This is a genomic window from Arthrobacter sp. 135MFCol5.1, from assembly GCF_000374865.1.
Lineage (GTDB): Bacteria > Actinomycetota > Actinomycetes > Actinomycetales > Micrococcaceae > Arthrobacter.
The window spans coordinates 435,828-493,498 of the sequence record NZ_KB895453.1; the positions used below are offsets into that span (position 1 = coordinate 435,828).

General features: G+C 67.5%; 44 protein-coding genes (1 of these 44 only partly in view). 26 read left to right on the forward strand and 18 right to left on the reverse strand.

Annotated elements, in window-relative coordinates; genetic code table 11:
- Together C563_RS0105655 and lipB are read right to left on the reverse strand one after the other, a co-directional pair.
- Window positions 1-531, reverse strand: a 531-nt coding sequence (locus C563_RS0105655; RefSeq protein WP_018761072.1) for a lipoyl synthase, incomplete at its 3' end; no start/stop codon positions are given.
- A complete protein-coding gene (gene lipB / locus C563_RS0105660; protein ID WP_018761073.1) occupies window positions 528-1,196 on the reverse strand; it encodes a lipoyl(octanoyl) transferase LipB in 669 nt (222 codons plus the stop codon). The genes lipB and C563_RS0105655, both read right to left, overlap by 4 nt.
- Before the next feature lie 138 nt (window positions 1,197-1,334).
- On the opposite strand from lipB, the gene C563_RS0105665 reads away from it, so the two are divergent.
- A complete protein-coding gene (locus C563_RS0105665) occupies window positions 1,335-2,990 on the forward strand; it encodes a serine/threonine-protein kinase (protein WP_018761074.1) in 1,656 nt (551 codons plus the stop codon).
- Between the two features lie 41 nt (window positions 2,991-3,031).
- Here C563_RS0105665 and C563_RS0105670 read toward each other — a convergent pair whose 3' ends face one another.
- Complete coding sequence (locus C563_RS0105670; RefSeq protein ID WP_018761075.1) at window positions 3,032-3,934, reverse strand: TIGR01777 family oxidoreductase; 903 nt, start codon at window positions 3,932-3,934, stop codon at window positions 3,032-3,034.
- A 73-nt stretch (window positions 3,935-4,007) separates the two neighbouring features.
- Between C563_RS0105670 and C563_RS0105675 the strand changes: the two genes are divergently transcribed.
- Window positions 4,008-7,541 (forward strand): S41 family peptidase, encoded by a 3,534-nt coding sequence (locus C563_RS0105675; RefSeq protein ID WP_018761076.1) that lies wholly within the window; start codon window positions 4,008-4,010, stop codon window positions 7,539-7,541.
- 83 nt (window positions 7,542-7,624) lie between these two features.
- On the opposite strand, the gene C563_RS0105680 is transcribed toward C563_RS0105675, so the two are convergent.
- From C563_RS0105680 to C563_RS0105700, 5 genes are all read right to left on the reverse strand, one after another.
- Window positions 7,625-8,053: an OsmC family protein gene (locus C563_RS0105680; RefSeq protein ID WP_018761077.1), complete on the reverse strand. Its 429-nt coding sequence runs from the start codon at window positions 8,051-8,053 to the stop codon at window positions 7,625-7,627.
- Between the two features lie 151 nt (window positions 8,054-8,204).
- Complete coding sequence (locus C563_RS0105685; protein WP_018761078.1) at window positions 8,205-8,558, reverse strand: hypothetical protein; 354 nt, start codon at window positions 8,556-8,558, stop codon at window positions 8,205-8,207.
- A 155-nt stretch (window positions 8,559-8,713) separates the two neighbouring features.
- Entirely contained in the window at window positions 8,714-10,462 is a 1,749-nt protein-coding gene (gene sucB, locus C563_RS0105690; RefSeq protein ID WP_018761079.1) for a 2-oxoglutarate dehydrogenase, E2 component, dihydrolipoamide succinyltransferase, read from the reverse strand.
- 114 nt (window positions 10,463-10,576) lie between these two features.
- Window positions 10,577-11,959, reverse strand: coding sequence for a dihydrolipoyl dehydrogenase (lpdA, locus tag C563_RS0105695; protein ID WP_018761080.1), 1,383 nt, complete (start codon window positions 11,957-11,959; stop codon window positions 10,577-10,579).
- 254 nt (window positions 11,960-12,213) lie between these two features.
- On the reverse strand, window positions 12,214-13,737 hold the full coding sequence (locus C563_RS0105700; RefSeq protein WP_026264397.1) for a leucyl aminopeptidase: 1,524 nt from the start codon (window positions 13,735-13,737) through the stop codon (window positions 12,214-12,216).
- A 254-nt stretch (window positions 13,738-13,991) separates the two neighbouring features.
- On the opposite strand from C563_RS0105700, the gene C563_RS0105705 reads away from it, so the two are divergent.
- The 4 genes from C563_RS0105705 to C563_RS0105720 all read left to right on the forward strand — a co-directional run bounded on the left by C563_RS0105705 (window position 13,992) and on the right by C563_RS0105720 (window position 19,368).
- Entirely contained in the window at window positions 13,992-14,930 is a 939-nt protein-coding gene (locus C563_RS0105705) for a proteasome assembly chaperone family protein (protein WP_018761082.1), read from the forward strand.
- A gap of 51 nt (window positions 14,931-14,981) precedes the next feature.
- Window positions 14,982-16,328, forward strand: coding sequence for an MFS transporter (locus C563_RS0105710; RefSeq protein WP_018761083.1), 1,347 nt, complete (start codon window positions 14,982-14,984; stop codon window positions 16,326-16,328).
- A gap of 92 nt (window positions 16,329-16,420) precedes the next feature.
- Window positions 16,421-17,749 (forward strand): DUF4192 family protein, encoded by a 1,329-nt coding sequence (locus C563_RS20895; RefSeq protein ID WP_043423779.1) that lies wholly within the window; start codon window positions 16,421-16,423, stop codon window positions 17,747-17,749.
- A gap of 305 nt (window positions 17,750-18,054) precedes the next feature.
- Window positions 18,055-19,368, forward strand: coding sequence for an RNA polymerase sigma factor (locus tag C563_RS0105720; protein ID WP_018761085.1), 1,314 nt, complete (start codon window positions 18,055-18,057; stop codon window positions 19,366-19,368).
- A gap of 164 nt (window positions 19,369-19,532) precedes the next feature.
- Here the strand turns inward: C563_RS0105720 and C563_RS0105725 are convergent, their stop codons facing one another.
- Entirely contained in the window at window positions 19,533-19,754 is a 222-nt protein-coding gene (locus C563_RS0105725; RefSeq protein WP_018761086.1) for a DUF7455 domain-containing protein, read from the reverse strand.
- A gap of 255 nt (window positions 19,755-20,009) precedes the next feature.
- On the opposite strand from C563_RS0105725, the gene C563_RS0105730 reads away from it, so the two are divergent.
- Complete coding sequence (locus C563_RS0105730) at window positions 20,010-22,118, forward strand: DNA gyrase/topoisomerase IV subunit B (RefSeq protein ID WP_018761087.1); 2,109 nt, start codon at window positions 20,010-20,012, stop codon at window positions 22,116-22,118.
- A 40-nt stretch (window positions 22,119-22,158) separates the two neighbouring features.
- Here C563_RS0105730 and C563_RS0105735 read toward each other — a convergent pair whose 3' ends face one another.
- The gene (locus C563_RS0105735) at window positions 22,159-23,151 is read right to left on the reverse strand and encodes a M56 family metallopeptidase (protein ID WP_018761088.1); all 993 of its coding nucleotides are present in this window, start codon (window positions 23,149-23,151) and stop codon (window positions 22,159-22,161) included.
- Between the two features lie 6 nt (window positions 23,152-23,157).
- Window positions 23,158-23,541: a BlaI/MecI/CopY family transcriptional regulator gene (locus C563_RS0105740; RefSeq protein WP_018761089.1), complete on the reverse strand. Its 384-nt coding sequence runs from the start codon at window positions 23,539-23,541 to the stop codon at window positions 23,158-23,160.
- Window positions 23,542-23,803: 262 nt separating this feature from the next.
- On the opposite strand from C563_RS0105740, the gene C563_RS0105745 reads away from it, so the two are divergent.
- The 3 genes from C563_RS0105745 to cydD are packed head-to-tail and all read left to right on the forward strand — an operon-like array spanning window position 23,804 to window position 29,959.
- Window positions 23,804-25,408, forward strand: coding sequence for a cytochrome ubiquinol oxidase subunit I (locus C563_RS0105745; RefSeq protein WP_018761090.1), 1,605 nt, complete (start codon window positions 23,804-23,806; stop codon window positions 25,406-25,408).
- A gap of 44 nt (window positions 25,409-25,452) precedes the next feature.
- Window positions 25,453-26,502 carry a cytochrome d ubiquinol oxidase subunit II gene (gene cydB, locus C563_RS0105750; RefSeq protein ID WP_018761091.1) on the forward strand — a complete coding sequence of 350 codons (1,050 nt, stop codon included), beginning with the start codon at window positions 25,453-25,455 and terminating at the stop codon, window positions 26,500-26,502.
- A gap of 1 nt (window position 26,503) precedes the next feature.
- Window positions 26,504-29,959, forward strand: a complete 3,456-nt coding sequence (gene cydD, locus C563_RS0105755) for a thiol reductant ABC exporter subunit CydD (RefSeq protein WP_018761092.1) — start codon at window positions 26,504-26,506, stop codon at window positions 29,957-29,959.
- A 41-nt stretch (window positions 29,960-30,000) separates the two neighbouring features.
- Here the strand turns inward: cydD and C563_RS0105760 are convergent, their stop codons facing one another.
- Window positions 30,001-30,519 carry a DinB family protein gene (locus C563_RS0105760; RefSeq protein WP_018761093.1) on the reverse strand — a complete coding sequence of 173 codons (519 nt, stop codon included), beginning with the start codon at window positions 30,517-30,519 and terminating at the stop codon, window positions 30,001-30,003.
- A gap of 69 nt (window positions 30,520-30,588) precedes the next feature.
- Between C563_RS0105760 and C563_RS20900 the strand changes: the two genes are divergently transcribed.
- A complete protein-coding gene (locus C563_RS20900) occupies window positions 30,589-31,575 on the forward strand; it encodes an ABC transporter ATP-binding protein (RefSeq protein ID WP_109864046.1) in 987 nt (328 codons plus the stop codon).
- The gene (locus C563_RS0105770) at window positions 31,565-32,365 is read left to right on the forward strand and encodes an ABC transporter permease subunit (protein ID WP_018761095.1); all 801 of its coding nucleotides are present in this window, start codon (window positions 31,565-31,567) and stop codon (window positions 32,363-32,365) included. The genes C563_RS20900 and C563_RS0105770 overlap by 11 nt, the downstream gene beginning before the upstream one ends.
- Before the next feature lie 40 nt (window positions 32,366-32,405).
- Here C563_RS0105770 and C563_RS0105775 read toward each other — a convergent pair whose 3' ends face one another.
- Window positions 32,406-34,919, reverse strand: coding sequence for a DNA gyrase/topoisomerase IV subunit A (locus tag C563_RS0105775; RefSeq protein WP_018761096.1), 2,514 nt, complete (start codon window positions 34,917-34,919; stop codon window positions 32,406-32,408).
- Window positions 34,920-34,993: 74 nt separating this feature from the next.
- On the opposite strand from C563_RS0105775, the gene C563_RS0105780 reads away from it, so the two are divergent.
- The 5 genes from C563_RS0105780 (at window position 34,994) to C563_RS20905 (ending at window position 42,060) form a co-directional block, all read left to right on the forward strand.
- Window positions 34,994-37,678: a bifunctional acetate--CoA ligase family protein/GNAT family N-acetyltransferase gene (locus C563_RS0105780; protein ID WP_018761097.1), complete on the forward strand. Its 2,685-nt coding sequence runs from the start codon at window positions 34,994-34,996 to the stop codon at window positions 37,676-37,678.
- A 41-nt stretch (window positions 37,679-37,719) separates the two neighbouring features.
- On the forward strand, window positions 37,720-38,463 hold the full coding sequence (locus C563_RS0105785; protein WP_018761098.1) for a DUF5998 family protein: 744 nt from the start codon (window positions 37,720-37,722) through the stop codon (window positions 38,461-38,463).
- A 1-nt stretch (window position 38,464) separates the two neighbouring features.
- Window positions 38,465-39,697, forward strand: coding sequence for an alkaline phosphatase family protein (locus C563_RS0105790; RefSeq protein WP_018761099.1), 1,233 nt, complete (start codon window positions 38,465-38,467; stop codon window positions 39,695-39,697).
- The gene (locus C563_RS0105795; protein ID WP_018761100.1) at window positions 39,690-40,421 is read left to right on the forward strand and encodes a thymidine kinase; all 732 of its coding nucleotides are present in this window, start codon (window positions 39,690-39,692) and stop codon (window positions 40,419-40,421) included. Before C563_RS0105790 ends, C563_RS0105795 begins: the two co-directional genes overlap by 8 nt.
- A gap of 136 nt (window positions 40,422-40,557) precedes the next feature.
- Window positions 40,558-42,060, forward strand: coding sequence for an HNH endonuclease signature motif containing protein (locus C563_RS20905; protein WP_231369849.1), 1,503 nt, complete (start codon window positions 40,558-40,560; stop codon window positions 42,058-42,060).
- Here C563_RS20905 and C563_RS0105805 read toward each other — a convergent pair.
- The 3 genes from C563_RS0105805 to C563_RS0105815 all read right to left on the reverse strand — a co-directional run bounded on the left by C563_RS0105805 (window position 42,042) and on the right by C563_RS0105815 (window position 44,718).
- Window positions 42,042-42,647 carry a dihydrofolate reductase family protein gene (locus C563_RS0105805; RefSeq protein ID WP_026264398.1) on the reverse strand — a complete coding sequence of 202 codons (606 nt, stop codon included), beginning with the start codon at window positions 42,645-42,647 and terminating at the stop codon, window positions 42,042-42,044. The two genes, C563_RS20905 and C563_RS0105805, sit on opposite strands and share 19 nt — an antisense overlap.
- 92 nt (window positions 42,648-42,739) lie before the next feature.
- On the reverse strand, window positions 42,740-44,047 hold the full coding sequence (gene sepH / locus C563_RS0105810; protein ID WP_026264399.1) for a septation protein SepH: 1,308 nt from the start codon (window positions 44,045-44,047) through the stop codon (window positions 42,740-42,742).
- A 182-nt stretch (window positions 44,048-44,229) separates the two neighbouring features.
- Window positions 44,230-44,718 carry a DUF3093 domain-containing protein gene (locus C563_RS0105815; RefSeq protein WP_018761103.1) on the reverse strand — a complete coding sequence of 163 codons (489 nt, stop codon included), beginning with the start codon at window positions 44,716-44,718 and terminating at the stop codon, window positions 44,230-44,232.
- A gap of 104 nt (window positions 44,719-44,822) precedes the next feature.
- On the opposite strand from C563_RS0105815, the gene dut reads away from it, so the two are divergent.
- The 4 genes from dut to C563_RS0105835 all read left to right on the forward strand — a co-directional run bounded on the left by dut (window position 44,823) and on the right by C563_RS0105835 (window position 47,283).
- The gene (gene dut / locus C563_RS0105820; RefSeq protein ID WP_018761104.1) at window positions 44,823-45,335 is read left to right on the forward strand and encodes a dUTP diphosphatase; all 513 of its coding nucleotides are present in this window, start codon (window positions 44,823-44,825) and stop codon (window positions 45,333-45,335) included.
- Between the two features lie 106 nt (window positions 45,336-45,441).
- On the forward strand, window positions 45,442-46,155 hold the full coding sequence (locus C563_RS0105825; protein ID WP_018761105.1) for a DUF3710 domain-containing protein: 714 nt from the start codon (window positions 45,442-45,444) through the stop codon (window positions 46,153-46,155).
- A 100-nt stretch (window positions 46,156-46,255) separates the two neighbouring features.
- Window positions 46,256-46,510: a hypothetical protein gene (locus C563_RS0105830; protein ID WP_231369850.1), complete on the forward strand. Its 255-nt coding sequence runs from the start codon at window positions 46,256-46,258 to the stop codon at window positions 46,508-46,510.
- Window positions 46,507-47,283 (forward strand): DUF3159 domain-containing protein, encoded by a 777-nt coding sequence (locus tag C563_RS0105835; protein ID WP_018761107.1) that lies wholly within the window; start codon window positions 46,507-46,509, stop codon window positions 47,281-47,283. Before C563_RS0105830 ends, C563_RS0105835 begins: the two co-directional genes overlap by 4 nt.
- Window positions 47,284-47,320: 37 nt before the next feature.
- On the opposite strand, the gene C563_RS0105840 is transcribed toward C563_RS0105835, so the two are convergent.
- Window positions 47,321-48,082, reverse strand: coding sequence for a potassium channel family protein (locus tag C563_RS0105840; protein ID WP_018761108.1), 762 nt, complete (start codon window positions 48,080-48,082; stop codon window positions 47,321-47,323).
- Window positions 48,079-48,753 carry a potassium channel family protein gene (locus tag C563_RS0105845; RefSeq protein ID WP_018761109.1) on the reverse strand — a complete coding sequence of 225 codons (675 nt, stop codon included), beginning with the start codon at window positions 48,751-48,753 and terminating at the stop codon, window positions 48,079-48,081. Before C563_RS0105845 ends, C563_RS0105840 begins: the two co-directional genes overlap by 4 nt.
- A gap of 118 nt (window positions 48,754-48,871) precedes the next feature.
- Here C563_RS0105845 and C563_RS0105850 point away from each other — a divergent pair, with 118 nt between their 5' ends.
- The 5 genes from C563_RS0105850 to C563_RS0105870 form a co-directional block, all read left to right on the forward strand.
- Window positions 48,872-50,848, forward strand: a complete 1,977-nt coding sequence (locus C563_RS0105850) for an APC family permease (protein ID WP_043423783.1) — start codon at window positions 48,872-48,874, stop codon at window positions 50,846-50,848.
- Window positions 50,845-52,233, forward strand: a complete 1,389-nt coding sequence (locus C563_RS0105855; protein WP_018761111.1) for a TRAM domain-containing protein — start codon at window positions 50,845-50,847, stop codon at window positions 52,231-52,233. Before C563_RS0105850 ends, C563_RS0105855 begins: the two co-directional genes overlap by 4 nt.
- A gap of 165 nt (window positions 52,234-52,398) precedes the next feature.
- Entirely contained in the window at window positions 52,399-55,212 is a 2,814-nt protein-coding gene (locus tag C563_RS0105860) for an aconitate hydratase (RefSeq protein WP_018761112.1), read from the forward strand.
- Between the two features lie 129 nt (window positions 55,213-55,341).
- Window positions 55,342-57,315 (forward strand): 1-deoxy-D-xylulose-5-phosphate synthase, encoded by a 1,974-nt coding sequence (dxs, locus tag C563_RS0105865; protein WP_018761113.1) that lies wholly within the window; start codon window positions 55,342-55,344, stop codon window positions 57,313-57,315.
- Window positions 57,312-57,671, forward strand: the 5' portion of a protein-coding gene (locus tag C563_RS0105870; protein WP_018761114.1) for a DUF402 domain-containing protein. The gene runs 258 nt beyond the window's last position; the window shows 360 of its 618 coding nt (coding positions 1-360); it begins with the start codon at window positions 57,312-57,314; its stop codon lies beyond the right edge, outside the window. The genes dxs and C563_RS0105870 overlap by 4 nt, the downstream gene beginning before the upstream one ends.

A 57,671-nucleotide genomic window follows, 5' to 3' on the forward strand; every position in this document is an offset into this window, starting at 1 on the left:
GAAGACTTCGGGGGCGGAGTCGCAGATCGCCTTGATGTGGTCGGGGTTGCCGGAGAAGTCGGGGATGAGCAGTTCCACGCCGGTGCCGGGGTTCAGTTCGTGGATCTTGCGGACGGTTTCGGCGTAGAGCCAGACGCCTTCGTCTTCGAGGTCGTCGCGGGCCACACCGGTGACGGTGGCGTAGCGAAGTTGCATGGACTGGACGGAGCGGGCCACCTTGGTGGGTTCGAACATGTCCACGGGGGAGGGTTTGCCGGTGTCGATCTGGCAGAAGTCGCAGCGGCGGGTGCATTCGGAACCGCCGATCAGGAAGGTCGCTTCCTTGTCTTCCCAGCATTCGAAGATGTTCGGGCAGCCGGCCTCTTCACAGACGGTGTGCAGGCCTTCCTTTTTGACCAGGTTCTTCAGCCCGACGAACTCCGGGCCCATCTGGACCTTGGCCTTGATCCATTCCGGCTTCCGCTCCACCGGAACGGCAGCATTGCGCTGCTCGATCCGCAGCATCTTCCGGCCTTCAGGTGCCAATGTCACAGTAGAGCTCCTTCAGGGCTCGAAACCAATGCTTCTTCGTGCTTGTGGAATTCCTCCACGAACCGGTCCACAATATGGGCCGGACGGATGTCCTGTCCTGTTTCCAAGGACATGGTGGTCACGCCTGCATCGGTGATGCCGCAGGCAATGATCTGGCCGTAGGGGGCGAGATCGTTGCTGCAGTTGATGGCGATGCCGTGCATGGTGACGCCGTTCAAGACCCGGATGCCGATGGCGGCGATCTTGCGGTCGGGACCGTTGGCGTCCGCCTTGATCCAGACGCCCGCGCGACCCTTGATGCGTTCCGCCTTGATGCCGTAGTCCGCCATGACCGTGATCATGATGTCTTCGAGGCGTTCCACGTAGTCGCGGATGCCGGCACGGTTCTTCAGCTTCAGGATGGGGTAGGCCACCAGTTGCCCGGGGCCGTGCCAGGTGAGTTTGCCGCCGCGGTCCACCGCGACGACCGGCGTGCCGTCAAACGGCCGTTCGTGGTCCTCGGTGAGCTTGCCGGCCGTATAAACGGCTGCGTGCTCCAGGAGCAGGACTGTGCTGGGGGCAACTCCGGCGACAACCTTGTCATGGAGCTCGCGCTGGGCTTCCCAGCCTTCCATGTAGTCAACGAAGTCGGGGGCAAGACCCAGCTGTGAAAACTCAAGAGTCATGGAATCCAGCTTAGACCCCGAAGCCGTCCCGGCCCGGTTTAGTGTCCAAGCTCACCGGCGCGCACCCAATGTGACTGCAGCGGCCACGGCCTGTGGATAACTTCTGCAGCCCGCCCCGGATTCCGATAGACATGGAGCATGGATGGTGCACAGGCTCCCGAAGTCCCGGGCTACGACGTCGGCCGGCTGCTTGGCCGCGGCGGCAGCGCGGATGTCTGGCTGGCCACGGAACAGCGCACGGGCAGGGACTTTGCGCTGAAGTGCTTCCGTGCCCCGGACGGCAGAGCCCGGGACGAGGCCATGCGGGAGGAGGAAGTGCGGAGGGAAATCCGCATCCTCAGTGTCTTGGACCACCCGCACCTCATCAGGGCCCACGATGCCGTGCGCGTCGCCGGGCCCGCGCCGGGGACGGCCCTGACCATGGACTTCGCCGCTGGCGGTTCGCTGGCGCAGTTGGTGGCATCCCGGGGCAGGCTCAGCGTGGGGGAAAGCGTCACCGTCCTGACTCCCGTTGCGCAGGCCCTGGGATACCTGCACGCCCAAGGCTTCACGCACTCGGACGTGGCGCCCGGGAATATCCTGTTCACCGGGCAGGGGAAACCGATGTTGTCCGACGTCGGTGTGGCCCGGATGCTCGGCGATCCTGGCCGGGCAGTGACGGCTGGAACCGGCGGCTTCGTTGACCCGTCGCCGGTTGATGCCGCCCGCGCGGGACTTCAGCCAGGACGCGATGTGTTCTCGCTGGCCGCGATTGGCTGGTTTTGCCTGACCGGTGAAGCGCCCGGCCGCACGCTGGACCGCCCGCCGCTGTCCTTGCTGGTTCCCGGTGTCCCGAAGGAGCTTGCCGCAGCCCTCGAACAAGGGTTGAACGAGGACCGCCGGCTGCGGCCTACTGCCATGGCGCTGGGTACTGCCGTCTTCCGCAGTGCGGAGGCGCTGCCTCTTGACCTCTCGGGTGCCGTCCATCCCACGGTCCTTCCGGAGCTGCTCACCCGCCGCAGTATCCCGGCCGAAGCGAAGGGTTCCGCGCTGGGCACGAGACTCCGGAAAGTGCGGCGGCGGCTCTCGACCTTGCGGTGGCCGGGCCCGGCAGCGGGGGCCCGGATCCGGCCCTTTCCTTCGCCCCAGGCCGAAGCAACGTCACATGGGAAGCATGCGGGCGCCCCTGCCGGGGTCCGGGCACTGCATATCCCGCGGCTGCCGGCCCGGCTCGCCTTGCCGGCAGTGGGCGTGGCGGCGGCTGGGATGTGGTGGCTGGCCGCTTCCGCCGGCGCCGGACCGTGGCTCGGCGACTCCGCTCCGGGCATGCCGTCCGCTGCCGGCGTTCCGCAAGGACCGGCCGCGCCAGGCCATGACGCCGGGCGTAGCCCCGTCGACGTGCTGGCCGAGGCCCGGCAGCAAGCTGCGGCTGCCGATCCTGCGGTGGCTGTTCGGGGGCTGGCCGCGCTGCGGGATCATGCCTTCAATACCGGGAGTGTGGATCTGCTGTCCGCCGTCAACGCGCCCGGATCGCCCGCCGCGGCCGCTGACCAGGACATTGCCGGGCCATTGGGTGCTTCCCGCCAGCGCCTCGACGGTTTCGCCACGATGGTCTCGGAGGTCACGCCCGAATCCGGGTCGACGCAGGACCACGCCGTCGTGCGCTTGACCTCCGCCTCCTCGGGTTACCAGGCCGTGGGCCCGGAGAACGAGGTGCTGGCGACAGGGCCGGCCAGCCCGGCGCAGCGGCTCAGGCTGGTCCTGGTGTCCGTGGACGGCCGGTGGAAGATCAGCAACATCCTTTCGGGCGGCTGATGACGCGCCCGCGGGCAGGGCTGCCGCACCAGTGCCCCTGGTCAGCCGGCGTTGTCCTTCCCGACCACCCAGCGGGCTGCGGCGTCAAGGTTCCCGTGCTGCCACTGGAAGCCGGCAGCCGACAAAACTGCAGGCTCAATCCGCTGGCTGAACAACAGAAGCTCTTCAGCGAGCCCGGGCATCACGGTCCGCAGCACGGGCGCCGGAACCCGCAGCACGGCAGGCCGGTGCAGTGCGCGCGCCAGCGCCGCAACGATCGCATTGACGTCCGCCTGCCCGGGGGCCGCGACATTTACCGGCCCCGCCACCTGGGATTCGAGGAGGAACAGGAAGGCGGCCGAGACATCCGGAAGCGTCACCCACGGCCAGAACTGGCGGCCGTTTCCGAACGGGCCGCCCACGCCCAGCCGCAACAGGGGGAGCAGCTTGCCCAGTGCTCCGCCGGAACGGCTGAACACCACCCCGGTGCGGGGCGTCACGACGCGAACACCCTCGGGCGCCAGGTTGGCTTCGCGTTCCCACTCGATGCAGATCTGTGCCAACGTGCCTGAACCGGCAGGTGCGTCCTCGCGCAGGACCGTGTTGCCGGCGTCGCCGTAATAGCCTGACGCTGATTGGCTGATGAAGGTGGCAGGCGGGGTTTCAAGCTGCGCCATGGCCTGCACCAGGGTCCTGGTGGGTGCCAGCCGCGAACTGAACAGTTCCTCGACCCTGCGCCGCGTCCAGGGCTTGTCGCCGATGCCGGCGCCGGCCAGGTTGACGACGGCGTCGGCGCCGGCAAGGGCGCCGGGGTCCAGGACGCCGGCCGCCGGATCCCACCTGATCTCTGATGCTCCCGCAGGTTGTCGGCGGACCAGTGTCACCACCGAGTGGCCGGCGTCGCGGAAGGCTGCGGACATGGAGGTGCCGATGAGCCCGGAGGCGCCGGCCATGACGATGTGCATGGTCCATCTCACCACGCCAGCGCGGCTCCGGCACCTCCCGCGGGGGCAGGCGGTGGTTGACTATGATCGAACGATGACTTCCTCGAGCTACTTCCGTTTCCCGCATCTGCACGGCGACCTGGTCACATTCGTGGCCGAGGACGACGTCTGGATCGCGCCCCTGGACGGCGGCCGGGCCTGGCGCGTCTCGTCCCTCCAATTACCCGCCCGCAACCCGCGGTTCACCCCGGACGGCAAGCGGCTGGTGTGGACGGTGGTGCAGGGCACGGCGCCGGAGGTTGTCTCGGCACAGGTCGACGGCGGCGGATACCGGCAGCTCACCTACTTCGGGCACAGCAGCACCAGGGTCAAGGGGTTCACCGCCGGCGGTTCCGTGGTGGTCACCAGCGCATTCCGGCAGGCCGAAAGCCGGCACACCTACGCCTACAGTGTCCCGATGGACGGCGGGTGGGCGCAGGAACTGCCGTACGGCCCGGTTGAATCGGTTGCGTTCGGCCCCGAGGTGGGCGACGAACGTCCGGTGGTGCTGGGGACCGTGCTGTCCCGCGAACCGGCATGGTGGAAGCGGTACCGCGGCGGTACCGCCGGAAAGCTGTGGATCGACAACGACGGCAACGGCGAATTCGAACGGCTGCTGCCCGACCTGGACGGCAATCTCGCCGACCCCCTGTGGGTGGATGGCCGGATCGCCTTCCTCTCCGACCATGAGGGCTACGGCAACCTCTACTCGGTGCTGCCCAACGGACAGGACCTGCGCCGGCACACCGACCACCAGGACTTCTACGTCCGGCACGCCGCCACCGACGGCAAACGGGTCATCTTCGAATCCGCCGGTGAACTTTGGGTCTTGAGTGACCTCGAATCGGAGGCGGTCAAGCTGGAGATCTCCCTGGGCTCTGCCTCGCAGACCAGGCGTCCGGCCCTCCTCGACCCGGCAAAACACCTCGGCGCCGTGGCACCCGATACCACCGGAGCCGCCAGCGCCGTCGAATCGCACGGAACCATCCACTGGGTGCGCCACAAGGACGGGCCCTCCCGCATCATCGAGGCAACCCCGGGTGTCCGCGGGCGCCTGCCCCGGCCTCTGGGCGACGGCCGCATCGCCTACATCGCCGACCACGACGGCGTCGAGGCGCTGCACATCAAGGACATCGCCGCACCTGTCCCGCACAGTGCCCAGCAGGCGACGGCACCGGGCCAGGAACCTACGGCGGACCACTCCGCCGACGCCGGACAAACGGGCACGGAGGGCCCCGAAACGCCCAACCTGCCGCAACCGGTCCCGGCCTCCGGCGCCGCAGTCCTTGCGGGCGGAAACCAACATGTTCCCGCCGACGACGACCAGCAGGCAGACGTCGCCCCGCAGGACTCGACGGCCGCCACGGAAAACAGGGAGGACACGGCGCCCACCGGCATCACCGTCCCCACGCCGTCGCGGGCCAGTTCGCTCGAAGCCAGCCCGGACGGCCGGTGGATAGCACTGGGCACCTCGTTCGGCGACGTCCACGTGGCCGACACCCGAACCGGTAACCTCACGCGCGTTGCCAGCATCGGCGAAGGCAGCATCTCCGAGCTGGCCTGGTCCGCCGACTCGCGCTGGCTGGCGTGGTCGGAACCGGTCACGTCCTTCGGCTCACGCAGCCGCCTGCGCCTGGCCACCGTGGACCGCCTCGATGCCGATCCCGTGGAGGTCACTGACGGCCGTTTCCGCGACGCCTCGCCGTCGTTCACCCCTGACGGCAAGTTCCTGGCGTTCCTGTCCAACCGCAGCTTCGATCCGGTCTACGACGGGCACTCGTTCGACCTTTCCTTCCCCAGCCCCATCAAGCCCTACCTGGTGGCACTCGCAGCTGACACGCCGTCGCCCTTTGGCCCGTCGGTGGATCCCGCCGGCGAGGAGACCGCACCCGAAACCGTAAAGAACGGCGCGGACGCAAGTGAAGGGCAGCAGGACAGCACGGCAGCTGTCCACGTCGACCCGGAAGGCCTGGCGCACCGCGTCATCGGGGTTCCCGTACCCCAGGGCAACTACAGCTCACTGAAGGCCGTGGACGGCGGACTCCTGTGGCTCGACTCCGTCCTGGCCGGCGTGACCGGCGACGGCAAGGCCAGCCAGGAGGACAAGGACGCCCGCCCCAGCCTGGTCCGCTACGACGTCGCCCGCCGCAAGCAAGCCACGCTGGTGGACGCCGTTGACAGCTACCGCCTGTCCGGGGACCGCAGCAAGGTGGTCCTGGTCTCGGACAAGCAGGTCACTGCCGTTCCATCCGATGCCAAGGCGGATGAGGAATCCGGCAAAGCCGTCAAAGTGGACCTGGGCAGGATCAGGGTCCTGCTGGACCCGCTTAGCGTCTGGGGACAGGCGTTCGATGAAGCCTGGCGCCTGCAGCGCGACTTCTTCTGGACCGAAGACATGGCCGGCCAGGACTGGGAATCCATCCGCGCCCGGTACCGTCCGCTGGTGGACCGCCTCGGCTCGCACGATGACCTGGTTGACCTGCTGTGGGAGCTGCACGGCGAACTCGGCACATCCCACGCCTACGTGCGCCCGGCCGCAGTGACCGAGCGGGGCAGCCGCGGGCAGGGCCGCCTCGGCGCCGACCTCACCCACACACCGCAGGGCTGGGAGATCACCCGCATCCTGGCCGGTGAGTCCTCCGATCCGCTCGCCACGTCGCCGCTGACCCGGCCGGGTGTCAGCGCCAAGGCAGGGGACATCCTCCTTGCCATCGATGGTGTCCCCTTGTCACAGGCCGTCACCCCGGCCATGCAGCTGGTGGGTGCGGCCGGACGCGCAGTGGAGTTGACCCTGCTCAACGGCCCGGGACACGGCGGCGCTGCAGGGACCCAGCGGCGGGTCGCCGTCGTGCCTGTCAAGGACGAGGAACGGCTGCGGTACCAGGAATGGGTCGCCGGCAACCGGCGCACCGTCCGCGAGGCCTCGGACGGAACATTCGGCTACCTCCACATTCCGGACATGATGGCCAACGGCTGGGCCCAGCTGCACCGGGACCTGGACACCGAAACCGCGCTGGACGGACTCATTGTCGATGTGCGCCGGAACCGTGGCGGACACACGTCCCAGCTGGTCGCTGAGCTGATCGGCCGCAAGGTCACCGGCTGGAGCATGCCGCGCGGGGAGAAGCCCCGGACGTATCCGCACCACGCTCCGCGCGGGCCGGTGATCATTCTCGCCGACGAATTCGCGGGCTCGGACGGTGACATCATCACCCAGGTCTCCAAACTGCGGGGGATCGGGCCGGTCATCGGAACGCGGACCTGGGGCGGCGTGGTGGGCATCGACAACCGCTTCTCCCTGGCCGACGGCACGGGAGTCACCCAGCCCAGGTACGCCACCTGGTTCGGCGGCGGTGTTGGGTGGAGCGTTGAAAACTACGGCGTGGACCCGGACATCGAAGTGACCTACCCACCGCACGCCTACGCCGCCGGCCGCGATCCCCAGCTTGAGTACGGCATCGGCGCGCTCAAGGAAATGATCCAGGAACTGCCCACCGACCGTCCGCCGGCCCGCTCCGGATACCGCCGCCTGAAGCCTGCGCCGCTGCCCGCCCGCCGGCAGGCCGGCCAGGCGGAGACGCCTGCCTAGGTTTTTCCGGGTAAACCAAAAGGCCCTGCTCCGCCGGACATCCGGCGGGACAGGGCCTTTTTGGTGCTCTATGCCGGCAAGGCTTAGGCCTGAAGCGTGGCATCCAGGGTGATCTCGATCCCGGCGAGGGCCTGGGAGACCGGGCAGCCCTTCTTCGCGGCCTCGGCGATCCGCTGGAAGTCCTCCTCCGAAATGCCGGGGATGCGGGCATTCAGGGTCAGGTGGCTGCCCGTGATGCCGGTCCCCGGCTGGAAGCCGACCTCGGACTTGGTGTTGACTTCCTCAGGCGTGAAGCCGGCCTGGCTCAGTTCGTGGCTGAACGCCATGGAGAAGCATGCCGAGTGGGCGGCGGCGATCAGCTCTTCCGGGCTGGTCTTTCCGCCGGCGGCCTCGGTGCGCGCCTTCCAGGTGACATCGAAGGTGCCAAGGCCGGAGCTGTCCAGGGTGGTGTTGCCCGAACCCTCCGTCAGGCTTCCGGTCCATACAGTGTGCGCATTGCGTGTTGTCGCCATGTCTCTCCTCAACGTCGGTTCGAATCCGGGCCGGCCACCCGCGGCCGGGCCCGCCGTTTCCCATCCTAGGGACCACGTCCGTCCGGTGCACGGGTTGTCCGCTCTCAGAGGATTATGACCGGACAGACGTTTACGGCCGGCTGGTGCGGGGCTACTGCCAGATGGTGGCGATGGCCACGTTCACCAGTGCCAGGCCGCCCACGCCGTGGGCCAGGCCGGTGGAGACAGGCTGCCCGTTCTTGACCTTGCGTGTTCCGATGACGGCCAGGACTGCCACGACGACGGCAATGACGAATTTGATGCCCAGCTTGGCGTAGTTCGGATCCTTGTCCGGGAGGAACGGCAGGATGCCCATCATGGCAATGCCGGTGAGGAGCTGCAGGAACGCGCCATCGCGCTGGCGCGGGTGGACGGTGGGGGTCCGCATCGTGGCAATCCAGTAGCCTACGATCATGGCGGCTCCCACGACGTGCAGGAAGACCAGGATGTTGAAGAGAATAGTCATGGCACCAGCTTAGCCAGTCAGTTCTACGGCCCGTAGCAAAGCCACGCCACGGCGGTCCCGGGAGCGGCTGCGTTGGTTAAACCGCGACGGCGGCGCCGGCCGCGGGCGGTTTCCCACCTGCGCCGGCACCGCCGTCGCTGTCTTTGCTGCGGAGGCTAGAGCCCCAGATCAGCTTCGAAAGCGCCCTCTTCCAGGCGTGCCTTCAAGGTCTGGAGGAAGCGGCCGGCGTCCGCGCCGTCCACCAGGCGGTGGTCGTACGTCAGGGACAGGTACATCATGGAGCGGATGGCGATCGAGTCGTCACCGTTTTCGTCAGCAACCACGACGGGCCGCTTGACGATGGCGCCGGTGCCCAGGATGCCCACCTGCGGCTGGTTGATGATCGGGGTGTCGAACAGGGCACCAACGGAACCAATGTTGGTGATACTGAACGTGCCGCCGGAGAGTTCGTCCGGACCGATCTTGCCGTCGCGGGTGCGGGATGCGACGTCGGCGATCTTGCCGGCGAGGCCGGCAAGGTTCAGGTTGCCGGCGTCGGCGATGACTGGAACCAGCAGGCCCTTGTCGGTGTCGACGGCGATCGCCAGGTGCTCGGCGTTGTGGTAGGTGATTTCCTGCTTGTCTTCGTCGTAGGCGGCGTTGAGCTTCGGGTGCTGCTTGAGGGCCTCGGCCACAGCCTTGGCGATGAAGGGCAGGAAGGTCAGCTTGGTGCCGTTCTGGGCCTGGAAGGAGTTCTTGGCCCGGGCGCGCAGCTTGGCGACCTTGGTCATGTCCACCTCGTGGACCTGCGTCAGCTGCGTGGAGACCTCGAGGGATTCGCGCATGCGGCGGGCGATGACCTGGCGGATGCGGGGAGCCTTCTGGGTGGTGCCGCGCAGGGAGGAGGCAGCAGCGCCGGAAGCGGCCGGAGCGGACGCGGCAGGCGCTGCAGCCGGAGCTGCGGCGGGAGCGGCTTTTGCCTCGGCCGCGGCGATGACATCCTGCTTGCGGATGCGGCCGCCGACGCCGGTGCCGGACAGCGAGGAGATGTCAACGCCGTGCTGGTTGGCGAGCTTGCGGACCAGGGGAGTGACGTAGCCGGACTCGGAACCGCCGGCCGGGGCTGCCTCCTGGGCTGCGGGTGCAGCGGGTGCTGCAGCCGGGGCGGGAGCCGCCGCAGGTGCCGGGGCGGGAGCCGCGGCAGGGGCAGGAGCTTCCTGCTTGGGGGCTTCCTGCTTCGGTGCCTCCTGCTTGGGGGCCTCGGGAGCAGGTGCGGCAGCCGGAGCCGGAGCCGCAGCAGCGGGAGCGCCGGAGCCAATAACGGCGAGCACGGAGCCGACCTCGGCGGTTTCGTCCTCGTTGACCCGGATTTCCTGCAGGGTGCCTGCCACCGGAGACGGAATTTCGGTGTCCACCTTGTCAGTGGAAACCTCGAGCAGCGGCTCGTCCACCTCAACGGAGTCGCCTACGGCCTTCAGCCAGCGGGTGACGGTGCCTTCGGTGACGCTTTCGCCGAGCGCGGGCAGGGTGACGTCGTGGCTTTCGCCGCCGGCCGCCGGTGCCTGCTGGGCAGGAGCTTCCTGGGCCGGTGCTTCCTGGGCGGGAGCAGCCTCAGCCGGTGCGGGTGCTTCCTGGGCCGGTGCTTCCTGCGCAGGGGCTTCTTCGGCGGGTGCGGAACCGCCGCCGGAGCCGTCGCCGATGCGCACCAGGGGTGCGCCTACCTCGGCGGTCTCATCTTCAGCGACCAGGATTTCTTCAATCACGCCAGCTACGGGAGAGGGGATTTCAGTGTCTACTTTGTCGGTGGAGACTTCGAGCAGCGGCTCGTCCACCTCTACCCGGTCACCTACCTGCTTGAGCCAGCGGGTGACGGTTCCTTCGGTGACACTCTCACCGAGGGCGGGCAAGTTAACGGATTCAGACATGTCGTCCCCGTTCTCCTTATTGATCTTTAGTGCGAATGATTGCTGCCATGGTGGAAGCCTAGTGCACCCGGCCTGCGCGGCCGGGTGCACCAGGCCTGGTAATACTGTGGAAAATCAGCCGTGCAGCGGCTTGCCGGCCAGCGCCAGGTGGGCTTCGCCGAGGGCCTCGTTCTGGGTGGGGTGGGCGTGCACCAGCTGGGCGACGTCCTCCGGGTAGGCTTCCCAGTTCACGATCAGCTGGGCCTCGCCCACCTGCTCGCCCATGCGGGCTCCGATCATGTGGACGCCAACCACGGGGCCGTCCTTCTGGCGGACCAGCTTGACCAGTCCGGAGGTGCCCAGGATGGAGCTCTTGCCGTTGCCGGCCAGGTTGTACTCCTGGGTCTGGACCTGGTCGTCGCCGAACTTTTCCTTGGCAGCCTTCTCGGTGTAGCCAACCGTGGCGATTTCGGGTTCGGAGTAGGTGACCTTGGGGATGTTGATGTCCTCGACAACCACCGGCTTCAGGCCGGCGATTTCCTCGGCAACGAAGATGCCCTGCTGGTAACCACGGTGCGCCAGCTGCACGCCGGGAACGATGTCGCCCACCGCGTAGATGTTGCCGACGCCGGTGTGCAGGCGCTCGTTGGTGATGACGAAGCCGCGGTTAATGGTGATCCCCGCGTCCTCGTAGCCCAGGTTGGCGGTGACCGGGCCGCGGCCAACGGCAACCAGCAGCAGGTCGGCTTCGAAGGTCTTGCCGTCCACGAGGGTGACCTTGACGCCGTCGTCATTCTGCTCGACACCCTGGAAGAACACGCCGGTGGAGAACTTGATGCCGCGCTTCTTGAAGGCACGCTCGAAGTTCTTGACGATCGTCGCATCCTCGTTGGGAACGAGGGAGGGGAGGCCTTCGACGATGGTGACGTCCACGCCGAACGACTTCCAGACCGAGGCGAACTCGACGCCGATGACGCCGCCGCCGAGGATGATGGCGCTCTTGGGGATGTAATCCATGGTGAGGGCCTGGTCCGACGTGATGACCTTGCCGCCGATTTCCAGGCCGGGAAGGGTACGGGAGTAGGAGCCGGTTGCCAGGACGATGTTCTTGCCCTTGTAGGCGGTGCCGTTCACGACGACGGTGTCGGTGCCCTGCAGCTTGCCTTCACCCTCGATGACGGTGATGCCCTTGGACTTGATGAGTCCCTGCAGGCCCTTGTACTTGCCGGCGATGATGCCGTCCTTGTAGGCGTTGACAGCGTTGATGTCGATGCTGTCGAGGGTGACGTTCACGCCGTACTTGGCGGAGTCACGGGCGTGGTCTGCCAGCTCTGCAGAGTGCAGCAGGGCCTTGGTGGGGATGCAGCCGTTGTGGAGGCAGGTGCCGCCCAGCTTGCCCTTCTCCACGAGGCCGACGGTAAGGCCCAGCTGTACCGCCCGCAGCGCCGCGGCGTACCCGCCGCTGCCGCCACCGAGTACCAGGATGTCGAATTCTTGCGCAGTTGCCTGATCGGCCACTAAAACGCTCCCTCGCGTGAACGATGACGCGATCAGCGCGCATCATCTGGTCTTGGAACTTGCACTGCCGTGATTATGTCAGCAGGGCAACTCTCTTGCATTTGTGACTACCGTGGTTCACCTTAGCGAACCACCTATCCATGCTCCACCTTGGCGGCGCGTTTGTGGAGCGCTTGTGGCCAGTGTCACGCGGCTTTGTGGCGGAGGGATCACCCCCGCCGCAAAGCCGCGCGGCACGGCCCGTCAAGCCTTGATCAGGCCGCGGCGAGGATGTCCTCGACGTACGCGACCAGGGTCCGGACGGTGCAGCCGGTGCCCTGCTTGTGTGTGTAGCCGTACGGGCTGCCGTTGTTGAATGACGGCCCGGCAATGTCGATGTGCGCCCACGGGATCTGCGCGCCCGCCTTATCCTTACCCACGAACTCGCGCAGGAAAACGGCAGCGGTCATCATGCCGCCGTGCCGCTCTCCGATATTGGCAAGGTCCGCCACCTGGGAGTCCAGGCTGGGGCGCAGTTCTTCCGGCAGGGGCATCGGCCAGACCAGCTCGCCGGCGCGGTCCGCGGCAACCTTGAGCGCGCCGGTGACGCTGTCCGAGCCCATGATGCCCGCGGTGCGGTTGCCCAGTGCGATAAGCTGCGCGCCGGTAAGGGTGGCGACGTCAATGATGGCGTCCGGGTATTCGCCGCTCGCTGCGACGATGCCGTCCGCCATGACCAGCCGGCCTTCGGCATCCGTATTAAGTACTTCCACGGTCTTGCCGCCGTACATGGTCAGGACATCGGCGGGGCGGGAGGCGGCACCGCCGGGCATGTTTTCGGCGATGCACAGCCAGGCCGTGGCCTTGACGGGCAGGCCCAGCCCGGCGATGGCCAGGACAGTGTTAAGGACGACGGCGGCGCCCGCCATATCGCTCTTCATGTCACCCATGTTCAGGGCCGGCTTGAGGGAAATTCCGCCGGTGTCGAACGTGATGCCCTTTCCGACGAGGGCAATCTTCGACGTCGCCTTGGCGGGGGAGTATTCGACCTTCACCAGGCGCGGCTGCCGCGAGGAGCCCTTGCCAACGCCCATGATGCCGCCGAAGCCTTCCTTCTCCAGGCGCTTCTCGTCCCAAACGGTCACCTTCACCGGAAGGCCCTTGGCGAGATCCTTGGCGGCCTCTGCGAAGGATTCCGGGTACAGGTGGCTGGGCGGGGTGTTAACGAGGGACCGGGTCGCATTCACGGCCTTGGCCACCAAGCCTGCGCGCTTCAGCGCGGAGTCCACCCCGGCGGTGCCGGCCAGTTCGGTGAAGATCACGGCGTTCCGGACCGGGTCCTTCAGCCCGTCAGTCGAGGACCGGAACTCGGTGAAGGAGTAGGCGCCCAGCGCCGCGCCCTCGGCGACGGCAGCGACGTCCTGCACGGTCGCCGTCGGAAACGCCAGGGTGACTGTGGCCAGGCCCGCAAGCTGGCGGACCGCCGAGCCTGCGGCGCGGCGAAGAGCCTCGCCTGCCAGCGGTTCGCCGGCCGCGACCTTGCCAACCCCGGCCAGGGCCAGGATACCGGCTCCGGTTTCGGGCAGCCCCGGCAGGCGTACAAGCTGGTCTGCCGCGCCGGTAACGCCCAGCGCCTTGAGGGATTCCGTGAGGGCTTCCGCGGACTTTGCCGTCAAGGGGTTGTCCAGGAGAACGGGCCCGTCGGTTCCCTGCCCCACCCCGATGACCACTGCCTCGCTGGCGCTCTTCTTCATGTCCCGCGAGACGGTACTAAGGTTGATTTCAGTATTCTTGACCACAGGGATGAGTCCTCAATTCTCGAAACGTTCGGGCAGGAATGCATGTTGGGCGCTCTGCCATGGTGGCCCGGCTCCGGCCGTCGTGGACCGCTCCGGGGGCGTGCCAGCCCGCCTGGCAGGCCAGTTCCGATCGTAGCCCTTCCGCGCCACGGCGGGAGAATTTCCTGAGATGTGCGCCACACGGGGTGCCGGAATGCCCGGCCCGTCCGCCGCGTTATGCAAGATGTCCACCCGAACCCTGAAAGGAACACGCCGTGCTTGAACGGATTTCCGGCTCCCTGCTGGACCCCGACGCGCTCTACGCCAGCAACATCGAGCTGTTCCACAGCCCCGATCTGCGGGGGTTGAACCTGGTCATGGGTTTCACCGGTTTCGCCGACGCCGGCCACGTGGTGAAGCAGATCAACGCCGAACTGCTGGACACCCTCGATGCCCAGCCGGTGGCGGTCTTCGACGCCGACCAGCTGATCGACTACCGGTCCCGCCGCCCGCACCTGAGCTTCGTGGAAGACCACATCCAGGACTACCAGGAGCCCCGCCTGGCCCTGTACCGCCTCGTCGACGGCCTCGGCAAACCGTTCCTCCTCCTGGCTGGATTCGAACCCGACCTGCAGTGGGAGCGGTTCGCCCGCGCCGTGGTCAACATCGTGGAGAAACTCGATGTCAACCTGGTCACGTGGATCCACTCGATCCCCATGCCGGTCCCGCACACCCGTCCCGTGGGCGTCACCGTGCACGGAAACCGGCCTGAGCTGATTGAAGGCATTTCGGTGTGGAAGCCCACCGTGGAAGTTCCAGCCGCCGTCGGCCACATCCTGGAATTGCGCCTCGTCGAAGCCGGACGCAATGTCGCCGGCTACGTCATCCACGTGCCGCACTACCTTGCGGAGGCAGAGTACCCCACGGCCGCCGTCGCCGGCCTCGAATACCTCGGTGCTGCGACGTCGCTCATGCTGCCCACCGACCGGCTTCGTGAATCGGGCCGTGACGTCAGCCGCCAGATCGCCGAGCAGATCGAGGCGTCCGAGGAAGTCCAGCAGGTGGTGGCCCGCCTCGAAACGCGCTACGACGAGAAGGCCGACGGCATGGTGCGGCGCTCGCTCCTGGCCAACGAAAATGACGAGCTTCCCGACGCCGACGACCTCGGCGCCGCCGTGGAGGCATACCTGGCCAGGGAGAATCCGAAGCCGTAGCGGCGCGTCACGGCTTCGGGGGAGCCTGCCGGGGCCGGGCATAATGAACAAGTGACTGCTCCCCGCGCCTGGCTGATTTGGACCGTTGGAATTTTCGGGTACCTGGTGGCCGTGGCGCAACGCACCTCCTTCGGGGTAGTGGGCCTTGAGGCCACCGAGCGCTTCCATGCCACGGCCTCGGCCATATCCTTTTTCACGGTCCTGCAACTGCTGGTCTACGCCGGGTTGCAGATCCCGGTCGGATTGCTGGTGGACAGGTTCGGCTCCCGGGCAATGATCGCCGGCGGTGCCGTGCTGATGGGGCTGGGCCAGTTGCAGCTTGCCTTTGCCGAGAGCATCCCGGGCGGGGTCCTGGGCCGCGTGCTGGTGGGAGCCGGCGATGCCATGACCTTCATCTCGGTGATCCGGCTCATCCCGCTGTGGTTTGCTCCGGTCCGCGTCCCCCTGGTGACCCAGCTGACCGGCATGTCCGGCCAGCTGGGGCAGCTATTCAGCGTCCTTCCCTTCGCGCTCGTCCTGCACCTGTCGGGCTGGACTCCCGCCTTCCTGATGCTGGCCGGGATGTCGGCCCTCGCCGTCGTGCTGGTCCTCCTGCTGCTGCAGGACGTTCCGCCGGGCACCGAACGCCCGGACGCCCGGCAGGGGCTGAAAGCAACCGGCGTCTCGCTGGCGCGCGCCTGGCGCCAGCCCGGAACCAGGCTGGGAATGTGGAGCCACTTCACCATCCAGTTCAGCGGCACCGTGTTCGCGATGACCTGGGGCTACCCGTTCCTGATCTCCGGCCAGGGCCTGGACGCCGGTACCGTTGCAGCTCTGATGGCGCTGTATGTTGCCGCTGCCATGGCCGTGGGCCCTTTCATTGGCCGCTTCGTTTCCCGCCACCCGCTGCGCCGCTCCACCATGGTCCTGCTCATTGCCGGTTTCACGGCCGCCGCCTGGGCCGCGGTGCTGTTGTTGCCCGGCAGGTCTCCGCTGTGGCTGCTGGCCATGCTGGTGGTCGTCCTCGCCATCGGCGGCCCGGGGTCGATGATCGGTTTTGACTTCGCGCGGACTTTCAACCCCGCGCACCGGATCGGGACGGCCACCGGCATCGTCAATGTTGGCGGTTTCATTGCCGCCCTGGTGTCCATCTTCCTGATCGGCCTGGTGTTGGACCTGCTCTATGCCACCGGATTCTCGCAGGGTGTCCTGTATGGCCTGGACCCGTTCCGGCTGGCCCTCAGCGTCCAGTTCCTGCTGCTCGCGATTGGATCGGCAGCGATCGTTGCCTCCAGGCGAAAGGTGCGCCGGCAGATGGCTGCGCAGGGAATCGTCGTGCCGCCCCTGCGCAGTGCCTTGGCGCGGCAGCGCCGGGAGAGCCTGGCCCGCCGCCGGCAGCCTGCACCTACCGACGACTAAGGGCGCAGGCCACTGGTCCTCCACCGCTCGGGTTTCCCACATAGCCGAACGGCCCGGTGCGCGCTGCGCGGCAGGGGGCCAATGCTGGAGCCATGACAGCTCCGGAACGATTGACAGTCCACGGCCCCGAAGACATCCTCGGCTTCATCCCGCATTCGCTGGGATACTGGCCGGCATCGAGTCTCGTGGCCATGACCTTGCGCGGCACCACGCTGGGAGCCACGCTGCGGCTTGACCTTCCCGACCTGGAGACACAGGTGGACCCGTCGGGGTTCGCCCGCGCCGTCCGCCGCTACCTGCAGTCTGACGTTGAGGCCGACGGCTCGCTGCTGGCGATTTTTACCACCGACGCCGGGGCGGCGCCGCCTACCGCCTACGACCAACTGGTCCGCGACGTGCAGGCTGTCCTGGACCAGGCGGGCATGCCTGTCCGTCACGCGTGGTTCGTGGGCGACGCGTATTGGCGGGACGCCCTGTGCCGGGACTCGTCGTGTTGCCCACCGCCCGGCCGCCCGGTCCAGCAGATCAGGGACAGCACGCTTAATGCCGAGATGGTGTACCGGGGCAGCAGCATCGAGGCAGCGCCGGGATCGGGCACTGCGCACGTGCCGGCGCTGCCGGGCAAATATGTGGCCTCCGTCCTGGCGCGGGAGGACGGCTGGATGGAAGAACTGGCCGGGCGGACCCGGAGCAGGGCCCAGTTCAGCTCCGTGCTGGACTTCTGGGAGAGGATCCTGGGCCAGCCGGCCGCGACGCCGTGGCAACCGGACGCCGAGCGCGATGCGTTCCTTCGCGCCACCATCTTCGTGCCGACTTGGCGCGATGCCGTTCTGGTCATGGCAGCAGCGGGCAGGAGTGCCGCGGAGGCAGGAGCTGAGCTTTTCGGGGCCCTTGACGATGTGGGTGCGTCTGAGGTTGCCGGCGACTCCGCCGTGTTCGCGCCGTTAGCCTCGCCGGCCGCATGCCTGGACACGGCGCCGCGGTTGCGGACGCCGGGGTTCGGGGCTGCAACAGCGCCTGCGCGGCTGGGCCGGGACCGCCGGCCACGTTTACTGAACCCCGCCGGACCTCCGGTTGCCGGTTACGGCGAGATCCTGATGGGAGTGGCGCCTGAGGTGCCCTGCTGGGCGGCCCTGGACATGTTGGACCGCGTCCTTGAACACTTGGCAGCGCCGGGCGGACGGGCCGGGGCTGCAGCCTTGGCCGGCAGGGGATGGATAGCCTGGTGCCGCGGCCGCGGATCGTACGCGGCCGCCTACCTGGGCGAGGCGCTCCGGCTTGAGCCCGGGTACAGGCTGGCGGAATTGTTGCTGGACATTGTCGCGCGGGGTGCGCTCTGCGGCTGGGCGGCGCGGAAGGACGCTGCCTGGCAGAAATTCGGGCCGGATCCCTTTGGGCCGGAGCGCGGAGGTGTGGTCTGACGCCCGGCCGTGGTGGCCCCGGGCCACGCCTCTCAGGGGCGCCGGAAGCGCTGGGGTGGTAATGGATGCCGGCAGGAGAGGCCGGATTCGGCCAAATCATGAGACAATGGATGCCGAGACCCGGTTGGGTCCGTGTATCGAGTGCTTGTAACCGTGCCCGCAAGGGAACATTACAGCCGCTCCGGGAGTTGTCTTAAGTGACTCTGCCGGCCGTGGTGGCGCTTGGTTTCCACCACGGACTTGACAGGGTCATAGTGGTGTTGCCCGTATGGTGATTCCACAGACCACCGCTAGAAAGGTTTTCTGTGACCCCGTCTTCCACGAAGAAGGATTCCGCCGCCCAGGATGTCTTGTCCCCTGAGGAGAAGCAGGCCGCGACCAACGCCAAGCGGGCAGCTACGCGGGCAGCCAACAAGGCTTCGTCCGGTGAGGCTGCAGCGGACGGCAAGCGCGAGCCGAAGAAGCGCGGGCCCAAACCGGGCGCCAAAGCTGCAGCAGAGGCTGCCGGCAAGTCCACCGGTGACGTTGACCCGGACGACGTCGAGGAGGTCGAGGAGGACATCGACGACATCGTCCTCGAAGGCCCCGACGCGGTCGAGGATGCCGACGCCGATCCCGTCAAGGGTGCCGCCGGCAGCGGCAAGGGCTTCGTCTACTCCGACGCCGACGACGACGACGCCCCGGTCCAGCAGGTCATGTCCGCCGGCGCCACCGCCGACCCCGTCAAGGACTACCTGAAGCAGATCGGCAAGGTGGCACTGCTCAACGCCGAGCAGGAAGTCGACCTGGCTCTCCGGATCGAAGCCGGACTGTTCGCCGAAGAAAAGATCGCTGCCGACGGGGACACCATGGACCCCAAGTACAAGCGCGAACTCGAATTCATCATCCACGACGGCAAGCGCGCCAAGAACCACCTCCTGGAGGCCAACCTCCGCCTCGTGGTTTCCCTGGCCAAGCGCTACACAGGCCGCGGCATGCTCTTCCTGGACCTCATCCAGGAAGGCAACCTGGGCCTGATCCGCGCCGTGGAGAAGTTCGACTACACCAAGGGCTTCAAGTTCTCCACGTACGCCACCTGGTGGATCCGGCAGGCGATCACCCGCGCCATGGCCGACCAGGCCCGTACCATCCGTATTCCGGTGCACATGGTTGAGGTCATCAACAAGCTGGCCCGTGTCCAGCGCCAGATGCTGCAGGACCTCGGCCGCGAACCCACGCCCGAGGAACTGGCGCTGGAACTGGACATGACCCCGGAAAAGGTTGTCGAGGTCCAGAAATACGGCCGCGAACCAATCTCGCTGCACACTCCCCTGGGTGAGGATGGCGATTCCGAGTTCGGTGACCTGATCGAGGACTCCGAGGCGGTGGTCCCTGCCGACGCAGTGAGCTTCACCCTGCTGCAGGAACAGCTGCACTCGGTACTGGATACCCTCTCCGAGCGCGAAGCAGGCGTCGTTGCCATGCGGTTCGGCCTCACCGACGGGCAGCCGAAGACTTTAGACGAAATCGGCAAGGTCTACGGCGTCACCCGCGAGCGGATCCGGCAGATCGAATCGAAGACGATGTCCAAGCTCCGCCACCCGTCACGGTCGCAGGTGCTGCGCGACTACCTGGACTAGATCTCCAGCGCAAAAAGCCAGGCCGCCCCGACCCCACCCTGCGGTGGGCCCGGGGCGGCCTGGCTTCTTAACCCCCGTGAGGTTCCCCCTAAGGACGGTTAAACGCCGGTGGGACCCATCCATTCGGACAGGTCCCACCGGGTTCGTTGTTACCGATGCCTCATCTAGTCGATCTCGACGGGAGCCTTCTCGTGAAGCTTTCCCGTCTCGTCGTGCCAGTCGGAGCTCAACGGCTTAAGCGTCGCCTCCACTGCACGGGCGTGGTGGCCACAGAACAGCAGCTCACCGCCGGAGGACTCGAGTACAACCCGGACATATGCCTGAGCTCCGCAACGGTCGCACCGGTCCAGTGCGTTGAGCGTGCGGTCTGCCACTGCTGTTGTCATGTCGGCCTCCTTAGTAGATCAGTACATCTATATAACCAGCATTCGTATCCAATCCATCGCAAGGATGGGGCAAGTTCGCTGTGCGCGTATCCGCAAGGTTGGGTCAAGAATGTCCCACCGACTGCCGGGACCCTGCCCGTGGCGCGCCGCACAGCGGCCGGCGGGTGTGGCAGCAGGCTCCTGTCGCTGCCGCCGACTACCCTAGAGGGAGCGGTTCCAGTGCCGCTCCCACGTCCCTGAAGGAGTTCATCACCAGTGGCACCAAGCTCTGAGTACACCGCCCGGCACCTTTCCGTCCTGGAAGGGCTCGAAGCTGTCCGCAAGCGCCCGGGCATGTACATCGGCTCAACCGACTCGCGCGGCCTTATGCACTGCCTCTGGGAAATCATCGACAACTCGGTGGACGAGGCCCTGGCAGGCTTCGGCCACGACATCCGCATCATCCTTCACGCGGACAATTCCGTCGAAATCCACGACGACGGCCGCGGCATTCCCATCGACAAGGAGCCCAAGACGGGGCTCACCGGCGTCGAGGTGGTATTCACCAAGCTGCACGCAGGCGGCAAGTTCGGCGGTGGCTCCTACACCGCGTCCGGCGGCCTCCACGGCGTGGGCGCGTCGGTGGTCAACGCCCTCTCCTCACGCCTCGACGTTGAGGTGGACCGCGGCGGGAAGACCTACCGGATGTCGTTCCGCCGCGGCGAACCCGGCCGGTTCAAAGACACCGGGTCCAAGCCGGATCCGGCAGCGCCCTTCACGCCGTTCGTTAACGACTCTGTCCTGGACGTCGCGGGCAAGGCCAAGCGCGGAGTCACGGGGACCCGCATCCGCTACTGGGCGGACCGGCAGATCTTCACGCCGGACGCGAAGTTCTCCTACGAGGACCTCGCAGCCCGTGCCCGGCAGACCTCGTTCCTGGTTCCCGGGCTCAAGCTCACCGTGCGCGACGAACGCAAGCTCCCGGGAACCCCCGGTGAGGCAGGCCCGCACGAAGAAATCTTCCACCACGACGGCGGCATCTCGGAGTTCGTCGAATTCCTGGCCGCCGATCCGGCCGTCACCGATGTGTGGCGGCTGCACGGTTCCGGCAAGTTCAAGGAAACCGTCCCTGTCCTGGACGAACGGGGCCACAGCCAGCTGGCGGAGGTCGAACGGGACTGCGAAGTGGACGTGGCCCTGCGCTGGGGCATTGGTTACGACAGCACCGTCCGCAGCTTCGTGAACATCATTGCCACCCCGAAAGGCGGCACCCACCAGTCCGGCTTCGAGCAAGCCCTGGTCAAGACGTTCCGCAAAGCCGTGGAAACCAATGCCCGCAAGCTCAAGGCCGGCAACGACAAGATCGACAAGGACGACATCTTCGCCGGCCTGACCGCAGTCCTGACCGTCCGGCTCGCCGAGCCGCAGTTCGAGGGGCAAACCAAGGAGATCCTCGGCACCAGCGCCGTCCGCGCCATCGTGGCGCGGGTGGTGGAACGGGAGATCACCGCCAAGCTCACCTCCAGCAACCGGAACGACAAAGCGCAGTCGGCCCTGCTGCTGGAAAAGATCGTCAACGAGATGAAGTCCCGCATCTCGGCCCGCGTGCACAAGGAGACGCAGCGGCGCAAGAATGCCCTGGAAACGTCCTCGATGCCCACCAAGCTCGCTGACTGCCGCACGGACGACGTCGAACGCTCCGAACTCTTCATCGTGGAAGGCGACTCCGCCCTCGGCACCGCCAAGCTGGCCCGCTCGTCCGATTTCCAGGCCCTGCTGCCCATCCGCGGCAAGATCCTGAACGTGCAGAAGGCATCGGTGGGGGACATGCTCTCCAACGCCGAATGCGCGGCCCTCATCCAGGTGGTGGGCGCCGGCTCCGGCCGCAGCTTTGACATCAGCGCCGCCCGGTACGGCAAGGTCATCCTCATGACGGACGCCGACGTGGACGGCGCCCACATCCGGACCCTGCTGCTGACCCTGTTCTTCCGCTACATGCGGCCCATGATCCTCGAAGGCCGGGTCTTCGCGGCGGTTCCCCCGCTGCACCGGGTGGAGGTTATCAACGCCGGCCAGAAGGCCAACGAGATGATCTACACCTACTCCGAAGCCGAGCTCCACGTGCTGCTGGCGCGCCTGGCCAAGGAGGGGAAGCGGTACAAGGAACCCATCCAGCGGTACAAGGGCTTGGGGGAGATGGACGCCGAGCAACTGGCCGAGACCACCATGGACCCACGCCACCGGACCCTTCGGAAGGTGGGCATCGAGAATGCCCAGCAGGCGGAGGAGATCTTCGACCTCCTGATGGGTTCGGATGTCTCCCCGCGCAAGGACTTCATCATCGCCGGGGCGTCCAGCCTTGACCGGGAGCGCATCGACGCCTGAGGGTGCCGGCCTTCGGCAGGTCAACCACCGCGGCGGCAGGTCAGCCGAGCAGCCCCGGAACCACGAGCAAAGCGGTTGGCAGCGCGAGCAGCAGGATGCAGCCGGCCAGGACGGCACTGCGGGCCGCGGCCGGCAGTTGGGGCTGGGGTGTCAGCAGGCGGCTGACCCTGGACGCTGCAGTCCGGACCGCGTCCGAGCCCGGTCCCATGGAGGCCGCCTCCAGCCCTGAAAGCGCCAGGCTGGGTGAGGACGGCCGGATGCCACCAGCTTCGGGGTTCGCTGCCGAGCCGCTGGCGACGATGGCGATGGCCTTGATCAGGGTCGCCTTGCTCTCGGTCCGCAGGGCGACGTCGTCAGCCAGCATCTCGATGAGTGAGTTGACCGATTCCTGGGCAAGGCGGGTGGTGGGCAGCCAGGGCAGCGCCTGCCGCCAGGCGGCAAACGCCCAGAGCAGCAGGTGGTGCCGTTGGCTCAGGTGGGCGTTCTCATGGATGAGGACGGCGCGGAGTTCAGCCGGCTCGAGGGCGGCCATCAGGCCGTCCGACAGGACGGTCACAGAGCGGGCCCCACCCGGCAGGCAGTAGGCCACCGGGGAATCATGGCTGATGACCAGGGTTCCGGTGTCCTGTCCGGACGGTGAGGCCAGCAGGGCCAGGAGTTCACGGTGCCGCCGCCGCTGCCGCTGGATCTTGTAGTAGGTGAGCAGCAGGGTGAAGACCAGGTGAGCGGTCAGCAGGGCCGCGGCGGACAGGGCGAAGATGTGCCAGAACCCCAATGCCGTGGTGGGAGCGCTGAAAAGTACCATGCCGGCGAGGGCCCGAAGGCCGGCCACCAGGTTGTCGCCAATCGGCTCCAGGCCATAGACCAGCATGGCGCCGATCATGGACAAGCCACCTGCGAGGGCGATCGCCTGCCAGAGCAGCATCGCGGTGAAGGGCGACCTGGCCGGCCATTGTGCCTTCGAAAGGAGGATCGGCACCGGCCACGCAAGGACTATCGCAAGGACCGCCAGCAGGTACGAGGCCCAGAACATGGTTTGCTAGAGGTGGCCAAGCAGTTTGCGCAGCGTAGCGGCTTCACCTTCGGAGACCGATCCTATGAAGCGGGCGAGGACTGCCTCGCGGTCGGGTGCTGACCCGAGGACCTCATGCATGAGTTCGGCAGTGTGGTCGGCGCGGCTGGAAACAGCCTGGTAGCGGTGCGGGCGGGTGCCGCGTTCGCGTTCCACCAGCCCTTTTTTCTCCAGCCGGGAGAGCACGGTAAGTACAGTCGTGACAGCCAGTTCCTTGCCCTCGTGGCCCGCCCCGCCCTGTGCAGCCGACGAGCGCGCCAACTGGTCCCTCAGGGTGTTGGCCGTAGCCGCTTCCTGGCCCGCCCAGAGCAGGTCCATGACCGCCCGTTCCAGTTCACCAAGACTAGCCATTTCACTTTTCCTTTATTTCCCCGCACCGTGCGCTTTTCGCTGCGCCGATGACGTCACGCGGCTGTTCAACTACAGAACTAAATTTACCCCGAAACCCTGCTTCTTTCTACATATGGTAGAACATCTGGCGTGGCGGGCCGGGACGCGCCATCCTAGGGGTGTGGCGGATGGTTTTTTGCAGCCACCGACAATGTTCTACACTGTGTAGAAGTTAGAGTTCTACGAAGCGTAGAAAACTGCACTGCTAACAGTAGGGACTGCCATGGACGCCTTGGAAATCGCACGCTGGCAATTCGGTATCACCACCGTCTACCACTTCATGATGGTGCCGCTGACCATCGGCCTGGGCCTCGTGGTAGCGGTGATCCAGACCGCTTGGTACCGCACCGGCAAGCCGGAATACCTGCGGATGACCAAGTTCTGGGGGAAGCTGTTCCTCATCAACTTCATCATGGGCGTCGCCACCGGCATCGTGCAGGAGTTCCAGTTCGGCATGGCCTGGAGTGAGTACAGCCGGTTCGTGGGCGATGTCTTTGGCGCCCCGCTGGCGCTGGAAGCCCTCCTGGCCTTCTTCGTGGAGTCCACCTTCCTGGGCCTGTGGATCTTCGGCTGGAAACAGCTCAAGCCGGCCATCCACCTCGCCTGCCTCTGGGTGGCCGTCATCGGCTCAGCCCTCTCTGCCTACTTCATCATTGTGGCCAACAGCTGGATGCAGCACCCGGTGGGCGTGGAAATGGTGAACGGCCGGCCCGTGATGACCGACGCCTGGGCAGTCTTCACCAACAACACTGCCCTGGTGGCCGTCCCGCACACCCTGTTCGGCGCCCTCGCCGTAGCCGGCGGCTTCCTCCTCGGCATCGCCTGGTACCACCTGTGGCGGAGGCGGCACGACGGCGTCGACACCGTGGGTGCCGACGGCCGGGCCATCCCCGGTGAGGACGCCCGCATCCCCGGCCGGGACCGCGCCGACTACAGCGTGTGGATCCGGTCCCTGCGCATCGGCGCCGTGGTGGCCATGATCTCGTTCGCAGGCACAGCGGTCACCGGTGACCTCCAGGGCAAGCTTATGTTCCAGCAGCAGCCCATGAAGATGGCCGCCGCCGAAGCTGCCTGCCACGACGGCACGGGCTTCTCCGTCCTGAGCGTCGGCAACGTGGGATCGAAGAACTGCGACGACGTCGTGGCAGTCATCGAGGTCCCCGGCATCCTGTCCTTCCTGGCCAAGGGTGACTTCACCACCGAGGTGAAGGGCGTCAACAGCCTGCTGCCCGAGTACAAGGAGAAATACGGAACCAACCTGCCGGACAACCCGATTTACGGTGACCGCGCCGGCCAGGAGATCCAGTACGTACCCGTCATGGAAGTCACGTACTGGGGCTTCCGGATGATGATCGGCTTTGGCGGCCTTGCCGCCCTGGCCGCGCTGGTGGCACTCTGGATCACCCGCAAGGGGACGGTACCGGAATCCCGCTGGCTGATGCGCCTGGCAGTGTTCGGCATCCTGGCACCCTTCGGCGCCAACGCCGCCGGCTGGATCTTCACCGAAATGGGCCGCCAGCCGTTCGTTGTGGCCCCCAACCCGGACCCCAGCGGCATCGACCAGGTGTTCATGTTCACCGCCGCCGCCGTTTCCCCCGGGGTCTCCGCGGGCGAGCTGATCGCTTCCCTGGTGGCACTGACCGCCGTCTACGCCGTCCTGCTGGTGGTGGAAGTGAAACTGCTGGTGAAGTACATCCGCGGCGGCGTGGTCTCCGCGATGCCCGAACTTGCCCACGCACCGGCCGATGAGAATGAGGACCGGACCCCGGGCGACGACGGCACCGGGGAAGCCAGGGCCGCCGACGACGTCCTGGCCTTCGCCTACTAGCCGCACCGGACCCAACAGGCTCCAACGAGCAGAGGAAACGAACAATGGAACTGCTTCCCACCATCTGGTTCATCGCCATCGCGGTGCTCTGGACCGGCTACCTCTTCCTGGAGGGCTTCGACCTGGGCGTCGGGATGCTGATGAAGATCTTCGCCCGCAACGACACCGAGCGCCGGGTGCTCCTGAACACCGTCGGACCCGTATGGGACGGCAACGAGGTGTGGCTCCTGACCGCCGGCGGCGCAACGTTCGCGGCCTTCCCGCTCTGGTACGCCTCCCTGTTCTCCGCGCTTTACCTGCCGCTCCTGGTGGTTTTGTTGGCCCTGATCTTCCGTGCCGTGGCCTTCGAATACCGAGGCAAGGTGGATACCGACAGCTGGCGGAGCCGCTGGGACTGGGCCATTGCCCTGGGCTCCTTCTTCGCGGCCTTCGGCGTTGGAGCCGCCCTGGCCCTGACCACCACCGGCCTGCCGCTGAACGCCAACGGCGACCGGGAAGGTGGCCCCATGGCATGGTTCAGCGGCTACGCCCTGCTGGGGGGTGCGGCCGTGGTGGGATTCTCCCTGCTGCACGCCCTGGCCTTCCTGGCCCTGAAGACCGACGGCGACGTGCGGCACCGTGCGCGCCGGTGGTTCGTGCGGCTCCTGCCGGTCCTGCTCCTGCCGATTGCCGCATGGGCCCTTGCCATCCAGTTCATGGACGGCAAGCCCTGGACCTGGGCCGCCGTCGTCCTCGCCGTGGGCGCTGCCGCAACGGCTTGGCTGCTGGCCCGGAAGGGCTCCGAGGGACGGGCATTCCTCGCATTGGGCGCCTTCCTGGTGCTGGGCACCACTGCCATCTTCGGGGCGGTGTTTCCGGTGGTGCTGCCTTCCACGCTGGACAGTGCCTTTGACCTGACCATCTCCAACGCCTCTTCCTCGGATTACACCCTGGGCCTGATGAGCATTGTCGCAGCCGTTGGCCTTCCCCTGGTGATCGCGTACCAGGCCTGGACCTACTGGGTGTTCCGCCGCCGCGTCAGCGCCGCCCACATCCCGGAAGCCCACAGCTTCCTGCCGGCCGTGGCCGCCAAGGCGTTCACCATCAAGGGCTGACGTGCGGCCTACGTTCCCCGCAGGCCCGTCCACCCGGTCAGCAATCTACTGGCTGGGGGTCCTGGCGGCGCTCAAGGCACTCTCGCTCGTCCTGATCGGCCAGGCGGTGGCAGCCGTCCTGGCCGGACTGGTGGCCGGCAACCCCGCGTGGGGAACCCACATCACCGCCGGACTTGCCGGCGTGGTGCTAAGGTCCCTGACCGTCTGGGGACAGGCCGTCGCGGCCCGCCGCGCCGCCCTGGGGGTCAAGGAGGAGCTGCGCGCCGGGCTGCTGGAGCATGCCCTCCGCACCGGCGTCCGCGGATCCGGGCCCGGCGACGGAGGCCTGGCGGTGCTGGCAACCCGCGGACTGGACGCACTGGACAACTACTACACCCAGTTCCTGCCCGCCCTGGTCAACTGCGCGGCCATCCCGCTGCTCCTGGGGGCGCGGATCCTCTTCGCGGACTGGGTGAGCGCCGTGGTCATCGTCTTCACGGTCCCGCTGATCCCGGTCTTCATGGTGCTGATAGGCCGCTACACCCAGGACAGCGTGCGCCAGGCCCAGGCGTCGCTGGCACGGTTGTCAGCGCACATGCTCGAACTCGCCAAGGGCCTGCCGGTCCTGGTGGGCCTGGGCCGTGCCACCGAGCAGCGCAAAGCCCTGGAAGAGATTTCCGAGGAATACCGCTCCCGCACGATGGGCACCCTTCGCACCGCATTCCTCTCCGCGCTGGCCCTGGAACTCATCGCCACCATCTCGGTGGCGGTGGTGGCGGTCTTCATCGGCGTCCGCCTGGTCCACGGGGACATGCCGCTGGAGGCAGGCCTGCTGGCGCTGCTCCTGGCACCGGACTGCTACCTCCCGCTCCGGGAGTTGGGCACCGCCCACCACGCCAGTGACGATGGCCGCGTGGCCCTGGCGGAAGCGGCAGCGGTGACCGGCGCCCCCGAGGCGGCACCGCTGCCCGCCGCCAAAGCCGGCCGGCCGGGCGCCCCCCTCGAAGTGACCAGGCTGACGGTGCGCTATGCCGGGCGGTCCGACACCGCCGTCGGGCCCCTCACCTTCACCGCACCGGTGGACAGGATCACCGCCCTTGACGGCCCCAGCGGTGCGGGCAAAAGCACCATCCTCGGCGTCCTGGCCGGCACAGTCGGCGCGGGCAACGGCACCAGTATCTCGGGCTCGATCAGGGGACTGGACCGCGCTGCCATTGCCTGGGTGCCGCAACACCCCGTCATGGTGGCGCCGACGGTCCTGGACGAGGTGCTGCTGTACCTGACACGGGACCCGGGCCACGGCCCGGACCGGTTCGCCGCCGAAGATGCCGCCCGGAGCTGCCTCGAGCGGGCAGGCGCCGGCCACCTGGCGGCCAAACACCAGGCGGAGCTGAGCCCCGGGGAACTGCGCCGGGTGGCGCTGGCCCGCGGACTGGCCAGGATTGATGCCGGGGCGTCGATCCTGCTGCTCGATGAACCCACCGCGCACCTGGACGACGCGTCCGCCGCCGTCGTCGAAGATGCCATCCGCCGACTCCGCGGCCAGGTGACCGTGATCCTGGTGGCCCACAACCACCGCACCCGGCACCTTGCGGACCAGCTGGTTCCGGTGGCAGGTCCCGGGCAGGCCGTGGAACCGCACGAGCCCCCGCATGCCCCGGTCCTGGCCGCTTACGCCGGCACGGGCAATCCGCCGTCCGAAGACCCCGCCTCCCTTGATGCCGCGTCGAGCGCACCCGGCACTGACCCCAGCGGCCCCAACCGTACTGCCCGGTCCACCTCGGGCGCGGCCGGACTCCTCGCGGCGCTCCTGGAACCGGTGCGCGGCAAATTCGCGGCCGCAGCCGTGGTGGGCACCTTGGCGGCCATGTTCGCCGTCGCCTTGTCGGGCCTCTCCGGGTGGCTCATCATCCGGGCCAGCGAACAGCCGCCCATCCTCTACCTGCTGACCGCTATTGTGGGCGTCCGGTTCTTTGGCATCGGCCGCGCGGTGCTCCGCTACTGGGAACGGTTACTGCTCCACGATGCCGTCTTCGCCGCCCTCACCCGCCTGCGCGGCAGGCTCTGGGAATCCCTCAGCCGCAGGGCCCTGTCGCTGCGCCGGCTCCTGCAGGGCGGCAACGTGCTGGGAACGGTGATTGACGACGTCGACACCATCCGCGACCTCCTGCCACGCGTGGTCCTGCCGCCCGTCACAGCGGTCGCAGTGTCCGCCCTGGCCCTGGCTGCCACGGGAATCCTGGTGCCCGCCGCGCTGCCTGCCGTGATCGGCGCAGCTGCCGGTGGCCTGTTGCTCGCGCCGGCGGCCGCCCTGTGGGGGGACCGGCGGTCGGCCACTGCCGAGCAGTCCCTGCGCTCCGGTGTGCTGCGGCGGACAGCGGCGGCGCTGGACGCCCGGGCAGACCTGCACGCGAACGGCCTGGCAGCACCCGTGCTCGAGTCGCTCCGGGCCGAGGACCGGGAGGCGACGGACGCCTCGCGGCGCTCCGCCTGGGCGGACGGGCTGGGACACGCCATTGCCACCATCGGATGCGGTGCCGCGGCCCTGGCCGCTGCCTGGCTTGCCGGCCCCGACGTACTGGCTGCCCGGGTTGCCCCGGCCACGGCAGCCGTGGTGGTGCTGCTTCTGCTCGCGCTCGTGGAACCCTACGCAGCCATGACGACGGCGGTGCGCCAGTTCCCTGCCCTGCGTGAGGTCCTGCAGCGGGTGGGGGAGTCCGGGGCCCTGGACGGCGGTCCGTCCGGCAGCGGCACGGGCGTAGCCTCTCCGGACGGGGATACCTCCGGGCTGCACGCTCTCACGGCCCGCGACGGCGGCGCCCCGGGCATAGCGCTGACGGAGCTGGCCGCAGCATGGCCGGATGGGCCCCCGGTCTTCACGGGGCTGGATGCCGTGGCGGAGCCCGGCCGCTGGCTGGTAGTCACCGGGCCGTCCGGTTCGGGGAAATCAACCCTGCTCTCCATCCTGCTCGGCTTCCTGGCGCCGGCGGCGGGCCGGGCCCAGGTGTCCGGCCGCGCGGCCTGGTGCCCGCAGGAGGCCCACCTCTTCGATTCCACCATCCGGGGCAACCTGCTGCTGGGGCGTGCCGCCGGAACTGGTGGGCCGCCGGTTTCCGAGGATGACCTGGGCGCGGTGCTGGCCGCCGTGGGACTTGACGGGCTGGTGGAGAGGCTGCCTGCCGGCCTGGATACCAGGATCGGCCCCGGCGGCGCCTTCCTCAGCGGTGGCGAACGGCAGCGCCTGGCCGTGGCGCGGACTCTGCTGACCGGCGCGGACGTGATCCTGCTGGACGAACCCACCGCCCACCTGGATGCGGAAGCTGCCGCAGCCATGCTGGCGGACCTTCGCAGGGGGCTGCGGGACCGTACCGTGGTCCTGGTAACCCACAACGGGGCGGATATCGCCGGGACGGACGCCCGGCTGGAACTTCCGGCCGTGTCCGGCGTGCCCGGGGACCGCGTGCCAGCGTCGCGCTGAGCCTGCTGCCCGCGCCGCTGCTAGCTCGGCTGCCCGCGCCGCTAGCCGTCGACGTCGTGCAGGTGGTGGACGACGTCGTGCAGGAAGTATTGGGCCAGGGTCAGGACCGTGAATTCGGATCCATTGCTGCGCAGGCCCTTCCGTGCCCAGTCTTCTTCGCGGACACCGGCGAAGGCATCCGCGGCCTGGTGCCCCTCGGCGGCCAGTTCGGCGCTCACCTCGGCTGGATCGGAATTGGCGTAGTCCTTTTCCTCCGCGGTCAGGTCCTGGTCCCAGTTCTCGAAGCGGGCGCCGTCCTCGGCGAGCATCAGGTTGAGCCGGTGGTCGAAGAGGCTGAAGACGTCCCGTACATGGCAGGCATACTCCAGTGCGGACCACGTCCGGTCGTCCGGGCGCTCCGCCGCATCCGGCCGGCGCAGGACGGCCCGCCACCGGGGCAGCATGCTTTCGATGATGCCGGGAACGGTTGCCGGGGTCGCGGTGGAAGCGTCGAAGGAACATTCCGGGCAGGTGCGGGACAGGACCCAGGTCCAGTCCTTTTCATCAGGAACGATAGGCATGAGAGCAGTCTAGGGGGTCCGGGCCGAAAGACTCTGGGACGCCAGGGGACGCCTGCCTAGCCTTGCAGCATGAGTGCGGATGGCCGCCGGGATGCGGGAGCACCAGTGGATGCGGACAGCATGGTGCAGCTGTCCGGCCTGACCAAGCGGTTCGGCCGGAACACAGCGCTCGACGACGTGACCCTCACCATCGGGCCGGGAGAGGTCTTCGGGTACCTGGGCCCCAACGGGGCGGGCAAGACCACCACCATCCGGCTCCTGATGGGCATGCTGCGGCCCACGTCCGGCACAGCGGCGGTGCTGGGGTTGGACGCCTGGCGGCAGGCCCGGGACGTCCACCGGCTGGTGGGCTATGTGCCGGGAGAGCCGGCGCTCTACGACCGCCTGACCGGCCACCAGCATGTGGCGTACTGCGCCCACCTGCGGAACCGGGACGATGCCCCGCGCGCCGCCGAGCTGGCGGACCGGCTCGACCTGGACCTGAACCGGCAGGCCCGCACCCTCTCGCGCGGAAACCGGCAGAAGCTTGCCGTTGTCCTCGCGGTGATGTCCAGTCCACGGCTGCTGGTGCTGGACGAGCCCACCAGCGGGATCGACCCCCTGGTGCAGCAGGTATTCCACTCGATCCTCCGCGAGCACACGGCCGGCGGCGGGTCCGCGCTCTTCTCCTCGCACGTCCTGGGGGAGGTGGAACGCGTCGCGGACAGGATCGGAGTGGTCCGGGCGGGGAAGCTCGTGGCGGTGGAGCGGCTGCAGGATCTCGCTGCGCGGTCCCTGCACCGGGTGCGGGCCCGGTTCACCACCACGGTGTCCGCGGCAGGGTTCGCGGGTGTCCCGGGCGTACGGGACCTGACGGTGGATGGCCGCTCGCTCAGCTGCAACGCCCCGCAGTCGGCCCTGGATGCACTCCTGAAGCTGGTGAGCGCCCGGGACGTGGAGGACTTTGAGTGCTCCGAGGCTCCGCTGGAGGAAACCTTCCTGACCTACTACGGCTCGGACCAGGGCGGCGCCGATACCCTGGACACAGCGGGGACAGGGCCGCGCCATGCTGGCTAACGTCCTGGTGAAAACGCTCCGCGACCAAAGCAGGACGCTGCTGGCCTGGGCCGTCTCCCTGGCCCTGATCGTCGCCATGTACGCTGCTGTGTGGCCGGCGGTCCAGTCCCAACCGTCCATCAGCGGCTTCATCGACCAGATGCCCGAGGCGTTTCGCTCCTTGTTCGCCACCTCCAGCGCGGATATGTCCACCCCCACGGGATACATCCAAGTGGAGCTGATGTCCTTCATGGGACCCATCGCCGTCTTGATCTACGCCGTCAGCGCCGGCGCGGGCGCCATCGGCGGGGAAGAGGACCGGCACACCATGGACCTGCTGCTCTCCAACCCGGTGGGCCGCGGCAGGGTGGTAGTGGACAAGTTCGCGGCCATGGCCCTGGGCACCTTCCTGCTGGCCGCCGTCATGGGCGTTTCGCTGGTGCTGGAGGGCCGCCTGGTGGATATGGTCCTGCCGGCCGACAAAGTGGCCGCCGCCATGCTGCACCTGGCCTTGCTGGGTGTTGTCTTTGGCAGCCTTGCCCTGGCGCTGTCGGCCGGCACCGGACGGACCGGGCTCAGCCGCGGCATACCCGCCGTCCTGGCGGTGCTCGCCTACATCGTCAACGCGCTCGCCCCGCTGGTGGATGCCTTCGACCGGATCCACCAGGTGTCACCGTTCTTCCAGTACATCGGCCACGATCCGCTGCGGCAGGGCACCGCCTGGGACAGCGTCCTGGTGTCGGCAGCCACCATCGCCGTGCTCGTGGCGCTCGCCGTCGCCGGTTTCCGCCGCCGTGACGTGGCCGGGTAACCCCCGGGTTGAACGCCGGGTGGGTCCCCGGCAGCGGCTGCTAGTCTCCGGCGGCCGGTTCCGGCTCCCACGCCATGGCAGGTCCCACGACCTCCACAGCCTGGGACAGGGGGACACCCGAGCCGTCGCGCCGGCCATGCTCCTGCGGTAGTGACCGTGCCACGCCGGCCGCGGACGACGCCTTGGCCGGCCCATGTCCTGCCCAGCCCAGCAGGAGCGTGTCCTCGCCCTTCAGGAACCGGTGTGCCCGGACGCCCGCGGTGGCGCGTCCCTTGGCAGGATATTCATCGAAGGCGGTGACCTTGGCGGTCCCGGGCGCAGTGCCGGGAAGGGCGCCGTTGGTCCCCGCGATGGTGACCACGACGGCGGCGGCATCGTTCGGCTGGACCGCGCCGAAGAAGATCACCTGGTCACCCGCAGCCAGTTTGATGCCGGCCATGCCACCTGCGGTGCGCCCCTGGGGGCGGACGACGGCGGCGGGGAACTTCAGCAGTTGTGCCTGCCTGGTCACGAAGACCAGCTCGGCCTCATCCGTGCCGGCGGGAGCCACACCCACCACGAAATCCTTGTCCTTGAGGGTGATGACTTCCCAGTCTTCGCGGTTCAGCGGGTAGTCCGGCTGCACGCGCTTCACCACGCCTTGGGCGGTGCCGATGGCCAGGACCTCATCCAACCGGACGAATGCCACCAGGGACTCACCCTTGACCAGGGTGAGGAATTCCTTGGCCGGCACGCCGCCGGCCAGGTTGGGCAGCCCGGATACCGGCGGCAGGACGGGCATGTCCATGACCTGCAGCCGGAGCATGCGGCCCAGCGAGGTGACGGCCGCGATCTCGCCGCGGGCCGACGTCTTGACCACCGATGCGTACACGTCGTGCTTGTTCCGGGGCCCTGCTTCGGCGAGGGGCTCCTGGTTGCTGGTCCGCGCCACCTGCCCTGACGCGGTGAGGATCGCCCAGCAGGGGTCGTCGGCGATTTCCAGCGCCAGCGGGGCTGCCTTGCCCTTCCCGGGGGCCGCTGCGAGCTCGGCGGCGACCGTGGGGGACACGGCCTCGGATTCCAGCAGCACGGTCCGGCGCGGGGTGCCGTGTTCCTCGGCGATCGCGCCGAGTTCGTCGGAGACCACCGTGCGGAGCAGTTCCTCGGAGTCCAGGATGGCCTGCAGTTCCGCGATCTCGCGGCGGAGCTCGTCCTGCTCCTTTTCAAGCTCGATCCGGGAGTACTTGGTCAGCTGGCGCAGGCGCAGTTCCAGGATGTAGTTGGCCTGGACCTCGGTGAGGTCATAGATGGACATCAGCCGTTCGCGGGCGGCGGCGGCCTCGTCCGAGGACCTGATGATCTGGATGACTTCATCGATGTCCACAATGGCGATAAGCAGGCCCTCCACCAAGTGCAGGCGGTCCTTCTTCTTGCCCAGCCGGAAGACGGTGCGGCGGCGCACCACGTTGATGCGGTGGTTGACGTAGACCGAGAGGAGGTCCACCAGGCCCAGGGTTTGCGGCTGGCCGTCCACCAGGGTGACGTTGTTGATGCCGAAGGAGTCCTCCATCGGCGTGTAGCGGTACAGCTGCTGCAGGACGGCGTTGGGGTTGAAGCCGTTCTTCAGTTCGATGACCAGCCGCAGCCCATGTTTGCGGTCCGTGAGGTCCACGATGTCGCTGATGCCGGTCAGCTTCTTGGCGTTGACCGCGTCCTTGATCTTCTCGATGACCTTTTCCGGGCCCACCATGTACGGCAGTTCGGTGACCACCAGGCCGGTGCGGCGTGCCGTGAGCTGCTCGATCTCCACCTTGGCCCGCGTCTTGAAGGAGCCGCGGCCGGTGGCGTACGCGTCCCGGATGCCGTCCAGGCCCACGATCCTGCCGCCGCTTGGCAGGTCAGGGCCTGGCACGAACCGCATGAGGTCCTCCAGCGTGGCGTCCGGGTGGGCGATCAGGTGCCGGGCGGCCGCGATCACTTCCACCAGGTTGTGCGGGGCCATGTTGGTGGCCATGCCGACGGCGATGCCGGTGGCCCCGTTCACCAGCAGGTTGGGGAAGGCTGCCGGCAGGACGTCCGGCTGCGTCAGCTGGTTGTCGTAGTTCGGGACGAAGTCCACCACGTCTTCATCGAGGTGGTTGGTGAGTGTGAGGGCCGCCGCCGCCATCCGTGCCTCGGTGTACCGCGGCGCGGCCGGGCCGTCGTCGAGCGAGCCGAAGTTGCCGTGCCCGTCAATCAGCGGCAGCCGCAAGGAGAAGTCCTGGGCCATGCGCACCATGGCGTCATAGATGGCTGCGTCCCCGTGCGGGTGCAGCTTGCCCATCACCTCGCCCACCACGCGGGCACTTTTGACGTGGCCGCGGTCCGGGCGCAGGCCCATGTCGCTCATCATGTACAGGATGCGGCGCTGCACCGGCTTGAGCCCGTCGCGGGCGTCCGGGAGTGCCCTGGAGTAGATCACCGAGTACGCGTACTCCAGGAAGGAGCCCTGCATTTCGGACGTGACATCGATATCGACGATGTTCTCCGTGTAGGTGTCTTCCACGATGGGTTTTGAACTTTGGCGGCGGGCCATGGGGTTTGGTGGATCCTTCTGGGGGTGCTTGCAGCTTTTCGGGCATGCTGCGAGTTCTTGGCTAGGCTAAGCCTATGGTGGATCAGCCCGGGGACGGCGAATATCCGGAACATTGGGAGGCCGATGTCGTCCTGCGTGACGGCGGAACGGCGCACCTGCGGCCCATCCACCCGTCGGATGCCGACGCTGTCCAGGCCTTCCATACCGGGCAGTCGCAGAATTCAATCTACATGCGCTTCTTTGCGTTCAAGGCCAGGCTGTCCGCCAAGGAACTCAAGCGCTTCACTGAGGTCGACTACAGGGACCGGGTGGCGTTCGTCATCACCATCCACGGCGAGATCATCGGTATCGGCCGCTACGACCGCCTCACCGACCCCACCGAAGCAGAGGTGGCCTTCAACATCGCCGACGCCCACCAGGGCAGGGGCATCGGCTCCATCCTGCTGGAGCACCTGGCCGCCGCCGCGCACGAAAACGGGATCCGCAAGTTCACCGCCGAGGTGCTGCCGGAGAACCGCAAGATGCTGATGGTGTTCTCCGACGCCGGCTACGACGTCAAGCGGCATTTCGATGACGGCGTCGTCAGCCTTGAGTTCAACGTGGAGCCTACCGAGAAATCGCGTGCCGTCATGGAATCCCGCGAACACCGCGCCGAGGCGAGGAGCGTCCGGGGCCTGCTGGCGCCGTCGTCCGTTGCCGTCATCGGTGCCAGCCGCAAGTGGGGCACCGTGGGGTACCAGCTGCTGGAGCACATCATCGAGGGCGGCTTCCACGGGTCCGTATACGCGATCAACCCGGAGGCGCTGGAACTGGCGGGAATGATGTCCTACGGAAGGCTCTCCGAAGTTCCCGAACCCGTCCAGCTGGCCATCGTCGCCGTTCCTTACGAGGAGGTGGCCGGCGTCATGGAAGACTGCGCAGCCGCCGGGGTCAAGGGCGTGGTGATGGCCACGGCAGGCTTCGCGGACGACGGCGAACGCGGCCTCCTGCGGCAGCGCGCCATGGTGCGCCAGGCCAGGGCCAACGGGATGCGCGTGATCGGCCCGGCGTCGCTGGGCATCGCCAACACGCACCCGGACGTGTCGCTGAATGCGTCGATGGCTCCCACCATGCCGCTGCGTGGCGGGCTGGGCCTGTTCAGCCAGTCAGCGGCGATCGGCGTCTCGCTGTACGCGGCGTCCAGCCGGCGCCGCCTGGGGCTCTCCAGCCTGCTCTCGGCCGGCAACCGGGCAGACGTTTCGGGCAACGACATGATGCAGTACTGGGAGGACGACGGCGACACCACCGCCGTGGGCCTGTACCTGGAGTCCATTGGCAACCCGCGCAAGTTCTCCAGGATCGCCCGGCGCCTGGCCCGCACCAAGCCGGTGATCGTTGCCAAGTCGGACACCATGGGATTGCGGCTGCCGCCCGGGCACGCCGTCCGGACCACGCAGGCACCGGCCGGTGCCCTGGACGCCATGCTGCGCCAGTCGGGCGTGATCCGCGTGGAAACCGTGGAAGAACTCGTGGACGTCGCCCAGGTGGTGTCGGGCCAGGCGCTTCCGGCCGGGCCCGACGTCGCCATCTTCAGCAACTCCCAGGCCCTCGGCAACGTGGTGGCGGACAGCGCAGTGGCGCACGGGCTGGGCGTTGCCCAGGTGGTCTCCGGCCTCGACCTGGACACGGGCCAATCGGTGGCGCTGCCAGCGCTGCGGAAGGCACTCCTTGACGCCCTGGCCTCGGATACCGTGCACGCCGCCGTCGCAGCCCTGCTGCCCGCAAGGGGCTTGACCGTAGACGCCGTGGCCCGGGTCCTGGCGGAGTGTGCGGCCGCCGCGGGGAAACCGGTGGTGGCTGCCTTCACCGGCATCCTGGACCCCGCCATCAACGTGGAGGGCCTGGTGGGCGCCGACGGGTCCACTGTTCCCTGCTTCTCCAACCCCGGCGCCGCCGTTGCTGCCCTTGCCGCCGTGGTGCGGTATGCGGAGTGGGCTGCCCGCGACCAAGGACACTTCGTGGAACCGGCCGGCTGCGATCCCCGCAAGGCCGAGGCCGAACTCGACGAGCTGCTGCGGGACGTCACCGGTGAACAGCTCAAGCAACTGGAACCGGCAGCAGCGGCGTCCCTCCTGGGGCACTACGGCATCACCGTCCTGCCGTCGACAGCCTTCAACACACCGGATGAGGCCGTGCAGGCCGCGGAAGCCCTCGGCTGGCCCGTCGTACTGAAGACCACGGACCCGGCCCTCCGGCACCGGCTGGACCTGGGCGGGGTACGCCTCGGCATCGAGGACGCCGAGTCGCTGCGCCAGAACGTGGCGCAGATGCGGCGGGCGCTCGCGGCCTACGGTGACCCGGCCCTTGAGGTCCAGTCCATGGCACCGGTGGGCCAGGCCTGCACTTTCCGGGCCATCGAAGACCCGTTGCTTGGCCCGGTGATCTCGTTCGGCCTCGCCGGTGACGCCGTCAACCTGCTCGACGACTGGGCTCACCGGGTTCCGCCGCTGTCCGCCGCCGACGTCCACGACTTCATCCGTGCCCCCAGGGCATCAAGGAAACTGTTCGGGTACCAAGGGCTGCCGGCCGTTGATGTGCCGGCCCTTGAGGACCTGGCCGCCAGGCTGGCCTGGATGAAGGACAACCACCCGGAGATCGCGCTCGTGGAATTCAACCCCGTCCTGTGCGGCACGTCCGCGGCCACGATCCTCGCCGCTGACGTGCGGATTGGCAACGCGGCGCAGCGGACAGACAGTGCCCGCAGGGCAATGCTGGGCTGAGGCGGTTAGCAAGTGACCGGCCGATCTGTGAAAATGGGGGCATGAGCTTCCAGCCTCCCGCGTCGGCGCCCGAAACGCCCGGCAATGAAAACCAGGCACTCCGCCAGCACAGCTCACACCACCACGGACTCCAGGGCCAGAGCCTCGAAGACGCGCTGCAGAAGGCCGGCTTCTACCCGCGACTGGTCTCCGACGTCGTTGACGACGCCCTGGATGGTCGGGACTGCGTAGCGCACCTGGTGCACCTGGAAACCCATTTTGACCGGGCGGAGGTGCGGCGCCACATCACGGTGCTGGTGCTCACCGCGGACATGCTGGTCATCACCCACGTGGACGACCAGCAGCTGGACGAGGCGGGGGAGCAGATCGTCGCGCAGATCTCCACCGAATCAGTTCCCGTGGCCCAGATCCGCTCCGTGGTCCTGAGCTACATGTACGCCCAGCCGCAGAACTACAAGCCCTCGGATCCCGTCCGCGAATTGACCCTGTCGATTGCGTGGTCCGGCGGGCAACGCCTGGACATGGGTCCCGCCAGCTGCGGGGACCCGCAGTGCGAAGCGGACCACGGCTACACGGGCACCATCGCGCAGGAAGACATCGTGCTCCGCATCAGCGCCGAGGCCGACGGGCTGCAGGCCGTGCAGGACGCCAAGCTTTTTGCCCGGGCCCTGCGCGCCGTCAACACCGCATCGGCAGCGCCCGTGCCCCACGTGCAGTCCATGGCTCCCCGTCCGCGGTCCGGGGTGTTCGGAAACCGGCTCAGCCGCGGGCACCAGCAGCGCTGAGATGCCCGAAGCCAGCCACCAAGCCGAACAAACTCCCGCTTCCGGATACACCCCCGATCTTCCGCCCGCTCCTGCCTACGGGCACCGTTCCGTCGCCGAAGTCCTGACCAGTGCTGCGGCGAGCCTGGGGATGGAAGGCTTCGACAACACCTTGGGCCTCCCCGCCGCCAGCCGTGTCTGCGTGGTCCTCGCCGACGGCCTGGGCAGGAACCTGCTAAAGCAGAAAGCCGCCCACACCCCCTTCCTGCGTTCGGTGGTCCAGGCAGGCCAGGGCGACGTCCCTGTATGGCTGGACTCGGCGTTTCCTTCCACCACGGCCGCAGCGTTGGCCAGCTTCGGGACCGGCCTCCCCGCCGGCCAGCACGGCATGGTGGGGTACGACGTCCTGGACCCAGGGCAGGACAAGGTAGTCAACCTCCTGGGCAACTGGGACCCCGGCGTCGATCCGGCCACCTGGCAGCCGTTCCCCACGGTCTTTGAGCGGGTGGCCGGGCAGGCGGATGTCAGCACCGTCAGCCTCGCCCAGTTCAACGGTTCGCCCATGACCCGGGCCGCCCTGCGCGGCGGCAGGTTCATCTCCGGAACCACCGCCCATGCCCGCACCGGCGCTGCCGCCGACGCCATGGCGGGCGCCGGTCCATCCCTGATGTACTTCTACGTGAATGAGCTGGATAAAGCCGGCCACCGCTACGGCTGCCGGTCGGAACAGTGGGAACACCAGTTGGAGGAGCTCGACGCCACGGTCAAGCGGCTCAACTCCTCACTGCCCGCCGGGACCACGATCCTGCTCACCGCAGACCACGGCATGCTCGACATTCCCGAGTCCCAGCGGATCGACTTCTCCGCCGACTCTGCGCTGGTTGACGGCGTCCGGCATACTGCCGGCGAACCCCGGATGGTCCACCTGTACCTCGAAGAGACGCACCTGGACGGCTCTGCCGGCCGGGAACGGCTGGTGGCTGCCTGGAAATCAAGGTTTGGCGACCGGGTATGGGCCTTCACCCGGGAAGAAGCAATCGCCGGGGGACTTTTTGGTGACGTCCGGCCTGCCGTGGAGGGCAGGATCGGTGACGTCATGATCGCGGCGCGGGACGCCGTCGCCCTCTATGACGGGCGGCGCATGCGGCCCACCGCCATGGAAGTGGTAGGCCAGCACGGCTCCCTGACCAAAGCCGAGCGTGAGGTCCCGCTGCTCTGTTTTGCAGCCGACGGAAGGAGCCGCCGGCGTGGCTGAACTCATTTTCTTTTCCGGCACCATGGACTGCGGAAAATCCACGCTGGCCCTGCAGATGGACTACAACCACCGGGCACGCGGCCGCGGCGGTGTGCGGTTCAGCCGCAACGACCGCGCCGGCGAATCCCGCATCTCCAGCCGGCTGGGCCTGGAGACGGACGCCGTGGAGGTGCTGGACAGCACGGACTTCTGGGAGGAAGTCATGGTCCGGCGCACCCAGGGCAGGCGGGTGGATTACCTTATCTGCGATGAAGCCCAGTTCTACACCCCCGTGCAGGTGGAGCAACTGGCCAAGGTGGTGGACGAGATCGACGTCGACGTCTTCGCATTCGGCATCACCGCCGACTTCCGCACCCGTTTGTTCCCCGGGTCCCAACGCCTTATTGAGCTGGCTGACCGGGTGCAGGTGCTCCAAGTGGAGGCGCTGTGCTGGTGCGGCCGCCGGGCCACGCACAACGCCAGAACGGTCGACGGCGTCATGGTCACCGAGGGTGCGCAGGTGGTGGTCGGCGACGTGGACATGGTGGCCGACGCCGCCACCGCGCAGGCTGCCGAACACGTCCCCGTGGTGGGTTACGAGACGCTGTGCCGCCGGCATTTCATGCGCAGGGTGACGGCGCACGGCGCCAAACTGATGGCCCAGCAGGACGAATTGCTGCCGTTCGAAGTGGACGCCTGCCTCTGGCGCGGTTCAGGTGGACCAGGGGAGCCCCGCGGGACGTAAGTGTCCGCGCAGACCCGGTGGTTGAGCCTGCCGGTAGTGGGCTTGTCGAAGCCTGTTCAGTCTTGGTGCCCGGTTGTCGTGGCCGGCCCCTAAATCTCGGACCTTGAATGTCGTACCCCGTTGCCATGATGGGTTTATGGGGAAAGCGGCGGTGGTGGGGGCGTTGGCGGATATTCGTGCTGCCCTTGCGGTGTTGGTTGCCGAGGTGGACGGGTGTGGTGCGGAGCCGTTCTCGGTGGCTGATCCGTTGGCTGGGTTGGCGGATGGTTGCCTTGATGTTCTGGCCGGTGTCCGTGAGGTGGAGGCCCGGGTCGCTGGTTTGAAGGCGCGGGCTGCGGTGGCGTTTGCGGATGCTGCGGGTGTTGTGGCGGGGCCGGGGGTGCCGGTGGTGGCGCAGGAGATGGCGGTCGCGGCGGAGGTTGGGTGTGTGCTGGCGCTTGGTCCGCGGGCTGCGTCTTCGTTCCTGGCCACCTCGCAGGCTGTGGTCAAGGGGTTGCCGCGGACTGCGGCTGCTTTGAACGACGGGACCCTGTCCTGGCAGCACGCCACGGTGATGGCCGATGAAACGGCCGGGCTGGATGCTGCGGGGGCGGCGGGGTTGGAGGCCCATTTCCTGGACCCCGATGCACCGGATCCGGCCCGGGGGTGTGCGGTGGGGGAGTTGCCGGCGCACCGGTTCCGGGCCAAGGCCAGGGTTTGGCGGGAACGCCACCATGCCGCGAGCATCAAACAACGTCACGCCAAGGGGGTGGTGGACCGGCGGGTGGAGTACCGGCCGGACCGGGACGGAATGGCCTGGCTCGCCGCGTATCTGCCCGCGGACCAGGCAGCAGCGGGCTGGAACCGGCTGACCGCTGTGGCCCGCGGCGTGCAGGGACCCGGCGAGGCCAGGACCCTCACCCAGCTCCGGGCCGATGTGTTTGCCACGTCCCTTCTGACCGTCGGTCTGAGCACGGGACAGGCTGCCGGGAGGAACGCGGGGCCAGGCGAAGGTTGCACCAGCCCCGATGACCTCGAGAGGCCTGCCGATGTCCCGCCTGATGCGGTCCGGGCGCAGGTGTTGGTGACCGTGCCGGTGTTTTCGTTGCTCGGGTTGACGGATGAGGCGGCGGTGCTGGATGGGTATGGGCCGATTCCGGCTTCGATGGCCCGCCGGTTGGTCGCGGAGGGTGCGGGCTCGTTTTACCGGGTGCTCGTGGATCCGCGGGACGGGGCACCGTTGGAGATCGGCAGGGCCAGTTACCGGGTGGGCAAGGCGATGCGGAACTGGCTCCGGCTCCGGGATGGTAAGTGCCCGTTCCCCGGCTGCAGCAACAGCTCACTGGACACGGAGGCCGATCACATCCTGGCCTGGGCCAACGGCGGGACCACCGGAGTCAGCAACTTGGGACAGCCCTGCCCGAAACACCACCGGCTCCGGCACACCACCGGCTGGAAACCCACCCCGGCCAGCAAGACCGAACCACCGGGCTGGACCTCACCGGCCGGCCGCCACTACCACAGCGAACACCAAGACTGGCAACCACCCGTGTGGCCCAGGGGATGGCCGGGAGGGATACCTGCACACCCACGCGTGAACGCCGTCGCTGGGACAGGCGGAGCCAACGCCACCAGGCGGATCTACTGCCTGCGCCGGTAGCGGATGTGGGTTGCCAACGGCGAGTGAAGCACCTCGACGGGTTCGAAGTCGAAAGACTCAATGCCGTCGAAGATACGTTCGCCCGAACCGAGAAGCACCGGGGCGATGTCGAGCGTCAATTCGTCCACGACGCCGGCAGCCAGTGCTTGGCGGACGGTCGAGGCTCCACCTGCGATGTCCACGCCCTTGTCTCCGGCGGCTTGGGACGCGGCAGCATAGGCGGCGTCGAATCCCTCGGTGACGAAGTGGAACGTGGTCCCGCCCTCCATCTGGATCGGGTCATGCTCATAGTGGGTGAGGACGAAAACGGGTGCGTGATAAGGCGGTTCCGGCCCCCACCAGCCGTTCCATTCCCCACTCCACTCACCGCGGATGGGACCGAACATGTTCCGGCCCATCACATAGGCGCCGCGAGGCCGCATGAGCCAATTGGCGGCGACCTGGTTGGTTTCGGTGGCCCGGGGGTCGCCGATATGCCAGCCATGCAGCTCGAGCCCGCGTTTACCCAGCGGGTTTTCGCGGCTCTGGTCCGGTCCGGCGACAAAGCCGTCCAGCGAAATGGACATATGGCAGGTTGTGTCCGGCACCGAGAACCTCCTGGTAATTGCGCTTTACACGCGGCCGCGTGCTGGGGATCCTAGCACGTGCCCAAGTCCATCAGGGGCTGCGAGAAAAGCTCCTAGTCGCTTCGGGTTCCAAAAACGATCTCATCCCACGACGGGACGCTGGATCGCTTTGGCTTAACCGACCGTTCCGGCGCCTCGGCCTCCGGAAGTTGGCCAGTGGCGGGGGAAGCGTCGTCCGGCTTCGCCGTGGTGCGGCGGGCGTTCCCGCCAAGCAACTCATCCAGCCCGGCGCCTGGTGCTGCACCTTGGCTGCCGCCCGAAGGTTTCTGCGGGGACGCGGCAATCGTGATTTCCCTCGTGTCCGTGCTGACACCGTCGTGAAGCCGCAAAGCATCGTCCTGGATGTCGCGGTGCGGCGGGATAAGGCTGAGCCTGGACAGCATGGACGGCCTGGCATCCCTGCGGCGGATAAACGAATCACCTTGGGCTGCCGGTCCGTCACGCTGGTCGTCCTGGGGCTCCGGTTCGTTTGACTCTGGTTCGGGAACCACCTCGGACGGGCGGGGATGGGCCGCCGGTACCCCATGGGTCAGCAGCAGCGCCAAGGCGTCATCAGAATCTTCGTCGACGCCTATCCGCTGGCCACGCCGCGACCGCAGCATATCCAGGAGGCCGTCGGACTCCTTGCCTGACTCCTGGGCCGTGGCGCCTGGGCTGCCGGACGCCTTAGACGAATCCGCGTCGGTTTCAAAGTCGAAGGGGCGGTCCGATACAGCGGTGAGGCGGCGGGCCGGAACAGGTCCGTCCAGCGGCTCAAGCTCACTCAATTGCTGTGCCCACCGGTTGGTGTTCTGCAGCGACTTGCGTGCCGGACTGAACGTCCACAGGGCCGGAGGCTCCTCGCCAATGCCGGAGGTCCCGCCCGGTTTGGCCTCAAAACTCGCGGATACCGTCCAGGTGCCGTCCTGGCGCCGCCACGAATCCCATTCCACCGTCGCAGGATCAATGCCGTGTGCGGACAACCGGTGGGAAACCATGTCGTCCAGGGTGGCCGGGGAATCGCCGAACGCGGACCGGTAGATGTCGTGGCCGGGAGAGGGCGCCGCTACTTCGACTTTCCGCGCCTGCTGCGCAACGTATTCGCGCTCGGCGAGGACCGGACCTTCGTAACGCTCCACCTTGGCCAGCGGCATGCCGGACAACTCGGCCACGTCGGCAGCGGTGGCACCGGCGCGGATCCGGGCCTGAATATCCCTCGGGGACATCGGAACGGCCGGCCGCTCCGCCCGCGGTTTGGCCGCTGACCGGCTGGCCGTCCTGAGGGCCTCATCGATCGGCAGCTGGAACATCTCGCCGCCGGCCCCGCTCAACAGGAGATGCGTCCCGTCGTCGTGCACGCCTACAAGCCGTAGATCCTGCATACAAATCCTCCACCCTGGCATTACTATCAATCGAAACTCTGCCACCCGGTGGCGCGGAATTGGCTCAAGGGGCAGGGCGCGCCGTGATTTTCCGCCTGATTCCGGCTCGAAGAGTCAGGGACCGCCCTGCGCGGAGGAGGAGAACCCGCAGGCGGGGGAGGCTGCCGCGGATACTTGTTTGCTCAGCCCCGGGTCAGGGCGGCGGTCAGCTTGTCAGGATGCCGGGTGGAGGCGAGCCAGTACGGAGTGCGGTCGGCCGGGTCGGTGATCTCGATCTTCACGACGGGGTCGATCCAGCCCCTGATGCAGAGGTAGGCGAGCCCGTTGAGCCTCGTGCCCCGCTCTGCCGTGGCCTCCCCGGAGGTGAACGGCTCAACGCTGCCGACGAATTTGCGGTCGATGCTGGCCCGTCCGACCGTCAGTGCGTCGCTGGTAACGGTGATGGTGGGCGTGGACAGGACCAGGAGCACGCTGATGATGGCGAGGAGCACCACCGCCGCGGTATACCCGGCCGCCATGCTGATGGGTGCGAAGACCAGGATGCCGGCCGCGGAGACGCCCACGGCAATGACCCAAATCCAGGCGTTGGGCCAGAGCTTCTCCTGGTACGTGACAGGTGTCCCGGCCGAGGGGGTGCTGGGAACGGACGCTGGCGTGCTTGATTCGGGCATATGCCAAGCTTTCCACCTTTGGTCCGCTATTTCATCTTGGGTGCCGCGGCTCCGGATCCTGCCATCTGGGACTGGTGCGGGGGCGCGGGTTAGAGTGAGTGACTGTGACTGAACATCCCACTGCAGCAGACCTCGTCCCGGACACGGCATCCCCGGCCGCACCTACCGTGCAGGTCCAGTTGAAGATGCTGGATCCGGACCTGGAAGCTCCTTCCTACGCACACCCGGGCGACGCCGGAGCGGACCTTCGCGCGCGCGAAGACGTGGTCCTGCTGCCGGGGGAGCGCAAACTGGTCCCCACGGGTGTGGCCATTGCCCTGCCCTACGGGTTCGTCGCCCTGATCCACCCGCGCTCCGGACTCGCCACCAAGCACGGGCTGACAATCGTAAACGCACCCGGCACCGTGGATGCCGGCTACCGCGGAGAGATATCGGTTACCCTGCTGAACACCGACTCGTCCCAGCCGATCGAGCTGCGCCGCGGCGATAGAATTGCCCAGATGGTTATCCAGCGGGTGGAACACGCGCACTTCATTCCTGTCAGCGAATTGAGCGGTTCCGTGCGCGGCGCGGGAGGCTTCGGCTCCACCGGCGGGTTCAACGTTCCCGGAGCCTGACACCTCCACCCACAACCGCTGCCACGCCAGCGCGAACGACGGCGGGACCTGGTCCCGGCCGGCAGATTTTGAGAACTGGCACATTCTAGGAACGAAGGAGTCACCCATGGTCTTTGGGCTCGGCAGGAAAGCCAAGAAGGAAGAGCCGGCGCAACCGGCCGAAGAGCTGACGGCAGCGGAATCCGAAGAAGGCCCAACCGCCGCTTCAACGCGCAGCCAGGATGGCCCCTTCGACGAATCCGAGGTAGGCAGCCGGGACGGCTTCGTGGACCTCGGTGCCCTGCTGATCACGCCCAGCGAGGGACTCCAGCTCCGCCTCGAGGTTGAAGAGGCGACGCAGCGGGTGGTGGCCGTAACCCTTGACCTGAACGGATCCAGCCTTCAACTGCAGGCGTTCGCCGCCCCCAAGACAGAAACGCTGTGGGACGAAATCCGCGAACAGATCGGCCAGTCGGTCGGCGCCCAGGGCGGCCAGGTCGAGGAGGTGGAGGGCGCGTTTGGCACGGAGCTGGTTGCCAAACTCCCAGCCGGGCTTCCGGACGGCAGCCAGGGCTACCGCGTGGCCCGTTTCATCGGCGTCGATGGTCCGCGCTGGTTCCTGCGCGGCGTCCTGGGTGGACCCGCAGCCTTGGAGCGACCCGCCGCCGAACCGTTGGAGACCCTGTTCCGGAAGGTGGTGGTGGTCCGGGGCGACAGCCCCATGCCGCCGCGGGATCTCCTGCAGCTGCGGCTGCCCAAGGATGCCTCCGCTACTCCTCCGCCCGCCGGTCCCACATTGGAGGAACCAGAACGTGGTCCCGAAATCACCCAAATCGGCTGAGGCCGCACATGGCGGACCCGCCCAGGCGTCCGGTGGGCTGACCCCATTGGCCCAACTCCCGGACAAGGGACGCGTGCTGTGCCAGGGGCACATCGAATCTGTGACTTTCGTACCCGCGGACCGGACGGCAGAGTTCATTGCCATCGTCTCCGAGACCGGAACCGGACGGCCGGGCCCCGGCCCCGGACGGAACAAGCCCGCACGGCTCCGCATCGTGTGGCTGGGCCGACGACGGGTGCCGGGCATCGAAGCGGGCGCCGAGATCCGGGTCGAAGGAATGCTTGCCCGCGGCAAGGACATGCCCACCATCTTTAATCCCCGTTACGAGATCATGTCCCGCCAGGAGCACGAATGACCGAGCAGCAGCCCGAACAGTCCTCCGAAAACGCCGCCCCGGGCCGGCGGCAGGGTACGGACCCGTCACCGGCAGCCGCGCCGTCGCCGGTAGCCGGGCTGGCCGCGGAGTACGCGGCCAAGGCGGGGCTCCACCGCACCCACGACGGCAGGGTGGACGTCCTGCGAAGCGCCGGGGGAGTCCAGGGCATTGCGGAAAGCATTGTTCCCGGGTTGGTTTTCCTCGTGGCGTTCACCGTGACACGGGAGCTCACACTCTCCCTGGTTGCTGCCTTGGCATCGGCAGCTGCGTTCACCATCGCCAGGCTGGCACAACGGCGCCCCCTGACCCAGGCCTTGGCGGGCGTGGTGGGCGTCGGCATTTCGGCATGGCTGGCCAACACCACCGGGAAGGCTGAGGATTTCTACCTGCCCGGCTTCTTCACCAACGCCGCCTACATCCTGGCGATGGTGGTTTCAATCATCGTTAAATGGCCGGTCGCCGGGCTCCTCTTCGGTTTCATCCGCAACGAGGGAGTGGAATGGCGCAAAGACCCGGACCGGGTCAAGGCCTACCGGCTGGGCACCTGGATCATCGTTGCGGTCTTGGGGCTCCGGCTCATCGTGCAGGTTCCCCTGTACCTGATGGGCTCAGACGGCCTGGCCGCCCTCGCCACGACGCGCCTGATCATGGGCGCGCCCCTGTACATTCTTGGAGTGTGGGTGGCGTGGCTCGTCACCCGCCCGGCTCCGGCCGAAGCCGAAGACCGGGCAGGCGCCGGCCAGGACACCTGATGCCCCCAGCCGCCTGAGGACCCAGGGCCCGGGGCACCTAGCCGTCGAAGCCGTCGTCGTCCGGCACCGGACCGTATTCGCTTGCGGCATGCTGGACGCCGACGGCGGGCTGCGGCGGGGTGCCGGCGTCGATGCTGCCGGGAGCCGAGGAGAGAAGCTCACGCAACCTGTCCTCGGCGGCGATCGTGGTGACGAAGAAGAGTTCGTCGCCGCCGTCAATGACATCGTCCCGGCTCGGGGTGATGGGGGCCTGGTCGCGGAGGATTGCCACCAGGGTGGCGTCTTCCGGCCAGTGGATGTCCCCAACGGTCATGCCGATAACGTGCGAGTCGTGCGGCACTGTGAACTCCACCAGCGATGCAACGCCGGTCTGGAGCGTCAGAAGCCGGACAAGGTCGCCGATCTCAACGGCTTCCTCCACCAGGGCAGTCATCAGCTGCGGGGTGTTGACCGCCACGTCCACGCCCCAGGAGTCGTTGAACATCCAGTCGTTCTTGGGGTTGTTGACCCGGCCAACGGTACGGCCCACGCCGAACTCCGTCTTCGCCAGCAGCGACACCACCAGGTTGACCTTGTCATCACCCGTAGCGGAAACCACGACGTCGGCATCTTCCACCTTGGCGCCCTGGAGCGTCGAGAGCTCACATGCATCACCCACCAGCCAATGGGCACCGCGCAGGCCGCTGCGCCCGATCACTTCCGGCTTCAGGTCGATCAGGAGGATCTCATGCTTGTGCGCCAGCAACTCCCGGGCAATGGATGATCCGACGCTGCCGGCGCCGACGATGACTACTTTCACTGATACTCCTTGGCAGGGGCTTTGGCGAGGATCTGGGCGATCAGGGCGCTGCGGTCCACCTGCAGCATGGCGTGCACGGTATCGCCGTCCTGGTACGCGGTGCCCGCGTCCGGCAGCAGGCCTTCGCCGAACCGCGTGAGATAGGCCACGCGGACACCGGCTGCCTTCTCGATGCTGCTGATCCGGTGCCCGATCCAGCCACCGTCCAGGTCCAGCTCAGCCAGGACCAGGCGCCCGGAGGGTTCGCGGAAATCGCCGGCGAGGTGCTGCTCCGGCAGGATCCGACGCAATACCTGGTCCGCGCTCCAGCGGACGGCTGCCACGGTGGGAATGCCCAGGCGCTGGTAAATCTCGGCACGTCCCGGATCGTAGATCCTGGCAACCACGTGCGGGACATGGAACGTCTCGCGGGCCACGCGGGTGGCCAGGATGTTCGAATTGTCGCCGCTGGACACCGCCGCGAAGGCATAGGCTTCACCGACGCCGGCCTGCTTCAGGGTGTCCCGGTCGAATCCCACCCCCGTGACCTTCCGGCCCGTGAACCCCTGGCGGAGCCGGCGGAACGCTCGGTCGTCCTGGTCGATGATGGCCACGGAATGGCCGGCATCCTCCAGCGTGTGCGCCAGCGTTGCCCCCACCCGGCCACATCCCATGATCACGAAATGCGCCACCGTATCTCCTCTGTATGTACGTCACGATCGTGCAGCTAGAACTCTACCGGCACGTCCGCGGTTCGGCCCGGCCCGGCTCCGTCATGACATCGTCCGCGATTCCGACTAGCTTTGTGGGGTGTTGACAATACTGAACGCCGTCAAACGCGTGCTGGTGGGCAGGCCTTTCCGGAATGACCGCCTTGCCCATACCCTGCTGCCGAAAAAGATCGCACTGCCGATCTTCGCGTCGGACGCGTTGTCGTCCGTTGCCTATGCCCCGGATGAGATCCTGCTGACCCTTGCCTTGGCCGGCGTCAGTGCGGTGGCGATTTCACCGCTGGTGGGCCTGGCCGTGATGGTGGTCCTGCTGACCGTCGTTGCCTCCTACCGGCAGAACGTCCACGCCTATCCCTCCGGCGGAGGCGACTATGAGATTGCCAACGTGAACATGGGAAAGTACGCGGGCCTGACTGTTGCCTCCGCGCTGCTGGTGGACTACGTCCTGACGGTTGCCGTGTCCATGTCCTCGGCCGCGGCGTACCTCACCACAGCTGTACCGTCGCTGCACGGCCAGCAGGCAATCATTGCCACCATCGGCGTCGTCATCCTTGCCTTGGTGAACCTGCGCGGCATCAAGGAAGCGGGCAGCGTCTTCGCGGTCCCCACGTACATCTTCATGGCCTCCATCCTGGGCATGACCGCGGTAGGCATCTTCCAGGCGGCCACCGGGCAGCTTGGCCAGGCGCCGTCTGCAGCCTTCACCATCGTCCCGACCGAAGGCTTCGACCAGGGCCTCGTGGGCCTCGCCGGTGCCTTCCTGCTCCTGCGGGCTTTCTCCTCCGGCGCCGCGGCACTGACGGGTGTCGAAGCGATCAGCAACGGCGTTCCCAACTTCCGGCACCCCAAAAGCAAGAACGCGGCAACCACCCTGCTGCTCCTGGGCATCATCGGTGCCGCGATGCTCGCAGGCATCATCTACCTGGCGAACGCCACGAAGGTCCACATCGTGCTGGACCCGGCCAAGGAGTTCCTGCTCGACGGCAAGCCGCTGCCCGAGGGCTACATCCAGAACCCCGCCATCAGCCAGATCGCACAGACCATCTTCGGCCCCGGTTCCATCCCGTTCTACATCGTGGTGGCAGCCACCGGCGTCATCCTGGTGTTCGCCTCCAACACCGCCTTCAACGGCTTCCCCGTGCTGGGCTCCATCCTGGCGCAGGACGGCTACCTGCCCCGGCAGCTGCGCACCCGCGGCGACAGGCTCGCCTTCAGCAACGGCGTGCTGGCCCTTGCCGCCGGCGCCCTGGTGCTGATCATCTCCTTCGACGCCGACGTCACCAAGCTGATCCAGCTCTACATCGTGGGCGTCTTCATCTCCTTCACCCTCAGCCAGCTCGGCATGATCAGGCACTGGGGCCGCGAACTCAAACTCGTCAAGGACAAGGCCGTCCGGCGCCGGATGCTGAAATCCCGCACCATCAACACCATCGGGTTCGGCATGACCGGCCTGGTGCTGGTCATCGTCCTCATCACCAAGTTCCAGCAAGGCGCCTGGATCGCACTGCTGGCCATGTTCATCCTCTTCCTGATCATGTGGAGCATCCGGGCGCACTACGACAATGTGGCCAAGGAACTTGCCGTGGACGAGGACTCCTCGCCGCGCGCGCTGCCCACCCGGGTCCACGCCGTGCTGCTGGTCTCGCACGTCCGCAAGCCCGTGCTGCGTGCCCTGGCCTACGCCCGCGCGTCCAGGCCCTCACGGCTGGACGCCATTACGGTGGACATCGATCCGGAAGAGACCGCCCACACCATTACCGACTGGGAGAAGCTCGAAATCCCGGTCCCGCTGACGGTCCTTGCCAGCCCGTACCGCGAGACGGTCACGCCCATCATGGACTACGTCAAGCAAATGCGCCTTGACTCCCCGCGGGACCTCATCGTGGTCTACATTCCGGAATACGTCGTGGGCAAATGGTGGGAGCAGCTGGTGCACAACCAGACCGCGCTGCGGATCAAGACCCGGCTGCACTTCGAACCCGGCGTCATGGTGGCCAGCGTTCCCTGGCAGCTCAAATCATCCGAAGAAGCCAAGAATCTGCAGGACGTCCAGTGACCGCAAGAACCTCGCCCACGGCAGTGCCGGCATCCGACCAGGCCGGCCACGCCGGCGAAGAAGCCGTGCTCGACGTCGGGCCGGTTGCCCACGGCGGGCACTGCGTGGCCCGCCACGAAGGCCGGGTGGTCTTTGTCCGGCACGCCATCCCCGGCGAAAAGGTCCGTGTCCGGCTGACCGATGCCGGCGACCACGCCAAGTTCTGGCGGGCGGACGCCGTGGAGATCCTCGAAGCGTCACCGGACCGGGTGGAGCACTTCTGGCACCTCGCCGATTCAGCCCGGGCCTGGGGCCACGGCCATCCGCCGGTGGGCGGCGCCGAATTCGGGCACATCACGCTGGCCCGGCAGCGGCAACTCAAAGCGGACGTCCTGGCCGAGCAGCTCACCCGGCTCGCCGGCGTTGACCCTGCACCGTCTGTGTGGGCCGGCAGCGTCGAAGCCGTGGGGGAGGCGCACGACGACGGCTCCGGCCTCGGGTGGCGGACACGGGCGAGCTTTTCGGTCACCCCCGGCGGCAAGCTGGGGATGCACGCGCACCGTTCCGGGCATATCGTTCCGGTGCGGGATATGCCGCTGGCCACGGAAGCGGTCAACGCCCTCCGCCTGTGGGAGCTGGACCTGCAGGGCATCGAACGCGTTGAGGTGGCGGCTCCGGCGAACGGCTCCCGCCCACTGGTGCTCCTGGCTCCGGCGCCGGGAACCAAGGACAAGCGGCTGCGGGCCATTGCCGCCGGACTGCCGGCGGAGGTATCCGTGGCGGCGTTCGATCCGGTCAGCGGCGACGCGACCCAGGTCCGGGGACGGACGTGGGTGCAGGAAACGGCGGCCGGCCACGATTACCGCGTGTCGGGCGCGGGCTTCTGGCAGATCCACCGCGACGCGCCCGGGACACTTGTGGGCGCCGTCACGGAATTCCTGAGCGGCGGCGGCTTCCTGCACCCCGGGGCGGTGGTGGCGGATCTGTACGCCGGGGCCGGATTGTTCACTGCCGCGCTGGCCGATGCCGTGGGGGAGACCGGGTCCGTCCTGTCGGTCGAAGGTGCGCCCGGATCCAGCCGCGATGCACGCAAGAACCTCCATTCAGCTCCGCAGGTGGAGGTGGTCCAGGGCCGCGTGGAGCGCGTGCTCCGCCAGAAACCGCGGAATTTCGACGCTCTTGTCCTCGATCCGCCCCGTGCGGGGGCAGGGAAAGCCGTCGTCGGGCAACTCATTGCCTCGCAGCCCCGTGCCATTGCCTATGTGTCCTGCGATCCGGCGTCGTTTGCCCGTGACCTCGGTTACTTTCGACGCTCGGGCTGGGAACTCGCCGGGCTCCGTGCCTTCGACTTGTACCCCCACACCCACCACCTGGAGACCGTGGCACTGCTGGCTCCCGGTCCGTGATGCCACCGGCGTTTTGGACTACGATGGCCGTAGTAGTCCCACGTCGCGCCCGAATTCTCGGCCGGCCGTGTGCAATTTTCGGGCCCTCGAACTACTTAGGGCATCCTAACTAGCAGGCGGTCAACCGCGCGACAAAGATGAAACTGTTGCGAGAGGAGTCCTGCGATGAGCACTGTGGACAGCTTCGGTTCAAAAGGCAAACTTAATGTAGCCGGAACCGATTACGAAATTTTCCGGTTGAACTCCGTTGAAGGTGCAGAAAACCTTCCGTTCAGCCTCAAGGTATTGCTTGAAAACCTGTTGAGGACCGAGGACGGCGCGAACATCACGGCCGACCACGTCCGCGCACTGGCCGGTTGGGATCCCAACGCCGAGCCCGACACTGAAATCCAGTTCACGCCGGCGCGCGTGATCATGCAGGACTTCACTGGCGTGCCCTGCGTTGTGGACCTCGCCACCATGCGTGAAGCCGTCAAGGAACTCGGCGGCGACCCCAAGCGGGTCAACCCGCTGGCACCGGCGGAAATGGTCATCGACCACTCCGTGCAGATCGACGCCTTCGGCAACTCCGGCGCACTGGAGCGCAACATGGAGATCGAGTACCAGCGCAACGGCGAGCGGTACCAGTTCCTCCGGTGGGGCCAGACCGCGTTCGACGACTTCAAGGTCGTCCCGCCGGGAACCGGCATCGTGCACCAGGTCAACATCGAATACCTGGCCCGCACCGTCATGACCCGCGAGGTTGACGGTGCCCTGCGCGCCTACCCCGACACCTGCGTCGGCACCGACTCGCACACCACCATGGTCAACGGCCTGGGCGTGCTCGGCTGGGGCGTCGGCGGCATCGAGGCCGAGGCTGCCATGCTGGGCCAGCCCGTCTCCATGCTGATCCCGCGCGTCGTCGGCTTCAAGCTGACCGGATCCATCCCGGCCGGTGCCACCGCCACCGACGTCGTCCTCACCATCACCGAACAGCTGCGCCAGCACGGAGTGGTGGGCAAGTTCGTTGAGTTCTACGGCGAAGGCGTCGCGGCTGTGCCGCTGGCCAACCGCGCCACCATCGGCAACATGAGCCCCGAATTCGGTTCCACCGCCGCCATGTTCCCGATCGACGACGTCACCCTCGACTACCTGCGCCTCACCGGCCGGTCAGACGAGAACGTCGCCCTGGTCGAGGCCTACGCCAAGGAACAGGGCCTCTGGCACGACCCCTCCCGTGAGATCAAGTTCTCCGAGTACCTCGAGCTGGACCTGTCCACCGTCGTTCCGTCAATCTCCGGACCGAAGCGCCCGCAGGACCGCATCATCCTCACCGAATCCAAGGCCCAGTTCCGCGAGGACCTCCGCAACTACGTCAAGGTGGACCTCGCCGACGGCAGCCTGGACGAAGCGATCGACGAGAGCTTCCCTGCTTCCGACTCGCCGTCCTTCACCGCCTCGGCGACCCACCTCACCGAGCAGGCCCCGCACGCCCACGGTCCCAAGTCCAACGGACGTCCGTCCAAGAAGGTGGCTGTCACCACCGCCGACGGCCGCGAGTTCGAACTGGACCACGGAGCCGTGTCGATCGCCTCGATCACCTCCTGCACCAACACGTCCAACCCCTCCGTGATGCTGGCCGCCGCACTGCTGGCCCGCAACGCCGTGGAAAAGGGCCTGGCCGCGAAGCCTTGGGTCAAGACCTCCGTGGCTCCCGGCTCCAAGGTGGTCACCGACTACTACAACAAGTCGGGACTGACCCCGTACCTGGAGAAGCTCGGCTTCTACATCGTGGGCTACGGCTGCGCCACCTGCATCGGCAACTCCGGCCCGCTCGACCCCGAGATCTCCGAGGCCATCCAGGCCAACGACCTCTCCGTCACCGCCGTCCTCTCCGGCAACCGCAACTTCGAAGGCCGGATCAACCCGGACGTCAAGATGAACTACCTGGCCTCCCCGCCGCTGGTCATCGCGTACGCCCTGGCCGGAACCATGGACTTCGACTTCGAAAACGATGCCCTGGGCCAGGACGAGGCCGGCAACGATGTCTTCCTCAAGGACATCTGGCCGAATCCGGTCGAGGTCCAGCAGGTCATCGACTCCTCGATCGACAAAGGCATGTTCGCCCGCGGCTACGAGGGCGTCTTCGAAGGCGACGACCGCTGGAAGGCCCTGGACACCCCCGCCGGCGACACCTTCGCCTGGGACGAGAAGTCCACCTACGTCCGGAAGCCCCCGTACTTCGAGGGCATGCAGGCCCAGCCGGAGCCGGTCAAGGACATCACCGGTGCGCGCGTGCTGCTGAAGCTTGGCGACTCCGTCACCACCGACCACATCTCCCCGGCCGGTTCCTTCAAGTCCGACACCCCGGCGGGCCAGTACCTCCTGGCCAACGGCGTGGAGCGCAAGGACTTCAACTCCTACGGCTCGCGCCGTGGCAACCACGAGGTCATGATCCGCGGCACGTTCGCCAACATCCGGATCAAGAACCAGCTGCTCGACGGCGTCGAAGGCGGCTTCACCCGCGACTTCACCCAGGCAGACGGCCCCCAGGCCTACGTCTACGACGCCGCGCAGAACTACCAGGCAGCCGGCACCCCGCTGGTGGTCCTGGCAGGCAAGGAGTACGGCTCCGGTTCGTCCCGCGACTGGGCCGCCAAGGGCACGGCGCTGCTGGGCGTCAAGGCCGTCATCGCCGAAAGCTACGAGCGCATCCACCGCTCCAACCTGATCGGCATGGGCGTCCTTCCGCTGCAGTACCCGGCCGGCCAGAACGCCGCCAGCCTGGGCCTGACCGGCACGGAAACCTTCGCGGTTGAGGGCGTCACCGCCCTGAACGAAGGCACCACGCCGAAGACCCTGAAGGTCACCGCGACGGCCGAAGACGGCACCACCACGAGCTTCGACGCGGTCCTGCGCATCGATACCCCGGGTGAAGCCGACTACTACCGCAACGGCGGCATCCTGCAGTACGTGCTGCGGCAGATCTCCGCGAACTAGCGGAACAGCTGCGCAGCCAGCATCCTCCCCGAAGCCCCGGCCGGTCACCGACCAGCCGGGGCTTCGGCTTTGCAACCAAGCCAAGGCGTTAGAGTTAAACGGCACGTCTACCACCCGAAGGAGGGGTCATTGGGAATCTTGGACACCATCCGGAATCCGCAGGACCTGAACGAGTTGACCGAGGAACAGCTGGAGCAGCTGGCTTCGGAGATCAGGGAGTTCCTGATCACGAACGTCTCACAGACGGGCGGACACCTCGGACCCAACCTTGGCGTGGTGGAACTGACGCTGGCCGTCCACCGCACCTTCGATTCCCCCCGCGACAGCATCGTCTTTGACACGGGCCACCAGTCCTACGTCCACAAACTCCTGACCGGACGCCAGGACTTCAGTACCCTCCGGCAGGAAGGCGGCCTCTCCGGCTACCCCTCACGCGCGGAGTCCGAACACGACATCGTGGAAAGCTCGCACGCATCCTCATCCTTGTCCTGGGCCGACGGCATCTCCCGGGCCCGCCAGCTCACCGGCAAAGGCGACCGGCACGTGGTGGCCATCGTGGGCGACGGCGCCCTGACCGGTGGCATGGCCTGGGAAGCCATCAACAACATCGCCGCGGACAAGAAACGCCGGGTTGTCATCGTCGTCAACGACAACGGCCGTTCCTACGCCCCGACCGTGGGCGGATTTGCCGACTACCTCGCGTCCCTGCGCCCCACCATCGACTCCTTCCGCGCCGCACCCGCCTATGAAGGCGCCCTGGACTGGTGGAAGAAGAAGCTCCAGAACGGCGGCCCCGCAGGACAGTTCACCTACAAGAGCCTGCACGCCATGAAAAAAGGCATCAAGGACTGGTGGGCTCCGCAGGGCATGTTCGAGGACCTCGGCATGAAGTACATCGGACCGGTGGACGGCCACAACCTCCAGGCCATGGAGCATGCGCTCTCCACCGCCAGGAACTACGGCGGCCCGGTCATCGTCCACGCCATGACCGAAAAGGGCCATGGCTACGCGCCGGCCCGCGCCCATGAAGCGGACCAGTTCCATGCGGTAGGCATCATCGATCCCGAAACCGGCGAACCAACGGGCACCGGCGGCGCGCAGTCCTGGACGTCCGTCTTCGCCGACGAGATCGCCGCCATCGCCGACGAACGCGAAGACATCGTCGGCATCACCGGCGCCATGCTGATCCCGGTGGGCCTGCACAAGTTCGCGGCCAAGCACCCGAAACGCGTCGTCGACGTCGGCATCGCAGAGCAGCACGCCCTCACCGCTGCTGCCGGCATGGCGTTCGGCGGCCTCCACCCCGTCGTCGCCGTCTACGCCACCTTCCTGAACCGGGCCTTCGACCAGTTGCTGATGGACGTCGCCCTCCACAAGGCCGGCGTCACCATCGTGCTGGACCGCGCCGGCGTGACCGGCCCGGACGGCGCCAGCCACCACGGCATGTGGGACATGGCCATGGTCCAGATCGTTCCTGGCCTCCACCTCGCCGCACCACGCGACGCCAGCCGCCTCCGGGAAGAACTGCGGGAAGCGGTGGCCATCAGCGACGCGCCCAGTGTGGTCCGCTTCTCCAAGGGATCCGTGGGTCCCGAAGTGGACGCCCTCGAGCGGCTCAGCGACGGCGTTGACATCCTGGCCCGCCGACCCTCCGGATCCACCGAGAACGACGTCCTGATCGTCAGTGTGGGTGCCATGTCCGAGCTCGCCCTCGATGTCGCCAACCGGCTCGGTGCCCAAGGCATCAGCAGCACAGTGGTGGATCCGCGCTGGGTGCTCCCGGTCCGCCGCTCCATCATCGCGCTGGCCTCGCACCACCGCCTGGTGGTCTGCATCGAGGACGGCGTCCGGGCCGGCGGAGTCGGCTCCCGCATCCGGCAGGAAATGCGCGCGGCAGGGGTGGACACCGCCCTGAACGAGGTTGGCCTGCCCGTCGAGTTCCTCGACCACGGCACCCGCGCCCAGGTCATGGAGCGCGTGGGGCTCACCGCCCAGCAAATAACGCACGACATCGTCGCGCAGGTTTTGGGTACAAAGGTCCCGTTCGCGCGTCCCCTGCCCGGGCAGCAGCACCCCACCACTGGCAGCCTCCCGATCCTGTGAGGGACGAAGACGCACTGAAATACCCGGGGGCCGTGGGGGAGTCGGGTCCGGTTCTGCATACCACCACCACCCGCGTGCCCGGAAAACTCCAGCCCGGGCAGCTGGTGGTCTCCCGCAACCGGAAATGGAACGGCAAGGCGCACTGGGTGGTCCCCGGCCGGTACCTTGGCGAAGACCGGCATGGCTGGTGGATCTTCCAGGGCACCAACGAGTTCTGTTCGCGCCCCGGCGCCGCGTTCTATACGCGCTCGGACGCCGTGCTCCTGGTGCCGCGGCAGGGCGACTGGGTGGCCACGTTCTACGATTCTGCCCATCCCGCCGGCGTGCGGCTCTACATCGACCTCGCCGTGGGCCAC

Bases quoted from the DNA above. Each gene is read 5' to 3' on its own strand.
- C563_RS20900 (WP_109864046.1), top strand. From the start codon at position 30,589: ATGAGTGCGGATGGCCGCCGGGATGCGGGAGCACCAGTGGATGCGGAC.
- C563_RS20905 (WP_231369849.1), top strand. From the start codon at position 40,558: ATGGGGAAAGCGGCGGTGGTGGGGGCGTTGGCGGATATTCGTGCTGCC.
- C563_RS0105725 (WP_018761086.1), bottom strand. From the start codon at position 19,754: ATGACAACAGCAGTGGCAGACCGCACGCTCAACGCACTGGACCGGTGC.
- C563_RS0105760 (WP_018761093.1), bottom strand. From the start codon at position 30,519: ATGCCTATCGTTCCTGATGAAAAGGACTGGACCTGGGTCCTGTCCCGC.
- C563_RS0105825 (WP_018761105.1), top strand. From the start codon at position 45,442: ATGGTCTTTGGGCTCGGCAGGAAAGCCAAGAAGGAAGAGCCGGCGCAA.
- C563_RS0105780 (WP_018761097.1), top strand. From the start codon at position 34,994: ATGGTGGATCAGCCCGGGGACGGCGAATATCCGGAACATTGGGAGGCC.
- C563_RS0105735 (WP_018761088.1), bottom strand. From the start codon at position 23,151: ATGTTCTGGGCCTCGTACCTGCTGGCGGTCCTTGCGATAGTCCTTGCG.
- C563_RS0105815 (WP_018761103.1), bottom strand. From the start codon at position 44,718: ATGCCCGAATCAAGCACGCCAGCGTCCGTTCCCAGCACCCCCTCGGCC.
- C563_RS0105835 (WP_018761107.1), top strand. From the start codon at position 46,507: ATGACCGAGCAGCAGCCCGAACAGTCCTCCGAAAACGCCGCCCCGGGC.
- C563_RS0105785 (WP_018761098.1), top strand. From the start codon at position 37,720: ATGAGCTTCCAGCCTCCCGCGTCGGCGCCCGAAACGCCCGGCAATGAA.
- C563_RS0105665 (WP_018761074.1), top strand. From the start codon at position 1,335: ATGGATGGTGCACAGGCTCCCGAAGTCCCGGGCTACGACGTCGGCCGG.
- C563_RS0105670 (WP_018761075.1), bottom strand. From the start codon at position 3,934: ATGCACATCGTCATGGCCGGCGCCTCCGGGCTCATCGGCACCTCCATG.
- C563_RS0105790 (WP_018761099.1), top strand. From the start codon at position 38,465: ATGCCCGAAGCCAGCCACCAAGCCGAACAAACTCCCGCTTCCGGATAC.
- sepH (WP_026264399.1), bottom strand. From the start codon at position 44,047: ATGCAGGATCTACGGCTTGTAGGCGTGCACGACGACGGGACGCATCTC.
- sucB (WP_018761079.1), bottom strand. From the start codon at position 10,462: ATGTCTGAATCCGTTAACTTGCCCGCCCTCGGTGAGAGTGTCACCGAA.
- C563_RS20895 (WP_043423779.1), top strand. From the start codon at position 16,421: ATGACAGCTCCGGAACGATTGACAGTCCACGGCCCCGAAGACATCCTC.
- C563_RS0105740 (WP_018761089.1), bottom strand. From the start codon at position 23,541: ATGGCTAGTCTTGGTGAACTGGAACGGGCGGTCATGGACCTGCTCTGG.
- C563_RS0105775 (WP_018761096.1), bottom strand. From the start codon at position 34,919: ATGGCCCGCCGCCAAAGTTCAAAACCCATCGTGGAAGACACCTACACG.
- cydB (WP_018761091.1), top strand. From the start codon at position 25,453: ATGGAACTGCTTCCCACCATCTGGTTCATCGCCATCGCGGTGCTCTGG.
- C563_RS0105685 (WP_018761078.1), bottom strand. From the start codon at position 8,558: ATGACTATTCTCTTCAACATCCTGGTCTTCCTGCACGTCGTGGGAGCC.
- C563_RS0105675 (WP_018761076.1), top strand. From the start codon at position 4,008: ATGACTTCCTCGAGCTACTTCCGTTTCCCGCATCTGCACGGCGACCTG.
- lipB (WP_018761073.1), bottom strand. From the start codon at position 1,196: ATGACTCTTGAGTTTTCACAGCTGGGTCTTGCCCCCGACTTCGTTGAC.
- C563_RS0105680 (WP_018761077.1), bottom strand. From the start codon at position 8,053: ATGGCGACAACACGCAATGCGCACACTGTATGGACCGGAAGCCTGACG.
- C563_RS0105860 (WP_018761112.1), top strand. From the start codon at position 52,399: ATGAGCACTGTGGACAGCTTCGGTTCAAAAGGCAAACTTAATGTAGCC.
- C563_RS0105770 (WP_018761095.1), top strand. From the start codon at position 31,565: ATGCTGGCTAACGTCCTGGTGAAAACGCTCCGCGACCAAAGCAGGACG.
- C563_RS0105745 (WP_018761090.1), top strand. From the start codon at position 23,804: ATGGACGCCTTGGAAATCGCACGCTGGCAATTCGGTATCACCACCGTC.